Source organism: Streptococcus sp. 20925_1_44, from assembly GCF_041432435.1.
GTDB lineage: Bacteria > Bacillota > Bacilli > Lactobacillales > Streptococcaceae > Streptococcus > Streptococcus infantis.
Map to the genome: position 1 here is coordinate 57,672 of NZ_JAPVZQ010000005.1, position 55,838 is coordinate 113,509.

69 protein-coding genes and 1 pseudogene (2 of these 70 cut by a window edge) are annotated in these 55,838 nt (G+C 40.7%); 61 read left to right on the forward strand and 9 right to left on the reverse strand.

Going from position 1 to position 55,838, the window contains the following annotated elements; translation table 11 throughout:
• The 10 genes from O3643_RS07115 to O3643_RS07160 form a co-directional block, all read left to right on the forward strand.
• Positions 1-1,066 carry the 3' portion of a glycoside hydrolase family 125 protein gene (locus O3643_RS07115; RefSeq protein WP_142559209.1) on the forward strand. The gene continues 215 nt to the left of window position 1, outside the view, so the window shows 1,066 of its 1,281 coding nt (coding positions 216-1,281); its start codon lies beyond the left edge, outside the window; the stop codon is at positions 1,064-1,066.
• Between the two features lie 76 nt (positions 1,067-1,142).
• A complete protein-coding gene (locus O3643_RS07120; protein WP_371500837.1) occupies positions 1,143-3,788 on the forward strand; it encodes an alpha-mannosidase in 2,646 nt (881 codons plus the stop codon).
• A gap of 83 nt (positions 3,789-3,871) precedes the next feature.
• Positions 3,872-4,741, forward strand: a complete 870-nt coding sequence (locus O3643_RS07125; protein WP_371500839.1) for an ROK family protein — start codon at positions 3,872-3,874, stop codon at positions 4,739-4,741.
• Positions 4,735-6,615, forward strand: coding sequence for a beta-N-acetylhexosaminidase (locus O3643_RS07130; RefSeq protein WP_371500841.1), 1,881 nt, complete (start codon positions 4,735-4,737; stop codon positions 6,613-6,615). The genes O3643_RS07125 and O3643_RS07130 overlap by 7 nt, the downstream gene beginning before the upstream one ends.
• 112 nt (positions 6,616-6,727) lie before the next feature.
• Complete coding sequence (locus tag O3643_RS07135) at positions 6,728-7,843, forward strand: DUF4767 domain-containing protein (protein ID WP_371500844.1); 1,116 nt, start codon at positions 6,728-6,730, stop codon at positions 7,841-7,843.
• A 212-nt stretch (positions 7,844-8,055) separates the two neighbouring features.
• Positions 8,056-8,985 carry a sugar ABC transporter permease gene (locus tag O3643_RS07140; protein WP_049494437.1) on the forward strand — a complete coding sequence of 310 codons (930 nt, stop codon included), beginning with the start codon at positions 8,056-8,058 and terminating at the stop codon, positions 8,983-8,985.
• Between the two features lie 13 nt (positions 8,986-8,998).
• Entirely contained in the window at positions 8,999-9,919 is a 921-nt protein-coding gene (locus O3643_RS07145) for a carbohydrate ABC transporter permease (RefSeq protein ID WP_025170531.1), read from the forward strand.
• A 106-nt stretch (positions 9,920-10,025) separates the two neighbouring features.
• Complete coding sequence (locus O3643_RS07150) at positions 10,026-11,510, forward strand: ABC transporter substrate-binding protein (protein ID WP_247913056.1); 1,485 nt, start codon at positions 10,026-10,028, stop codon at positions 11,508-11,510.
• Positions 11,511-11,804: 294 nt separating this feature from the next.
• Positions 11,805-12,791, forward strand: coding sequence for a rhodanese-related sulfurtransferase (locus O3643_RS07155; protein WP_371500847.1), 987 nt, complete (start codon positions 11,805-11,807; stop codon positions 12,789-12,791).
• Between the two features lie 123 nt (positions 12,792-12,914).
• Complete coding sequence (locus tag O3643_RS07160; protein WP_371500849.1) at positions 12,915-13,775, forward strand: DUF4299 family protein; 861 nt, start codon at positions 12,915-12,917, stop codon at positions 13,773-13,775.
• Between the two features lie 105 nt (positions 13,776-13,880).
• Here O3643_RS07160 and O3643_RS07165 read toward each other — a convergent pair whose 3' ends face one another.
• From O3643_RS07165 to O3643_RS07185, 5 genes are all read right to left on the reverse strand, one after another.
• Positions 13,881-14,876 (reverse strand): DUF6574 domain-containing protein, encoded by a 996-nt coding sequence (locus tag O3643_RS07165; RefSeq protein WP_371500851.1) that lies wholly within the window; start codon positions 14,874-14,876, stop codon positions 13,881-13,883.
• Between the two features lie 30 nt (positions 14,877-14,906).
• Positions 14,907-15,854 carry a DUF4097 family beta strand repeat-containing protein gene (locus O3643_RS07170; protein ID WP_371500853.1) on the reverse strand — a complete coding sequence of 316 codons (948 nt, stop codon included), beginning with the start codon at positions 15,852-15,854 and terminating at the stop codon, positions 14,907-14,909.
• Positions 15,847-16,440, reverse strand: a complete 594-nt coding sequence (locus tag O3643_RS07175; RefSeq protein ID WP_371500855.1) for a DUF1700 domain-containing protein — start codon at positions 16,438-16,440, stop codon at positions 15,847-15,849. Before O3643_RS07175 ends, O3643_RS07170 begins: the two co-directional genes overlap by 8 nt.
• On the reverse strand, positions 16,427-16,753 hold the full coding sequence (locus O3643_RS07180) for a PadR family transcriptional regulator (protein WP_006149048.1): 327 nt from the start codon (positions 16,751-16,753) through the stop codon (positions 16,427-16,429). Before O3643_RS07180 ends, O3643_RS07175 begins: the two co-directional genes overlap by 14 nt.
• A gap of 139 nt (positions 16,754-16,892) precedes the next feature.
• Positions 16,893-18,059 (reverse strand): CynX/NimT family MFS transporter, encoded by a 1,167-nt coding sequence (locus O3643_RS07185; protein ID WP_371500858.1) that lies wholly within the window; start codon positions 18,057-18,059, stop codon positions 16,893-16,895.
• Positions 18,060-18,277: 218 nt separating this feature from the next.
• Between O3643_RS07185 and O3643_RS07190 the strand changes: the two genes are divergently transcribed.
• The 5 genes from O3643_RS07190 (at position 18,278) to O3643_RS07210 (ending at position 22,597) form a co-directional block, all read left to right on the forward strand.
• A complete protein-coding gene (locus tag O3643_RS07190; protein ID WP_254727262.1) occupies positions 18,278-19,108 on the forward strand; it encodes a glycosyltransferase in 831 nt (276 codons plus the stop codon).
• A 78-nt stretch (positions 19,109-19,186) separates the two neighbouring features.
• On the forward strand, positions 19,187-21,037 hold the full coding sequence (locus O3643_RS07195; RefSeq protein WP_371500860.1) for a polysaccharide biosynthesis protein: 1,851 nt from the start codon (positions 19,187-19,189) through the stop codon (positions 21,035-21,037).
• 156 nt (positions 21,038-21,193) lie between these two features.
• Entirely contained in the window at positions 21,194-21,553 is a 360-nt protein-coding gene (locus tag O3643_RS07200; protein ID WP_371500862.1) for a DUF805 domain-containing protein, read from the forward strand.
• Positions 21,554-21,699: 146 nt separating this feature from the next.
• The gene (locus O3643_RS07205; RefSeq protein WP_371500864.1) at positions 21,700-22,164 is read left to right on the forward strand and encodes a DUF805 domain-containing protein; all 465 of its coding nucleotides are present in this window, start codon (positions 21,700-21,702) and stop codon (positions 22,162-22,164) included.
• A 73-nt stretch (positions 22,165-22,237) separates the two neighbouring features.
• Entirely contained in the window at positions 22,238-22,597 is a 360-nt protein-coding gene (locus O3643_RS07210; RefSeq protein WP_371500866.1) for a DUF805 domain-containing protein, read from the forward strand.
• Positions 22,598-22,673: 76 nt separating this feature from the next.
• On the opposite strand, the gene O3643_RS07215 is transcribed toward O3643_RS07210, so the two are convergent.
• The 3 genes from O3643_RS07215 to sdaAB are packed head-to-tail and all read right to left on the reverse strand — an operon-like array spanning position 22,674 to position 24,879.
• Positions 22,674-23,303: an HAD hydrolase-like protein gene (locus O3643_RS07215; RefSeq protein WP_371500868.1), complete on the reverse strand. Its 630-nt coding sequence runs from the start codon at positions 23,301-23,303 to the stop codon at positions 22,674-22,676.
• A 23-nt stretch (positions 23,304-23,326) separates the two neighbouring features.
• Positions 23,327-24,199: an L-serine ammonia-lyase, iron-sulfur-dependent, subunit alpha gene (sdaAA, locus tag O3643_RS07220; protein WP_314945753.1), complete on the reverse strand. Its 873-nt coding sequence runs from the start codon at positions 24,197-24,199 to the stop codon at positions 23,327-23,329.
• 8 nt (positions 24,200-24,207) lie between these two features.
• Complete coding sequence (gene sdaAB, locus O3643_RS07225; protein ID WP_004251057.1) at positions 24,208-24,879, reverse strand: L-serine ammonia-lyase, iron-sulfur-dependent subunit beta; 672 nt, start codon at positions 24,877-24,879, stop codon at positions 24,208-24,210.
• Positions 24,880-25,119: 240 nt separating this feature from the next.
• Here sdaAB and O3643_RS07230 point away from each other — a divergent pair, with 240 nt between their 5' ends.
• Both O3643_RS07230 and O3643_RS07235 read left to right on the forward strand, forming a co-directional pair.
• The gene (locus tag O3643_RS07230) at positions 25,120-25,746 is read left to right on the forward strand and encodes a LysM peptidoglycan-binding domain-containing protein (protein ID WP_371500871.1); all 627 of its coding nucleotides are present in this window, start codon (positions 25,120-25,122) and stop codon (positions 25,744-25,746) included.
• A 276-nt stretch (positions 25,747-26,022) separates the two neighbouring features.
• A pseudogene (locus O3643_RS07235) lies at positions 26,023-26,221 on the forward strand (hypothetical protein).
• Positions 26,222-26,405: 184 nt separating this feature from the next.
• On the opposite strand, the gene O3643_RS07240 reads toward O3643_RS07235, so the two are convergent.
• Positions 26,406-27,209 carry a hypothetical protein gene (locus tag O3643_RS07240; protein ID WP_006149033.1) on the reverse strand — a complete coding sequence of 268 codons (804 nt, stop codon included), beginning with the start codon at positions 27,207-27,209 and terminating at the stop codon, positions 26,406-26,408.
• Between the two features lie 304 nt (positions 27,210-27,513).
• Here O3643_RS07240 and mnmA point away from each other — a divergent pair, with 304 nt between their 5' ends.
• From mnmA to jag, 44 genes are all read left to right on the forward strand, one after another.
• Positions 27,514-28,635: a tRNA 2-thiouridine(34) synthase MnmA gene (gene mnmA / locus O3643_RS07245; RefSeq protein WP_371500873.1), complete on the forward strand. Its 1,122-nt coding sequence runs from the start codon at positions 27,514-27,516 to the stop codon at positions 28,633-28,635.
• Between the two features lie 140 nt (positions 28,636-28,775).
• A complete protein-coding gene (locus O3643_RS07250) occupies positions 28,776-29,231 on the forward strand; it encodes an NUDIX hydrolase (protein WP_371500875.1) in 456 nt (151 codons plus the stop codon).
• An 8-nt stretch (positions 29,232-29,239) separates the two neighbouring features.
• Positions 29,240-31,156: a tRNA uridine-5-carboxymethylaminomethyl(34) synthesis enzyme MnmG gene (gene mnmG / locus O3643_RS07255; RefSeq protein ID WP_371500878.1), complete on the forward strand. Its 1,917-nt coding sequence runs from the start codon at positions 29,240-29,242 to the stop codon at positions 31,154-31,156.
• Between the two features lie 87 nt (positions 31,157-31,243).
• Positions 31,244-31,378, forward strand: a complete 135-nt coding sequence (locus O3643_RS07260; RefSeq protein WP_024054483.1) for a hypothetical protein — start codon at positions 31,244-31,246, stop codon at positions 31,376-31,378.
• A 44-nt stretch (positions 31,379-31,422) separates the two neighbouring features.
• On the forward strand, positions 31,423-32,976 hold the full coding sequence (locus tag O3643_RS07265) for a damage-inducible protein CinA (RefSeq protein WP_371500881.1): 1,554 nt from the start codon (positions 31,423-31,425) through the stop codon (positions 32,974-32,976).
• A gap of 125 nt (positions 32,977-33,101) precedes the next feature.
• A complete protein-coding gene (gene nrdD / locus O3643_RS07270; RefSeq protein ID WP_371500883.1) occupies positions 33,102-35,309 on the forward strand; it encodes an anaerobic ribonucleoside-triphosphate reductase in 2,208 nt (735 codons plus the stop codon).
• An 11-nt stretch (positions 35,310-35,320) separates the two neighbouring features.
• Positions 35,321-35,461, forward strand: a complete 141-nt coding sequence (locus O3643_RS07275) for a hypothetical protein (protein ID WP_000521611.1) — start codon at positions 35,321-35,323, stop codon at positions 35,459-35,461.
• Positions 35,462-35,499: 38 nt separating this feature from the next.
• On the forward strand, positions 35,500-36,000 hold the full coding sequence (locus O3643_RS07280) for a GNAT family N-acetyltransferase (RefSeq protein ID WP_371500886.1): 501 nt from the start codon (positions 35,500-35,502) through the stop codon (positions 35,998-36,000).
• A gap of 5 nt (positions 36,001-36,005) precedes the next feature.
• The gene (nrdG, locus tag O3643_RS07285) at positions 36,006-36,602 is read left to right on the forward strand and encodes an anaerobic ribonucleoside-triphosphate reductase activating protein (RefSeq protein ID WP_371500888.1); all 597 of its coding nucleotides are present in this window, start codon (positions 36,006-36,008) and stop codon (positions 36,600-36,602) included.
• Complete coding sequence (locus tag O3643_RS07290; protein WP_371500890.1) at positions 36,599-37,222, forward strand: uridine kinase; 624 nt, start codon at positions 36,599-36,601, stop codon at positions 37,220-37,222. Before nrdG ends, O3643_RS07290 begins: the two co-directional genes overlap by 4 nt.
• Before the next feature lie 265 nt (positions 37,223-37,487).
• Positions 37,488-37,796 (forward strand): 30S ribosomal protein S10, encoded by a 309-nt coding sequence (rpsJ, locus tag O3643_RS07295; protein ID WP_001284511.1) that lies wholly within the window; start codon positions 37,488-37,490, stop codon positions 37,794-37,796.
• An 82-nt stretch (positions 37,797-37,878) separates the two neighbouring features.
• Entirely contained in the window at positions 37,879-38,505 is a 627-nt protein-coding gene (rplC, locus tag O3643_RS07300) for a 50S ribosomal protein L3 (RefSeq protein ID WP_004251088.1), read from the forward strand.
• Positions 38,506-38,529: 24 nt separating this feature from the next.
• Positions 38,530-39,153, forward strand: coding sequence for a 50S ribosomal protein L4 (rplD, locus tag O3643_RS07305; protein ID WP_006154757.1), 624 nt, complete (start codon positions 38,530-38,532; stop codon positions 39,151-39,153).
• Positions 39,153-39,449, forward strand: coding sequence for a 50S ribosomal protein L23 (locus tag O3643_RS07310; RefSeq protein WP_001055347.1), 297 nt, complete (start codon positions 39,153-39,155; stop codon positions 39,447-39,449). Before rplD ends, O3643_RS07310 begins: the two co-directional genes overlap by 1 nt.
• A 17-nt stretch (positions 39,450-39,466) precedes the next feature.
• The gene (gene rplB / locus O3643_RS07315; protein WP_000512910.1) at positions 39,467-40,300 is read left to right on the forward strand and encodes a 50S ribosomal protein L2; all 834 of its coding nucleotides are present in this window, start codon (positions 39,467-39,469) and stop codon (positions 40,298-40,300) included.
• 102 nt (positions 40,301-40,402) lie between these two features.
• Positions 40,403-40,684: a 30S ribosomal protein S19 gene (rpsS, locus tag O3643_RS07320; RefSeq protein ID WP_000533766.1), complete on the forward strand. Its 282-nt coding sequence runs from the start codon at positions 40,403-40,405 to the stop codon at positions 40,682-40,684.
• 11 nt (positions 40,685-40,695) lie between these two features.
• Positions 40,696-41,040, forward strand: coding sequence for a 50S ribosomal protein L22 (gene rplV, locus O3643_RS07325; protein WP_000818137.1), 345 nt, complete (start codon positions 40,696-40,698; stop codon positions 41,038-41,040).
• Positions 41,041-41,052: 12 nt separating this feature from the next.
• Positions 41,053-41,706 carry a 30S ribosomal protein S3 gene (rpsC, locus tag O3643_RS07330; protein WP_000529936.1) on the forward strand — a complete coding sequence of 218 codons (654 nt, stop codon included), beginning with the start codon at positions 41,053-41,055 and terminating at the stop codon, positions 41,704-41,706.
• 3 nt (positions 41,707-41,709) lie between these two features.
• Complete coding sequence (rplP, locus tag O3643_RS07335) at positions 41,710-42,123, forward strand: 50S ribosomal protein L16 (protein WP_002928793.1); 414 nt, start codon at positions 41,710-41,712, stop codon at positions 42,121-42,123.
• A gap of 9 nt (positions 42,124-42,132) precedes the next feature.
• The gene (rpmC, locus tag O3643_RS07340; protein WP_000772918.1) at positions 42,133-42,339 is read left to right on the forward strand and encodes a 50S ribosomal protein L29; all 207 of its coding nucleotides are present in this window, start codon (positions 42,133-42,135) and stop codon (positions 42,337-42,339) included.
• 24 nt (positions 42,340-42,363) lie between these two features.
• Positions 42,364-42,624 carry a 30S ribosomal protein S17 gene (rpsQ, locus tag O3643_RS07345; protein ID WP_000440801.1) on the forward strand — a complete coding sequence of 87 codons (261 nt, stop codon included), beginning with the start codon at positions 42,364-42,366 and terminating at the stop codon, positions 42,622-42,624.
• Between the two features lie 25 nt (positions 42,625-42,649).
• A complete protein-coding gene (gene rplN, locus O3643_RS07350) occupies positions 42,650-43,018 on the forward strand; it encodes a 50S ribosomal protein L14 (RefSeq protein ID WP_002928796.1) in 369 nt (122 codons plus the stop codon).
• Positions 43,019-43,090: 72 nt separating this feature from the next.
• On the forward strand, positions 43,091-43,396 hold the full coding sequence (gene rplX, locus O3643_RS07355) for a 50S ribosomal protein L24 (protein WP_371500894.1): 306 nt from the start codon (positions 43,091-43,093) through the stop codon (positions 43,394-43,396).
• A 23-nt stretch (positions 43,397-43,419) separates the two neighbouring features.
• Positions 43,420-43,962: a 50S ribosomal protein L5 gene (gene rplE / locus O3643_RS07360; protein ID WP_000013542.1), complete on the forward strand. Its 543-nt coding sequence runs from the start codon at positions 43,420-43,422 to the stop codon at positions 43,960-43,962.
• A gap of 17 nt (positions 43,963-43,979) precedes the next feature.
• The gene (locus O3643_RS07365) at positions 43,980-44,165 is read left to right on the forward strand and encodes a type Z 30S ribosomal protein S14 (protein ID WP_001085699.1); all 186 of its coding nucleotides are present in this window, start codon (positions 43,980-43,982) and stop codon (positions 44,163-44,165) included.
• Positions 44,166-44,449: 284 nt separating this feature from the next.
• Complete coding sequence (gene rpsH, locus O3643_RS07370) at positions 44,450-44,848, forward strand: 30S ribosomal protein S8 (protein ID WP_004251095.1); 399 nt, start codon at positions 44,450-44,452, stop codon at positions 44,846-44,848.
• A gap of 185 nt (positions 44,849-45,033) precedes the next feature.
• Positions 45,034-45,570 (forward strand): 50S ribosomal protein L6, encoded by a 537-nt coding sequence (gene rplF / locus O3643_RS07375; protein ID WP_004251096.1) that lies wholly within the window; start codon positions 45,034-45,036, stop codon positions 45,568-45,570.
• An 83-nt stretch (positions 45,571-45,653) separates the two neighbouring features.
• A complete protein-coding gene (gene rplR, locus O3643_RS07380) occupies positions 45,654-46,010 on the forward strand; it encodes a 50S ribosomal protein L18 (protein WP_004251098.1) in 357 nt (118 codons plus the stop codon).
• A gap of 17 nt (positions 46,011-46,027) precedes the next feature.
• Positions 46,028-46,522 (forward strand): 30S ribosomal protein S5, encoded by a 495-nt coding sequence (gene rpsE / locus O3643_RS07385; RefSeq protein ID WP_004251100.1) that lies wholly within the window; start codon positions 46,028-46,030, stop codon positions 46,520-46,522.
• 13 nt (positions 46,523-46,535) lie between these two features.
• Positions 46,536-46,718, forward strand: a complete 183-nt coding sequence (rpmD, locus tag O3643_RS07390; protein WP_000057241.1) for a 50S ribosomal protein L30 — start codon at positions 46,536-46,538, stop codon at positions 46,716-46,718.
• Between the two features lie 145 nt (positions 46,719-46,863).
• Positions 46,864-47,304, forward strand: coding sequence for a 50S ribosomal protein L15 (gene rplO, locus O3643_RS07395; RefSeq protein WP_004251104.1), 441 nt, complete (start codon positions 46,864-46,866; stop codon positions 47,302-47,304).
• Positions 47,305-47,316: 12 nt separating this feature from the next.
• On the forward strand, positions 47,317-48,627 hold the full coding sequence (gene secY / locus O3643_RS07400; RefSeq protein ID WP_004251112.1) for a preprotein translocase subunit SecY: 1,311 nt from the start codon (positions 47,317-47,319) through the stop codon (positions 48,625-48,627).
• 155 nt (positions 48,628-48,782) lie between these two features.
• Positions 48,783-49,421, forward strand: coding sequence for an adenylate kinase (locus O3643_RS07405; protein WP_371500899.1), 639 nt, complete (start codon positions 48,783-48,785; stop codon positions 49,419-49,421).
• A 117-nt stretch (positions 49,422-49,538) separates the two neighbouring features.
• A complete protein-coding gene (gene infA / locus O3643_RS07410; RefSeq protein WP_001029883.1) occupies positions 49,539-49,757 on the forward strand; it encodes a translation initiation factor IF-1 in 219 nt (72 codons plus the stop codon).
• A 24-nt stretch (positions 49,758-49,781) separates the two neighbouring features.
• Positions 49,782-49,898, forward strand: a complete 117-nt coding sequence (rpmJ, locus tag O3643_RS07415) for a 50S ribosomal protein L36 (RefSeq protein WP_001808836.1) — start codon at positions 49,782-49,784, stop codon at positions 49,896-49,898.
• 17 nt (positions 49,899-49,915) lie between these two features.
• The gene (gene rpsM, locus O3643_RS07420) at positions 49,916-50,281 is read left to right on the forward strand and encodes a 30S ribosomal protein S13 (protein ID WP_004251117.1); all 366 of its coding nucleotides are present in this window, start codon (positions 49,916-49,918) and stop codon (positions 50,279-50,281) included.
• 17 nt (positions 50,282-50,298) lie between these two features.
• Positions 50,299-50,682 carry a 30S ribosomal protein S11 gene (gene rpsK / locus O3643_RS07425; protein WP_001118385.1) on the forward strand — a complete coding sequence of 128 codons (384 nt, stop codon included), beginning with the start codon at positions 50,299-50,301 and terminating at the stop codon, positions 50,680-50,682.
• Between the two features lie 43 nt (positions 50,683-50,725).
• The gene (locus O3643_RS07430) at positions 50,726-51,661 is read left to right on the forward strand and encodes a DNA-directed RNA polymerase subunit alpha (RefSeq protein ID WP_004251121.1); all 936 of its coding nucleotides are present in this window, start codon (positions 50,726-50,728) and stop codon (positions 51,659-51,661) included.
• An 11-nt stretch (positions 51,662-51,672) separates the two neighbouring features.
• Entirely contained in the window at positions 51,673-52,059 is a 387-nt protein-coding gene (gene rplQ / locus O3643_RS07435; RefSeq protein ID WP_000331493.1) for a 50S ribosomal protein L17, read from the forward strand.
• Positions 52,060-52,321: 262 nt separating this feature from the next.
• Positions 52,322-52,588, forward strand: a complete 267-nt coding sequence (locus O3643_RS07440) for an ACT domain-containing protein (protein ID WP_281137978.1) — start codon at positions 52,322-52,324, stop codon at positions 52,586-52,588.
• Between the two features lie 9 nt (positions 52,589-52,597).
• Positions 52,598-53,935 carry a PFL family protein gene (locus O3643_RS07445; RefSeq protein ID WP_371500902.1) on the forward strand — a complete coding sequence of 446 codons (1,338 nt, stop codon included), beginning with the start codon at positions 52,598-52,600 and terminating at the stop codon, positions 53,933-53,935.
• Positions 53,936-54,246: 311 nt separating this feature from the next.
• Complete coding sequence (rnpA, locus tag O3643_RS07450) at positions 54,247-54,618, forward strand: ribonuclease P protein component (RefSeq protein ID WP_371500926.1); 372 nt, start codon at positions 54,247-54,249, stop codon at positions 54,616-54,618.
• Positions 54,593-55,408, forward strand: coding sequence for a YidC/Oxa1 family membrane protein insertase (locus O3643_RS07455; protein ID WP_371500904.1), 816 nt, complete (start codon positions 54,593-54,595; stop codon positions 55,406-55,408). Before rnpA ends, O3643_RS07455 begins: the two co-directional genes overlap by 26 nt.
• A gap of 14 nt (positions 55,409-55,422) precedes the next feature.
• Positions 55,423-55,838, forward strand: partial view of an RNA-binding cell elongation regulator Jag/EloR gene (gene jag, locus O3643_RS07460; protein ID WP_070677854.1) — the 5' end (the start) only. Its footprint extends 541 nt past the window's final position; only the first 416 of its 957 coding nucleotides appear in the window; it begins with the start codon at positions 55,423-55,425; its stop codon lies off the right edge, out of view.

Sequence of the window (55,838 nt, forward strand, 5' to 3'; positions counted from 1 at the left end):
TCATGTGGCAAAAAGAGATCCTCGTTTGCGCCAGACCATTGCTGGTTTGGTTAAACGCCAGATGACTTTGATTCTCAAGGACCCCTATGCCAACTCTTTCAATATTGAGGAGAACTGGAAGGGTCATCACGAGACAGACCATACAGACCTCAATGGCTGGATTTGGGAACGTAAGTATGAAGTAGATTCGCTTTGCTATCCCTTGCAATTGGCTTACCTTCTCTGGAAGGAAACTGGTGAGACTAGCCAGTTTGATGAAACTTTTGTTACGGCGACCAAGGAGATTCTTCATCTTTGGACGGTGGAGCAAGATCACAATAACTCACCATACCGTTTCGTCCGTGATACCGATCGTAAGGAAGACACTTTGGTTAATGATGGTTTTGGACCTGATTTTGCGGTGACAGGGATGACCTGGTCAGCCTTCCGTCCAAGCGATGACTGCTGTCAGTATAGCTACTTGATTCCATCAAATATGTTTGCAGTCGTTGTCTTAGGTTATGTCCAAGAAATCTTTGCAGAATTGAATCTGGCTGATAGCGAGAGTATCATTGCAGATGCAAAACGCCTGCAAGCTGAAATCCAAGAAGGGATCGAAAATTATGCCTACACCACCAACAGTAAGGGTGAGAAGATCTATGCCTTTGAAGTAGACGGTCTAGGAAATGCTAGCATCATGGATGACCCTAATGTACCAAGTTTGTTAGCTGCTCCATATCTTGGTTACTGCGATGTGAACGATGAAGTCTATCAAGCAACTCGTCGCACCATTCTCAGTCCGGAAAATCCTTACTTCTACCAAGGAGAATACGCTAGCGGTCTCGGAAGCTCTCATACCTTCTATCGTTATATCTGGCCGATTGCCCTATCAATTCAAGGCTTAACAGCTACAGATAAAGCTGAGAAAAAATTCTTGCTAGACCAACTAGTTGCTTGTGATGGAGGTACGGGGGTTATGCACGAAAGCTTCCACGTAGATGATCCGACTCTCTACTCTCGTGAATGGTTCTCATGGGCCAACATGATGTTCTGCGAATTGGTCTTGGATTACCTAGATATTCGCTAATGAGCCTTAGTTCAATAGGTTCTTGCAAAGAATCACAAATCTATTTTTAAATTTAAGTTAGAATGAGGTTTTACTCATGGAAAATGTTGTTGTACATATCATCTCTCACAGTCACTGGGATCGTGAGTGGTATCTACCTTTTGAAAGTCACCGTATGCAGTTGGTGGAACTTTTTGACAATCTGTTTGATCTTTTTGAAAATGATCCTGAGTTCAAGAGCTTCCACTTGGATGGACAAACCATTGTCCTCGATGACTATTTAGAAATTCGCCCTGAAAACCGTGACAAGGTGCAGCGTTATATCGACGAAGGCAAGCTCAAGATTGGGCCTTTCTATATCTTGCAGGATGATTACTTGATTTCCAGTGAAGCTAACGTCCGCAATACCTTGATTGGACAAGCGGAATGTGCTAAATGGGGCAAATCTACTCAAATCGGTTATTTCCCAGATACTTTTGGAAATATGGGGCAGGCTCCTCAAATCCTTCAAAAATCAGGTATTCACGTAGCAGCCTTTGGTCGCGGTGTCAAGCCAATCGGATTTGACAATCAAGTCCTTGAAGATGAACAGTTTACCTCTCAATTTTCTGAGATGTACTGGCAAGGTGCTGATGGTAGCCGTGTACTCGGCATTCTTTTTGCTAACTGGTACAGTAACGGGAATGAAATTCCAGTGGATAAAGACGAAGCATTGGTTTTCTGGAAGCAAAAATTAGCAGATGTCCGTGACTATGCATCGACCAACCAATGGTTGATGATGAACGGCTGTGACCACCAGCCTGTACAGAGAAATATTAGCGAAGCCATTCGTGTGGCAAACGAACTCTTCCCTGATGTGACCTTTATTCACAGTTCTTTTGATGAATATGTCCAAGCAGTGGAAAGTGCCCTTCCTGAACAATTATCAACGGTCACAGGTGAGTTGACTAGCCAGGAAACGGATGGCTGGTACACTCTGGCTAACACCTCTTCATCACGTGTTTACCTCAAACAAGCCTTCCAAGAAAATAGCAACTTGTTAGAGCAGGTCGTGGAACCATTAACCATTATCACTGGAGGACACAACCACAAGGATCAATTGACCTATGCTTGGAAAGTACTTCTGCAAAATGCACCGCACGATAGTATCTGTGGCTGTAGTATTGACGAAGTTCACCGTGAAATGGAAACTCGTTTTGCAAAGGTTAATCAAGTCGGGAATTTTGTTAAGAGTAATCTTCTTAACGAGTGGAAACATAAAATAGCAACTCAGGAAGCGCAAAGCGACCACCTCTTTACCGTTGTCAACACAGCTTTACATGACAAGGTTGATACAGTTAGTGTTGTAGTGGATGTTGTGACTTGTGATTTTAAAGAATTGCATCCGACTGAAGGTTACAAGAAGATGGCAGCCGTGACCTTGCCAGATTACCATGTTGAAGATTTGGATGGCCATATCCTTGAAGCTAAGGTTGAAGACTTGGGAGCAAGTTTTGGCTATACTTTGCCTAAGGATAAATTCCGCCAACCATATATTGCACGCCAAGTGCGCGTGACAATCCCAGTCCACCTTGCTCCGCTTTCTTGGGCAAGCTTCCAATTAGTTGAAGGCCAAGTAGAATACAGAGATGGTATTTACCAAAATGGAGTCATTGATACCCCATTCGTAACTGTCAGTGTAGATGAAGGAATCACAGTCTATGACAAGACTACAGACGAAGCTTACGAAGATTTCATCCAATTCGAGGACCGTGGAGATATTGGTAACGAGTACATTTACTTCCAGCCAAAAGGAACTGATCCAATCTATGCTCAATTGAAGGGATACGATGTCTTAGAAAACAATGCTCGCTATGCCAAAATCTTGCTCAAACATGACTTGACTATTCCAGTTAGCGCAGATGAAAAATTGGATGCAGAACAAAGAGGTATCATCGAGTTCATGAAACGAGATGCAGGTCGTTCAGAAGAGTTGACAACCATTCCTCTTGAAACTGAGATGACCGTCTTTGTGGACAATCCACAGATTCGCTTCAAGACTCGCTTTACCAACACAGCCAAGGATCACCGCATCCGTCTCTTGGTGAAAACTCATAACAATCGTCCAAGCAATGATTCTGAAAGCATCTATGAAGTTGTAACAAGACCAAATAAACCAGCAGCTTCTTGGGAAAATCCTGAAAATCCACAACACCAACAAGCCTTTGTCAGCTTGTATGATGACGTAAAAGGAGTAACCGTATCCAATAAAGGATTGCACGAGTATGAAATTCTTGGAGATGACACCATGGCTGTAACCCTTCTTCGTGCTTCAGGCGAACTCGGTGACTGGGGCTACTTCCCAACGCCGGAAGCTCAGTGCTTGCGCGATATCGAAGTTGAATTTGCAGTAGAATGTCACCAAGCAGGGGAACGCTTCTCAGCTTTCCGTCGTGCCAAAGCCTTCCAGGTGCCATTTACAGCTCTTCAAGTTGCAAAACAAGAGGGTAGCGTTGCAGCAACGGGTAGCCTCTTTAACCATCCGGCACTCAGTTTGCCACAAGTCTGCCCAACAGCCTTTAAGGTGGCTGAGAATGAAGAAGGTTATGTCCTTCGTTACTATAACATGAGTCAAGAAAATATCCGTGTGTCTGAAAAACAACAAACTATTCTTGACTTGTTGGAACGCCCATATCCAGTCCATTCAGGACTATTGGCACCACAGGAAATTCGTACAGAATTGATCGAAAAAGAAGAAATTTAATTTCAAAAAGTAAACATAAACAGAAAGGAGGAGCGAAAAAGTAAGAACCAACTGCTGATTCGCTCCTTTTGCAGGTGAAAGCAATGACCATTGCAACGATTGATATCGGAGGGACTGGCATTAAGTTTGCTAGTCTAACTCCTGATGGAAAGATTTTAGATAAGACCAGCACCCCAACTCCAGAAACTCTAGAAGATTTATTGGCTTGGTTGGACCAACGCTTGTCAGAACAGGACTATCGTGGGATTGCTATGAGTGTTCCAGGAGCGGTCAATCAAGAAACAGGTGTGATTGAGGGGATTAGTGCCATTACTTATATCCATGGTTTTTCATGGTACCAGACCCTTGCTCATCACCAACTCCCTGTCCATCTAGAAAATGATGCCAACTGTGTTGGACTTAGTGAACTGCTAGCTCATCCTGAGATTGAAAATGCAGCCTGTGTCGTTATTGGTACAGGGATCGGTGGAGCCATGATTATCAATGGGAAAATTCACCGTGGTCGTCATGGCTTGGGTGGAGAGTTTGGTTACATGACAACTATCGAACCAGCAGAAAAACTCAACAACTGGTCACAACTAGCTTCTACAGGAAACATGGTTCGTTATGTGATTGAAAAATCAGGTCAGTCAGACTGGGATGGCCGTAAGGTTTATAAAGAGGCTGCAGCAGGCAATGCCCTTTGCCAAGAAGCCATTGAGCGGATGAATCGTAATCTTGCTCAAGGCTTGCTCAATATCCAGTATCTAATCGACCCAGATGTCATTAGCCTAGGTGGCTCTATCAGTCAGAACCCAGATTTTATCAAAGGGGTGCAAAAAGCGGTAGACGTCTTTGTGGAAAGATATGAAGAGTATACAATTGCGCCAGTGATCCAAGCTTGCACCTATCAGGCAGATGCCAATCTCTACGGTGCCCTTGTCAACTGGTTACAGGAGGAAAACCAATGGTAAATTTTACCGGAATTAGCAGTAAACAACAGCAAGCTATAGACTTACTTCAAAAGCACATTTCTCTACCAGATGTAGAAGTGGCTGTCGCTCAGTCTGACCAAGCTTCTATCTCTATCAAGGGTGAGGGCGGAGAATATCAATTGACTTATCGCAAACCTCACCAACTCTATCGCGCCTTGTCTGTTCTCGCAACAGCTTTAGAAGAAGGTGATAAGGTGGAGATTGAGGAGCAAGCGGCTTATGAAGATTTAGCCTACATGGCGGATTGTTCCCGTAATGCGGTTCTAAATGTTGCATCTGCCAAGCAGATGATTGAAGTCTTAGCTCTGATGGGTTATTCAACCTTTGAGCTCTACATGGAAGACACCTATCAGATTGAGGGACAACCTTACTTTGGCTATTTCCGTGGGGCTTATTCAGCTGAAGAATTACAGGAAATCGAAGCCTATGCCCAGCAGTTTGACATGACTTTTGTTCCTTGTATCCAGACCTTGGCCCACTTATCAGCCTTTGTCAAATGGGGTGTCAAAGAAGTCCAGCAACTTCGTGATGTAGAGGACATTCTCCTCATCGGCGAAGAAAAAGTTTACGACCTAATCGACGGCATGTTTGCTACTTTGTCTAAACTGCAGACACGCAAGGTTAATATCGGCATGGACGAAGCCCACTTGGTTGGTTTGGGTCGCTATTTGATTCTCAATGGTGTTGTGGATCGTAGTCTCCTCATGTGCCAACACTTGGAGCGCGTGCTGGATATTGCAGACAAGTATGGTTTCCACTGCCAGATGTGGAGCGATATGTTCTTCAAACTCATGTCAGCAGATGGCCAGTACGACCGTGATGTGGAAATTCCAGAGGAAACACGAGTTTTTCTTGACCGCCTTAAAGACCGTGTGACCTTGGTTTACTGGGATTATTATCAGGATAGCGAAGAAAAATACAACCGTAACTTCGGTAACCACCACAAGATTAGCCAGGATATTGCCTTTGCAGGTGGTGCTTGGAAGTGGATTGGTTTCACACCACACAACCAATTTAGCCGCTTAGTAGCTATTGAAGCCAATAAAGCCTGCCGTGCCAATCAGATCAAGGAAGTCATTGTGACTGGTTGGGGAGACAATGGTGGTGAAACAGCCCAATTCTCTATCTTACCGAGCTTGCAAATTTGGGCAGAACTCTGCTACCGCAATGATCTAGACCGTTTGTCTGCACATTTCAAAACCAATACAGGTCTATCCGTTGAGGACTTTATGCAGCTTGACCTTGCCAACCTCTTACCAGACCTGCCAGGTAATATACATGGTATCAACCCTAACCGCTATACCTTTTATCAGGATGTTCTCTGCCCAATTCTTGACAAGCACATGACACCTGAACAGGACAAACCACACTTTGCCCAAGCAGCTGAGACTCTTGCTGCTATTAAAGAAAAAGCTGGCATCTATGCTTATCTCTTTGAGACTCAGGCCCAGTTGAATGCTATTTTAAGTAGCAAGGTGGATGTGGGACGACGCATTCGTCAAGCCTATCATGCAGATGATAAAGAAAGCTTGCAACAAATTGCTAGGGAAGAATTACCAAAATTAAGAAGCCAGGTTGAAACCTTCCACAAGCTCTTTAGCCACCAATGGTTGAAAGAAAACAAGGTCTTTGGTTTGGATACAGTAGATATCCGTATGGGTGGGCTCTTGCAGCGGATCAAGCGAGCAGAAAGCCGTATCGAGGCTTATTTGGCTGGTCAAATTGACCGCATCGAAGAATTAGAAGTCGAAATTCTTCCATTTACTGACTTCTACGCAGATAAGGACTTCGCAGCAACGACAGCCAACCAATGGCATACTATTGCGACAGCATCGACTATTTATACGACCTAGAAATTTATCACAAATAGTTAAACATCTCCTTTTAAATACATGGAGATGTTTTTTGATTTGGAGATAGGGAAGGAGTATAATGAAGGTATAAGGATAGTTTGGAGGTGCGATCATGAAAAAGCTACTACTAGTCCTAGGTGCGAGTGTGCTAGTTTTATCTGCTTGCCACAAGGCGACAAAAGATAGCGTAACTAGTCAGTCAACATCAAGGGAGCAACAAACCAAGGAAGTAACCAACTATTTTCACTACCTAGCGGATTCCTATCAAAAGGCTCTTGCACACGAAAAAGAAGTCAAGGATACAACTGTTCAATCCCCCATGTCTGCCACCCTTGTAGCTATGGAAGAACTCCAGTTATCTAATCCGACTGACCAAGCTTTGATTATGAAGAACTACTCGGATTTTCAGAAGCTAATCCAATACAATACCGAAAAGTGGCAGGAAGAGTTTATAAGCTGGGCTTCTTCTATGGGGCAGTCCTATCATAGACTGGAGCATAGAAACTTTGACGAAAAAAATGAATTCATCAAACAATTAGAAACAACAACTGTCTCTCAGAAAAGAGTCCGATGGAATATTTTCGGGGTGTCCAGTGACAATGCCTATGATTATTTGGTTTTGGATGCCTACTATGACAAGCAAGACAAACATTTCTACTTATTTACACTGAAAGATGGGCAAGCAAAGGTCTTGCATGCCGATAAGACGCTAGAAACCATCAGTACTGCGAATTTTGAAGAGACTGAAAACACAGATTTAGCGCAAGGTTTTAAGGAATTTCTATTAAAAACAAGCGTAGTTACAGAGAATGAGTCAGATACAGACTATAGTGCTCTAACAGACAAGATAAAAATAGCCATGGAATCCTATTCAGATAGTAAAGGTGAAAGATTTAAGTCGACTAGCCTAGCAACATATGGTCGTTATTATGGGCTCGCAGTCCCGGATCAGATGATGCAATTTGGGCAAGTCGATGGAGTTAAATATACTTTTAAATGGTTCGACCATATTGCTGGTGTTGGTGAAAAACGGTTTGAAATCTTGGCCTGCTATGTGAATGAAGCAGGGACAGAGGTGATTCTCTTTGGATACAAGGATGGTCGCCCTACTATTTTACATACTGAGGGGCAACCGGAGATTGAGAAAAACGAAGCAGGTACCATTATAAATGCCCAAGTTCATTTTGTTGATTTTCACCAACCGATATTGGAAGGAGTTTTCAATTAGTAGAGATGGGGAACACCACTTGCAGGCAGAGTGTTTCCCGTGAAACCTATTCTTATATAAAAAAGTTCTCCACATAAAATAATTTGTGGAGTTTTTTCTATAATTTGTAGTTTAAACTGTCCTAAAAATAAGAGTATACTATTTTTGTAAACGTTATCAAGACTAAAAATGTGAGATTATGAAGTTTTAGAAAAATAAAAGGGGAGGAAATTATGAAGAAGTTTTCAAAAACTTTAAGAGATAATTGGATTTTTCTCTTAATGGTTTTACCAGGAACAATTTGGTTGATTTTATTCTTCTACATTCCAGTTTTTGGGAATGTGGTTGCCTTCAAAGACTACCATATGACTGGTGAAGGATTCGTCCACAGTATTATAAATAGTAGATGGGTCGGACTAGATAACTTTAAATTCTTGTTTAGTTCTAAGGATGCCTTTGTCATCACTCGAAACACTGTCCTTTACAACCTTGGATTTATCTTTATCGGTTTAATTGTATCAGTTGGTATCGCCATTATCCTTAGTGAACTTCGCTCTAAGCAAATGGTTAAAATCTACCAAACATCTATGTTGTTCCCTTACTTCCTATCTTGGGTTATCATCAGTTTCTTTACAGATGCTTTCCTAAACATCGATAAAGGGCTTATCAACCACACCTTAGAAGCCCTTGGAATGAAGGGTATTAACTTCTACGCTGATGTCAGTATCTGGCCTTACCTTCTCCTTTTCCTAGGTATCTGGAAAGGTTTTGGATACAGTAGTGTGATGTACTACGCAACTATCATGGGTATTGACCCAACTTACTACGAAGCAGCGACAGTGGACGGTGCTAGCAAATGGCAACGTATCCGTAACGTAACCATCCCTCAGTTGACACCACTTGTGACAGTATTGACCATCCTTGCAGTCGGAAACATCTTCCGTGCAGACTTCGGTCTCTTCTACCAAATCCCTCACAACGCAGGTCAGCTCTATAGTGTAACAAACGTATTGGACGTCTATGTCTTTAACGGATTGACTCAGACAGCAGATATCGGTATGGCTTCAGCAGCCGGTCTCTACCAGTCAGTCGTCGGTTTGATTCTCGTTATCCTATCAAACTTACTTGCAAGACGTGTTGATCCTAACTCAGCACTATTCTAGAAAGGAGGAGCATATGGCAAAAAAAATTCAAAAAGAAAAAATTGATAATGTTGGCATACACTCCTTCAGCAAAAAGGCAGATATCTTCTTTAGTATCATATCTGGTTTGCTAGCCTTCTCTTGTATCTTGCCTTTCATCTTCGTAATCATTATTTCAGTTACAGACGAAAAAAGTATTGTTCAATATGGATATAGTTTCTTCCCTTCCAAGTTTGGTGTAGATGGATTCCAATTCTTGGCTCAGTTTAAAGACAAAATTTTACAAGCGCTCTTTATCTCAGCCTTTGTGACAGTTGTCGGTACATTGACAAACGTCTTCATCACTACAACTTACGCCTATGCCATCTCACGTTCAACATTTAAGTATCGTAAATTCTTTACAATCTTCGCTCTTCTTAGTATGTTGTTCAACGCTGGTTTGGTACCAGGCTATATCGTGGTGACACAATTGCTTCACCTTGGTGATACCATTTGGGCCTTGATTGTTCCAATGCTTCTATCACCATTCAACATCATGTTGATGCGGTCTTTCTTCAAGAAAACCATTCCAGAAGCAATCCTCGAATCAGCTCGTATCGATGGTGCTAGCGAGGCGCGGATCTTCTTCCAAATCTGTTTACCACTCTCTCTTCCAGGGATTGCGACTATCACACTTTTGACAGCACTTGGATTCTGGAACGACTGGTTCAATGCTCTTCTTTACATCAAGAGTGACAACTTGTATCCATTGCAATATTTGCTCATGCAAATTCAAAACAACATGGATTACATTGCTAAGTCAGTTGGGATGTCAGGACAACTTGCAGTTGCCCTACCAAAAGAAACAGGTCGTATGGCCATGGTCGTAGTTGCGACTGTTCCGATTGCGATTCTCTATCCATTCTTCCAACGCTACTTTGTAAAAGGTTTAACTATCGGTGGTGTTAAAGAATAAGAGACACTGAGAAACAAGCTTTCTCTACCCTATCTAACTTTTCTTTGTTGAAAAGTAGATCACTAAAATTGTTTTAAATTTAAAAATAAAAAAAGGAGTTTTTATCATGAAAAACTGGAAAAAATATGCTTTTGCATCTGCTAGCCTTGTAGCTTTAGCTGCTAGCCTCGCTGCTTGTGGAAACCTTAAAGGTAACAACCAAAAAGCTGCTGACTCAGCTTCAGGTGACAAAACTGTTATCAAAATGTACCAAATCGGTGACAAACCAGATAACTTGGATGAATTGCTAGAAAATGCAAACAAAATCATCGGAGAAAAAGTTGGTGCTAAATTAGACATCCAATACCTTGGATGGGGTGACTACGGTAAGAAAATGTCAGTTATCACTTCATCAGGTGAAAACTATGATATCGCATTTGCAGATAACTACGTTGTAAACGCTCAAAAAGGTGCTTATGCTGACTTGACAGAATTGTACAAGAAAGAAGGAGCTGAGCTTTACAAAGCGCTTGACCCAGCTTACATCAAAGGTAACACTGTAAACGGTAAGATTTATTCTGTTCCAGTTGCAGCTAACGTTGCATCTTCACAAAACTTTGCTTTCAACGGCCCACTTCTTGAAAAATATGGAATCGATATCTCAGGTGTAACTTCATACGAAACACTTGAACCAGTATTGAAACAAATCAAAGAAAAAGCTCCAGACGTAATGCCATTCGCTGTTGGTAAAAACTTTATCCCATCAGAAAACTTTGACTACCCAGTTGCAAATGGTCTTCCATTCGTTATCGACCTTGAAGGTGATACTACTAAGATCGTAAACCGTTACGAAGTTCCTCGTTTCGTAGAACACTTGAAGACTCTTCACAAATACTATGAAGCAGGATACATTCCAAAAGACGTAGCAACAAGTGAAACTTCATATGACCTTACTCAAGATACTTGGCTTGTTCGTGAAGAAACAGTAGGACCAGCTGACTACGGTAGCAGCTTGCTTTCTCGTGTTGCTAACAGAGACATCCAAATCAAACCATTTACTAACTTCATCAAGAAAAACCAAACAACTCAAGTTGCAAACTTTGTAATCTCAAACAACTCTAAGAACAAAGAAAAAGCAATGGAAGTGTTGAACCTCTTGAACACTAACCCAGAACTCTTGAACGGACTTGTTTATGGACCAGAAGGCAAGAACTGGGAAAAAGTAGCAGGTAAAGAAAACCGTGTTAAAGTCCTTGATGGATACAAAGGAAACACTCACATGTCAGGATGGAACACTGGTAACAACTGGATCCTTTACATCAACGAAAACGTTACAGATGAACAAATTGCACAATCTAAGAAAGACTTGGAAACTGCAAAAGAATCTCCAGCGCTTGGATTCATCTTCAACACTGACAACGTGAAATCTGAAATCTCAGCTATCACTAACACTATGCAACAATTCGATACAGCTATCAACACTGGTACTGTAGACCCAGAAAAAGCTATTCCAGAATTGATGGAAAAACTTAAATCTGAAGGTGCTTACCAAAAAGTATTGGATGAAATGCAAAAACAATACGACGAATTCTTGAAAAACAAAAAATCTTAAGATAGATTGATTTCGTGTATTCATTCCTAAAAGATGCGATCACTGCCTTGTCTGGAGTTTTCCAGACGGGGTGGTGATTCTTTTTTGGTATCATGATAGGTATTTTAGTCAAGACAGGCCATGGATATCTTTTTGTTAACTTTTCTACATCGAATATTTAATTAAAACAAGATCTGAAAATGGGTCTTGTTTTTCATTTTTCGGTCAAATAAATTGCATTCGCTTTCTTGGGGGAGTATACTGGTATAGTTGAATGAAAATTTCTGATAATTTAATCTTAGAAAAGAGAAGCACATGTCAAAAGATATTCGAGTTTTACTTTACTATAAATATGTTCCCATCGAAAACGCAGAACAATTTGCTGCAGACCACTTGGCTTTCTGTAAGTCTATTGGCCTCAAGGGCCGTATTCTAGTGGCTGACGAAGGGATCAACGGAACCGTTTCTGGTGACTACGAAACAACGCAAAAATACATGGACTACGTTCACAGCCTTCCAGGTATGGAAGACCTCTGGTTCAAGATTGACGAAGAAAGTGAGCAAGCGTTCAAGAAGATGTTTGTTCGCTACAAAAAGGAAATCGTTCACCTTGGTTTAGAGGATGATAACTTTGATAACGACATCGATCCTCTTGAAACAACAGGTGCTTACTTGTCACCAAAAGAATTTAAAGAAGCCCTCCTAGATGAAGATACAGTGGTCCTTGATACTCGTAATGACTATGAGTACGACCTTGGACACTTCCGTGGGGCTATCCGTCCTGACATCCGCAACTTCCGTGAATTACCACAATGGGTTCGTGATAACAAGGAAAAATTCATGGATAAACGTGTCGTAGTTTACTGTACAGGTGGAGTCCGCTGTGAGAAATTCTCAGGTTGGATGGTACGTGAAGGCTATAAAGATGTCGGTCAATTGCATGGAGGAATTGCGACTTACGGGAAAGATCCAGAAGTTCAAGGGGAACTTTGGGATGGGAAAATGTATGTCTTTGACGAACGTATCGCAGTCGATGTCAACCATGTCAATCCAACTATCGTAGGGAAAGACTGGTTTGATGGAACACCATGTGAACGTTATGTCAACTGCGGAAATCCATTCTGTAACCGCCGCATCTTGGCATCAGAAGAGAACGAAGACAAATATCTTCGTGGTTGCTCACACGAGTGTCGTGTTCACCCACGTAATCGCTATGTTTTAGAACATGAATTGACACAAGATCAAGTCATCGAGCGTCTAGCAGCAATTGGTGAGAGCCTAGACCATTCTGAAGTTGTATAATAAATATTAACAGTCCTAAAGGGCTGTTTTTCTATGCTTTTGACTAAAAAATCTTAAATTTGTTTCTGCATCTTTCAGGAAAATGGTGTATACTATATGTAAACGATTTCAAAGGAGACCATTATGGTGAAGACATTTTTTATTCCAAATAAACAAAGTATTTTAGGACAACAGGAGATTCTTACAGCTAAATCAATTTTAGGCTTAGTAGAAGGCCTAGAGTCGCATAGTTATGATGCTATTTACCTCCGTCAACCTCTCAATCGCCTTGAGTATATCGAGTGTGCTGTTGTGGGAAAATCTCAGTTTCTCTTTAAAGTTCGCTACCTTGACTCTCAAAACGGCTATCAAGTAATTATTCCTGACTTGATTACAAGAGCTGACTGGGAGATAGTAGAAGAGCTCTTGCGAGCTTTGTCTAGCAAGGTTGGTGAAGCAGTTGAAGGCTTGGCAGACTTTGATTTGGAAAACTATTTCCAAGAAACGGTTAAGAGCTATCTAGCGGATAAGGCTGCTCGTTTAGGTTTCTGCCAGGGTATTCTATCACCTGTCTACTTTGATAAGAAGGATTTGGAAAGTTTCTTGGAAGAAGATGGCTTGGCACGTTTTGAAGAGCTAGTTAAGAGGGTTCAAGGGTCAGATGCCTATCCATCCAGTGCTAAATTCTATCCAGATGGAGAGGGTAAGGTTCATGGGGTCTATCACCTAGCTCAGGGAGTAAAAACCATTTTGCCAAAAGAACCGGTGATTCCTGCTCCTTACGTTGAGCAATTGGTAGGCAAGGAACTTGTTTGGGAGATTGATTTGGTAAAAATCTCTGGAGATGGTTCAAAACCAGAAGACTATGAAGCAGTAGCTAGACTGGATTATCAAGCCTTTTTAGGAGCTTTGCCAAAAGAACTTTATCAGGACTTGGATGCTAACCAAGTAGAAGTAGGCCCTGTTTCAGGGGAAGATTTTGATAACTTAGTAAAAGGTAACTAGAGGCATAAATGAAAGATATTAGTTTTAAATAATGTGAAAAGGCAGATCGTTTGATCTGCTTTTTGTGTACACAAAAAAATCCTGTCAGAGTGACAGGATTTTATCTTACATAAAAGCAAGGATTCGGAGATAGTCAAAAACAAGAGCCATTTCTGCTAGGAAAAAGAGAAATAGAACACCACCGTTGACTAGGAAAGCTAAGAGAAGGCGATAGAAGGGATCGGTTTGACTATCCTTGCTAGGTCTTGAGATGAAGTAGAGATTGGCCAAGAGAGTCAGACCAATGCTAATCAAGCAAAGCAATGCTGCAAATCGTAGACCATTAAAAAGAGCGAAGAAACTAGCAATACCTGTCAAGAGAACTGGGATAGCCAAGAGTCTGCTATGTGCTTGAAAGGCTCTTTCTAATGTCCAATCACTGTCCTGGTCGACAAAACGTTTGACTACAAATCCACCCATGAGAATTGAAAAGAAGAAGAGACTTGTCGCTACTAGGATGGAGAAGACCGAGAAGAGATTGAGAGACGGGAATTGTTCCATGAAGTGAGCATCGATGCTTGCCATACGACCATAGTAGCCTTGTTTGGCGTGATAAACTATAAAGAGAAAACTTGTAGCAGAAAAGATAGTTAGTAGTGCAAAGGCGTTATAACTATGTTTTTTATCTGAACCAATGCTTGCTGTTGGCTCTTTGAGAGCACCTTGTAACCAGACCCAAAAATCAGCCAATTCTTCTTTGAAGATTGTAGTTTTTGTCGGGACAGGATCTGGGACAAATGGACTTTCCAAAGATTTGCTAGGCTGAGGTGCTTCCTTAACTGGTTTTTCTGCTTGGTCTGTCTTTGTTGCCAGTTCTTCTGGTTCTTCTGACTTGTCTATCTTTTCTGTATTTTCCACGATTTCTTCGTGTTCGTCACTCTCTACTTTCTCTAGGTCAGCTTCTTGTTCTTCAGGATTGGCTTGAGGGTTTTCCTCAACCACTGGCAACTCTTCTTTTTCTTTTAGTTCTTCCTCGGGAATGACTGGATCAGATGGACTTTCTTTTTTCTCATTGTTGGCTGTTTTCTCGAAATCAGCACTTTCGAACCATTCTTGAGTCATGATGGGACCTCCTTTTTGATTAGTAACTTTTTATTCATGATGTCTATAAGAAGGCGAGCGAACATCATCTTTGGGTAGATTGATGTCTTGACCAGCTTTTGCGACAAGTAAATCTTGTGTATCTTTTTTCTCTGATTTGTAAGGATTAGAGAACTCTTCATCTTCCTTGTTTTCCTCGTTTGGATTATATCCTTCCCGACTACGATGATAGATGGAACCATGGTCAGAAGAAAGTTCTACATTAATTCTCTCAAGTTCTTTTTTAGCTAGTTTGATGACCATATCTTTTTTTGACTCTAGCTCTACCTTACCATGTACTTGAATATCCTCAGCAGAGATATGTTCATGGTCTGCTTGGATGCGGCTATCTGTTAGACTGGTTTCAAATACATTGACAATTCCAGTTGTGATCAGTTGGCTATTTTTGATCTCGCTATCAGTGATACGAAGAAGATAGCCATTTGACAGAATCTTGGCATTGCTGAGTTTTGCATTGGCAATTGAAAGGATACGATGGTTTACCTGGGCAGTTAGATTTTTTAAGTCTTTTCCTCTTGGTAATGAGAGAACAACTTCATCATTGCGGCTAGAAATTCCGCTTGCGATAAAGAGGATACCTTCGATACTAGAGCCTATAGAGCGACGTGTAGTTGATTTGGTATCAGTTATTTCAAGACTTTTCTCTTTGATAGAGTGTTGAAGATTTTCTTTTTCAGAGATGGTTGGGTGATACTGGATGTGAATCTTGTCATCGTTTGACTCCGTAATGACGAGCGAATGTTCTGTTAGTGAAATGTTTAGATTTTCAATATCTTGGTCAAAAACGAGCTCTTCCATTCGGCTCTCAAAGACTGGATTTTGAGACATTGCAAGGAGGCTTCTGACACCATCTGTTTGGATGCCGATGATCATCATGGCAAAACCGATGATACTAGTAACAACACCAAAGATAAGAAATCCTTTTGTTAATTTACGCATGACTTTCACCTCTCTTTCCTCTATTAAGAATCCACTGAATAAGTCGAAGGATTAGTATTCCAAAGAAACGAGTCACATAGGACGTTGCTAGCAGAACTAAAGATGAAGCTCCAATAGCTAGCAAACCTCCACCAAAAATCAGCATAAAAGCAGATGTCGATTCAGCCAGAACGTAGAAGCTTTCAAATAGGAGAACGCCTCCTAGGATTAGTCCAGCTGCTGATATAGCAAAGAAGGCTAAAAGTACACTAACCGCAGCGATAAAAATCCCGATGATAGCCATGAGAAGACCAATCCCGACTGGAATCCCAATAGGTGCAGCCAGAAGTGCGAGGATTGCGATTTGTAAAACCTGACGGTTGTTCTTATTGGAATTTTCTTCGTTGATTTTTTTATCAAGAAGTGTAGTCAGGATGTCATGGGCAGCCTCTTTTGGACTACCGAGACTAGCTATGAGTTCTTCCTCACCTTCTGGACCAGCATCATCAAAGAGTTCTTTGAAGTAGTCCATGGCTTCGATGCGATCAGATTGAGGAAGCTTCATCAGATAGGCTTCAAGCTGATTCAAATATTCAGTTCTTGTCATGGCGAATGCTCCCTTCTATGATGCCATTGATAGTGTCAGTGTAGAGTGTCCACTCTTCTCTGAGTACAAATAGTTGCTCCTCCCCAATCTCTGTTAAGGAGTAGTATTTCCGCATCCGACCTTGGTATTCGCGAGAGTATGTAGTCAGATAGCGGTTGGTATCCAGTTTTTTCAAGATGGGGTAGAGGGTAGATTCCTTGATTTTGGCAATGAGTTTAATGGTTTGACTAATTTCATAACCATAGGAATCCCCTTGTTCTAGAATGGCCAAGATGAGAAATTCAATCAAAGCCGCTGATGTCGGAAAATACATGGGGCACCTCCTTTTTAGTATATAAAAATTTTATATATAATTATTCTACACATACATCATACAACTAAATGTAAGCCCTGTCAAGTAATATGTGTAAAATTTTTATATATAAAAAAATCTTCTAGCAAAAACTAGAAGATTAGAGGATTTTATCTGCTCGATCTACCATAAAGAGGGAGATTGTCATGATGATATCAATAGCTAGAAGAGCCAGTACAGCTGGAATCCAGGAATGGAACATGTCAAAGCTGTAACCAAAGAGAGTTGGACCGACAGCTGCCAAAATGTAGCCTCCGGTCTGGGCAAGTCCAGACAATTGGGCTGTCTTTTCAGGCGAGCTAGTTTTGATGGAGAAGCAAACCATGAGATAAGGGAAAAGAGCGCTACAGGCAGTACCAATCAAGAGATGCGCTACTAACCAGTAGAGGAAGCTGTTGCTCGGGTATAAGAGCATGGCAATTCCAAGCAATCCGGCGATAGAGATGACTGTCAGCATGATTTGACGGTGACGATTGGACAAACGAGTCGTTAAACTTGGAATAGTCATCGAGAAGGGGATACTAGTCAGAGAAAAGATCGAAGCTAAAAGACCGGCATCTGTGTGAGATAAGCCAGCACTGATTGCCATGGTAGGTAACCAGGTCATACTGGTATAGAAGAGTAAGGACTGAAGTCCACCGAATACAATAATAGCCCAAACTTCCTTGTTTTTTAAGATATTCTCTTTTTTTTGTTTTTTCTCACTTCCTTTTAGAAAATGATTGTGACGATGATTGGGGAACCAGACAACTAAAGTTAGTAAGCAGACCAAGGATAAACAGAGAATCAAGCCTTTCCAGGATGTTGCCTGAGTAATGGGGACTGAGAGATAGGAAGCAAGAGCCGTTGTAATCCCCATAGAGGTCACATAGATGGTTGTCAGAAAGCCAATTTTTTGTGGGTGATTGGCCTGAATGGCGCTAGGAAGGAGCACGTTAAAGATTGCAATACTTGCTCCGATGAGTAAAGTCCCTAGATAGAGTAGAGGAAGATTAAAGATACGAATCACTGAACCGATGGTCAATACGATAAGACTATAGGTGAAAAGGTGCTCGAGTCCAATTTTTTGAGCCAAACGAGTCGCAAAAGAGGAGAAGAGGGCAAACATCAAGAGAGGGAGACTGGTCAAAACACCAAGTGAACTAACTTCCACGCCTAAACCTTGGGCAATATCTCCCAAAATAGTTGGTAAAGCTGTGAAAGGAGCTCTTAAGATCGCTCCAATTAAGATAATTCCTAGAATAAAAAAGAGTGCTCGTTTTTTCATGTGAACCTCAGTAAGCTGATTTTGATAACAGCTTATTTTAATTTTTTTTCCTAAAGATGTCAAGTTGACCTGACGTGATTCGCTACGTAGCCGATAGAAATCATAGAAAATAAGGACAATATATTTACTAGTTTTTTTCTGGGATTCAAATAAAAATAGGAAAGTCTGGAAATTTGTGATAAAATAGTGAAAGAAAATCTATATATTGGAGAACTACTGTGTCTGAAAATCGTAAATTTAGCGTCCTGATGTCAGTCTATGTTAAAGAAAATCCAGTCTTTCTAGAAGAGGCGATAGAGAGTATCATACATCAAACGCTCAAACCTAGCGAAGTGGTCATCGTCGAAGATGGTCCGCTGACACCTGAACTGTATCAAGTTTTGGAGAAATTGGAAGCACAGTCAAGTATTCCAATCAAACGTTGCCCTCTTGAGCAAAATCGCGGCTTAGGTTTAGCGCTTCAGTACGGTGTCTTACAGTGCCAATATGACGTCATTGCTCGTATGGATACAGATGATATTGCTGTTGAAGACCGTTTCGAACAACAGTTCGAATTGATGGAAAAAGAAAACTTGGACCTGCTAGGTGGTCATATCGCAGAGTTTATCGACCAACCTGACGAGATTGTGTCTTACCGTCGTGTACCGACTAAGCATGAGGATATCATTGCCTACCAACGTATGAGAAGTGCCTTTAATCATATGACTGTTATGTTCAAAAAAGAAATGGTTCTCAAAGCTGGTAACTACGAGGATGGCCTTTATATGGAAGATGATCTTCTCTGGCTCAATATGATTAGTGCAGGAGCTCGAACTGGAAATGTGGATCAAATTCTATGTAAGGTGCGCGTGGGAGCAGGGATGTTTGAACGCCGTGGAGGTCTTCGCTATCTTAAACTCTATCGCCAAGCACGAAAGAGAATGCACGCTCGCGGACAGATTTCTTATGGCGAATATCTGAAAAGTGTTTTAATCCAAGTTGTCGTTGCCCTATGTCCAGGATTTGTGCGACAGTTTATATTTTTGAAACTTCTAAGAAAAAGCAAGTAATGTCTAGCTGATAGGATTTTAAAACTATATCTTATCACTGCTAGTAAATGTGATTCTGTGTAGGAGGATACCATTCACATGAATAAAAAAATAACAGATTACGTAATTGATCTGGTTGAAGTATTAAATAAACAACAGAAACAAATATTTTGGGGATTTTTTGATATTGCCAGTATGGTCTTATCAATTATTGTTTCCTATATTCTATTTTATGGCTTGATTAATCCAGCCCCGGTAGACTATGTCATTTACACAGGTCTAACCTTCCTTTTCTACCAACTGATAATTGGATTCTGGGGGCTCAATGCTAGTATTAGTCGATATAGCAAAATAACAGATTTCATGAAGATTTTCTTCGGAGTAACTATCAGTAGTATCTTATCTTATGTGATCTGTTATGCTTTCTTGCCACTCTTTTCTATCCGCTTTATCGTACTCTTTATCCTATTAACTACCTTCTTGATTCTACTTCCTCGTATCACTTGGCAGTTGATTTACTCAAGACGTAAAAAGGGAAACGGAGATGGAGAACACCGTCGTACCTTCTTGATTGGTGCTGGTGATGGTGGCGCGCTCTTTATGAACAGCTATCAACATCCTACTAGTGACCTTGAACTAGTTGGGATTTTGGATAATGATGAAAAGAAAAAAGGACAAAAGCTTGGGAAAATCCCAGTCTTGGGTTCTTATGATGATCTACCAGAATTGGCTAAACGCTACAGAGTTGAAAAAGTTATCGTTGCGATTCCGTCTCTAGATCCATCTGAATATGAACGAATCCTGCAAATGTGTAACAGTATCGGTGTAAAATGCTTTAAGATGCCGATGATTGAATCAGTTGTGCAAGGTATCCAGCCTCAAGCAGGTGGTTTCCAGAAAATTGATATCACGGACCTGTTGGGACGTAAAGAGATTCAGCTTGATGAATCACGTCTGGGTTCTGAAATCACTAATAAAACGATTTTGGTAACTGGTGCCGGAGGTTCGATTGGTTCAGAAATTTGCCGTCAAGTCAGTCGCTTCAATCCGGAACGTGTCGTTTTGCTCGGTCATGGAGAAAACTCTATTTATCTGATTTACCATGAATTGATTCGTAAATTCCAGGGAATTGACTTTGTTCCTGTCATTGCCGATATTCAAGATTACGATCGTTTGCTTCAAGTTTTTGAACAGTACGAACCAGCGATTGTTTACCATGCTGCAGCCCATAAACATGTTCCGATGATGGAGCGTAATCCAAAAGAAGCCTTCAAGAATAACATCCTCGGAACTTATAATGTTGCTAAGGCAGTTGACGCTGCTCGAGTTCCAAAAATGGTCATGATTTCGACAGATAAGGCCGTTAATCCACCAAACGTAATGGGAGCAACTAAACGTGTGGCTGAGTTGATTGTCACTGGATTTAATCAACGTAGCCAATCTACCTACTGTGCGGTTCGTTTTGGTAATGTACTCGGTAGCCGTGGTAGTGTAATTCCTGTCTTTGAACGTCAGATTGCTGAAGGTGGGCCTGTAACGGTGACAGACTTCCGAATGACTCGTTACTTTATGACCATTCCAGAAGCTAGTCGCTTGGTGATTCATGCGGGCGCTTATGCAAAGGATGGAGAAGTCTTTATCCTTGATATGGGCAAACCAGTACGCATTTACGATTTGGCTAAGAAAATGGTTCTACTCAGTGGTCATACTGAAAACGAAATTCCAATCGTAGAAGTAGGTATTCGCCCAGGTGAAAAACTATACGAAGAGTTGCTTGTATCAACCGAACTAGTTGACAATCAAGTAATGGACAAAATCTTTGTTGGGAAAGTAAATGTAATGCCTCTTGAGATGATCAATCAGAAGATTGAAGAGTTCCGTACCTTGCAAGGTTCTGAATTGAAGAGAGCAATCATAGCTTTTGCTAATGAAACAACACATGCTGACTAAAAATAGATAAGATACTATCTGCAACTTCTGTTTATGAGAAAGAGCGGATAGTATCTTTTTCTAGATTTCGAGAGACTTTCAGAGTTTTTTGAACAAACTTGTTATTATTGAACAGATATGGTAAACTATAGTAAATAAAAAATTAGGGAGTAACTTATGATTAACGCAATTAAAAATTTCTTTAAAGGTTATGTAGATTTTTCAGGACGTTCAAGTCGCGCAGATTACTGGTGGATTTGGTTGGCAAACATTATCCTTTCTATTCCTTTCTACATGGTATACGGTGCTGCAATGGCAAATCCGGATAGCGAAGCTGCTGTTATGACTTTGGGTCTTTTCGTATTTATTTATCTCATTTTTAGTCTAGCAGTTTTATTGCCTGGACTAGCACTGACAGTTCGTCGCCTACGTGACGCTGGTTTCCATTGGGCGCTCATCTTCGTTGCCTTTATTCCAATGGTTGGAGGTATCGTACTTTTGGTGCTCCTAGCTATGCCAACAAAGGAAACACTATAAGATTAACTATCTGAAGAATGCTACAAGGACGAAGATTTTTCAGTCTTGTCGAATAATTGGCTAACACTCCCAGGTCTTTTACTAGATTTGGGAGTGTTCTATAACTGTACAGTATCTACTAGTAAAACAAAAAATGGGAGTATCATATGATTAACGCGTATAAGAATTTTTTTAAGAATTATGCAGAGTTCACCGGTCGTTCGACGCGTCCAGATTTCTGGTGGGTTTGGTTAGGGAACTTCATTCTTTCTATTCCTTTCTGGATTATCTATTTCTACACTGTATTTCTTAGTGCCGTGATGGATTCAGTGAGCGATTCAGCCAGCGAAGCTACTTTTATGGTTTTGGGTTTAGTTGTCATTATTTATGCAATTTTCTACCTAGCAATCTTAGTACCGACTTTAGCTTTATCAGTTCGCCGTTTGCGTGATGCTGGTTTTCACTGGGCCTTTATCTTCCTTCGCTTTGTTCCAATGGGAGGGATAGCTCTTTTGATTCTTTTCGCTATGCCGACAAAAGAAACTGAAGTGGTAAACTATAGTGAATCTCAAGCAGTCAAAAATGAAGAAGCCATCGAAGATACACCGTTCGAAGAATCAGATAAGAACTAAGAGATTCTTGTTTTACGGTTGAATCTTGTCTGGTAGTTCTCATGCCGGTTTAACATATAATTAGGAGTATCTTATGATTGAAGCCTATAAAAATTTCTTTAAAGGATTTGCAGACTTTTCAGGACGTTCAACACGTCCAGATTTTTGGTGGGTTTGGATAATGAACACTATTTTGTCCATTCCTCTTTATATTACCTATTTTCAGGCTGTCTTCACTGAAGAAGAAGTAGCAGACCCTATCGCAAGTGTGGGAATTCTGAGTTTTTATATCATTTTTTATCTAGTGATATTCCTACCGAGTATCGCTCTAAGAGTTCGTCGTTTACGTGACGCAGGCTTTCACTGGGCCTTCATTTTTCTCGCTTTCGCTCCAATGGGAGGATTTATTCTTTTAGTCCTGCTGGCAATGCCAACCAAGGAAGTAACTAGCTAATAAATGCCAGATCAAAGCAAGAACAAATTAAAAACACTTCAATTTAATTGGAGTGTTTTTTTGTTTAGGATTTCAATTATAATTGACGTAAAATGTCTGCTGGTTGATGAGCGACCCAGTCAGGTCGATAGGTCATGAGGTCCTTCTCGTCACCAAATCCCCAAGTAACCGCTAGTTTTTTAATGCCAGTTTCTTGGGCGCCAATCATATCAAACTTAGTATCTCCGATAAGGACCACTTTTTCTGGGTCCAAGTTATGAGTTGCCAAAGCTTGACGAATGACGTCTGCCTTGTGAACTGCTTGAGGACTTGAACCATAGATGCCGTCAAAGAAATGATCGATTTCAAAATTAGCTGTCATATGGACTGCTGTCGGAGTATTTTTTGTTGTCGTGATATAGAGAGGATATTGTTGGGCTAGTTCAGTGAGTAGTTCCTTGATTTGTGGAAATAGTTGGGCTTCGTAAACTCCTTTTTCCTTATAGTAGGAACGATAAAGCTGGATAGCTGGCTCAATCTGCTTAGTTGGTAAGCAACTAGCGAAACTAGTTTCCAATGGAGGACCCATAAAACCACGGATAGTTTTTGCATCTGGACTAGGGACTCCCAGTTGTTCAAAAGTATAGGTGAAGCCATTGTGAATTCCGATAGAGCTGTCCACAAGGGTTCCATCTAAGTCGAAAAAGATGGCTGATAGGGATGACATTGATTCTCCTAGTAATCTTGAGATTATTCGCCGAAGATTTCTTTTTGAAGGCGACGACCTGTCGGTGTGGCTGCGAGGCCACCTTCGGCAGTTTCACGAAAGGCAGTTGGGAGGCTAGAGCCTACTTGGTACATGGCATCAATGACTTCGTCAACTGGGATTTTTGATTCAATACCAGCTAAAGCCATATCAGCTGCGATGAAGGCGAAGCTTGCTCCCATGGCATTACGCTTAACACATGGAACCTCAACCAAACCTGCAACTGGATCGCAGATAAGACCGAGCATGTTTTTGATAACGAAGGCGATAGCCTGACTCGCTTGATAAGGAGTTCCACCTGCAGCTAGAGTTAGGGCAGCAGCGCTCATGGCAGAGGCAGATCCAACTTCGGCTTGACAGCCTCCTTCAGCTCCCGAGATAGAAGCGTTATTAGCAATGACGAGCCCAAAAGCACCAGCAGCAAAGAGAAAATCTAGTTGTTGTTCATGCGTTAAATCTAACTTTTGAATAGCAGATGTGAGAACTGCAGGAAGACAACCTGCGCTACCTGCGGTTGGTGTCGCACACACAAGGCCCATCTTGGCATTGTGCTCGTTAACGGCAATGGCGTTACGGGCGGCAGACAAGACAGTGAAGTCTGATAAGGTCTTTCCTTTTTTGATGTAGTGGTCGAGCTTGGCAGCATCACCACCAGTCAAACCGCTACGAGATTTCTTTTCGCTTAGACCAAGCTCGACGGAAGCTTTCATGACTTCGAGGTTACGTTCCATGAGGAGGAGAACTTCTTCTCGCTCACGACCAGTTAGCTCAAACTCAGTCCTAATCATGAGCTCAGCAACATTTCCTTGGAAATCAAGTTCGGCTTGTTCGACTAATTCTTTGATAGAGTAAAACATATTTTCTCCTATTGAAAGAAATTGACATTGTGCAAATGAGGAATTTTCCGAATTTCTTCGATAGATTCTTCACAGTTGCGACTATCAACTTCAATAATCATGATTGCTTTCTCGCCAGCTTTTTCTCGAGTTACATTCATTTGGGCGATGTTGATGCCAAAGCGAGAAAGAGCTTCTGTCACGTGAGCAATCATACCTGGAACATCCTGATGAACGATGATGATGGTAGGGGTGTTCATGTTGAGAGATACGGCAAAACCATTTAATTCTGTCACCTGGATATTTCCACCGCCGATTGAAATTCCTGTTACGCTGATAGTCTTACGATCGTTCTTAACAGTGATTTTCGTAGTATTTGGGTGGGGAGCATTACTGTCCTTTTGGATGGTCCACACGATTTTAATGCCACGCTTGTGGGCAATTTCTAAACTATTTGGAATTTCAGGATCATCCGTATCCATTCCCAAAATACCAGCTACAAGGGCAAGGTCTGTCCCGTGTCCACGATAGGTTTTTGCAAAAGAGTTAAAAAGCTGGAATTCAACCTCCGTTGGAGTATCATCAAAGATAGATGAAACGATTTTACCGATACGAACAGCTCCTGCAGTGTGACTACTAGATGGCCCAATCATGACTGGTCCAATGATATCAAAGACAGATTGAAAACGAAGTGATTGCATCTGTTTCCCCTTAAAAAGATTCTTACTTCTATTATAGCAAAGATTAGATGTAAGTGCTTAATTACTTTCTGAAATATATAAAAAGATTAAAAAGCTTTTATAACAAGGGTTTTGTAACAAAAAGTGGCTTTTTTAAGTAAATAAATCACAGTTTTGTAACATTTCTACACAAATTCGTTAACAAATAGTAACATTAGAAAGGTATCATGGTAGTATAAGAAAGAAGGAGAACTTTTTTAAATGAAATTAAACATTAAGACTAAACTTGCAGGATTTGCAGTTGTACTTGCTTTCCTTGCACCATCATTTACTTTTGCACAAGAAACAAAAACTTATACAGTTAAACCTGGAGATACTCTTTCAGAAATTGCTGAGACATACAACACAACAGTTGAAAAATTAGCTAAATTGAACAACATTAAAAATGTTGACCTTATCTTTATTGACCAAGTATTGGTTATCGATGGGACAGCTCCAGTTGCTGAAACTACAACAACAGAAGCACCTGTAGCAGAAGTTGAAGAAACTCCAGCAGTTGCTGAAACTGTTGTAGAAGAAACTACATATGAAGAAACTTACGAAGCTCCAGCTTCAGCACCTGCAGCAGCAGAAAGCTACTCAGCTCCAGCTGCAACTGTAAGTGGATCTGAAGCAGAAGCGAAAGAATGGATCGCTCAAAAAGAATCAGGTGGTAGCTACACAGCGACAAACGGACGTTACATCGGACGTTACCAATTGACAGATTCTTACTTGAACGGCGACTACTCAGCTGAAAACCAAGAACGTGTAGCAGACGCTTATGTTGCAGGACGTTACGGTTCATGGACAGCTGCTAAGAACTTCTGGCTTAACAACGGTTGGTATTAAGAAGATATAGAAAAGGAAGTCTCAATGACTTTCTTTTTTGTTTACAAAGATATCAACTTCTCGCTCTAGTTCTGTTAGTAAGTGTTCATCTTCTACTAGCTTAGCTAAGGAGAGTCCATTTTGTATCAACTGAGCATCATTAGTACAAATGCCTATACGAATATAGGAAAATGCAAGTGTGTCATACTGTCTGCTTATTTTTGCTTCCTCCAAGAGAGTGTAGCAAAGCTGTTTGCAAAGTAACTTATCACCATTGTAAAGATAAAGAGTTGAGAGATTCAGCAGCAACATCATATTTTGCCATTTTTATTATATCTAAGCATGTCTACTAATCCAATAATTGGACTAGTGATTGGACATACTGAAATAAATCCAATAAATTCTATTATTATAGCTCTTAGTACGATATGGGCATTAATTTTTGATATTATCAAGGGTGTATAGAAAATATTTTTATAGAGACGAAGATGACTAAAGTTTTTATCAATAATTGGCTCCATAATATCTATATCTATAGGGAATTTACCAATTACAAATATCATAGAGCCCTAAAAAAGAGCCATTTAAGGCTCTTTTTGTGTGTTTACATTTGATGAGAGACCATTATAAACATTGGTGTTGAGGGCTTACAAGTTTATGGGATTTCGCCATCTAGATTATTAGTTAGACGAACTGGTTGTAACGCTATTAGACTCTGATTGAGAACCTGAAGAATCAGCAGTTTGACCTCCTGTATTAGCGCTATTATCTCCTCCACTACTAGTACTACCAGATGAAGACTGCTCAGCTGCAGGTGCTTGGGAATTAGATATGCTTCCATTTGTTTCTGGATAGCTTTGAATATAGCTACTATCTTCTGAACGGCTGGCTTCTATTCCGGCATCTCTAGTAGTCGTTTCTGTTTGGGTAGTTTTTTCTTCTTCTTTTTTGGTCAAGACTTCAACTTGTTTTTGGAATTTAGAGATTAGTTCTTGAATTGGTTTTATCTTTTCTTCAAGAGCAACTTGGTCGCTGGCAGAATTAATGTTTTTAATGATGTCTATTATTTTTTGCAAGGAAGTGATGGCTGTCTCAAGTGTTTGTTTATCTTGAAACTGGCTATCAGAATCCTTTATATCTAATTTCAAAGCTTTTTCACTATAATGATTTGTGACTTTATCGGCAGTAGAAGCGAGAAAGTCTGCTAATGTCTTTTTGCCTTCATCAGTAGTTGGTTTTAATTCTTGAATTTTTTTCCAATCTTCTATAATGGTTTCAGAATCAATATTGAAGTCTTTAATGGCGTTTTTTACTTGTTCGACATCTTGTTGATTTTTTTGTTGTTTGATGAGAGCAACATTCCCTCTCTCTGCTTGGATTTTTTCTTGATGGAGGACTAAGCCTGTCAAAAGTCCAATACCTGCAATAAGTGTAATAATAAAAATAGTATTTTTTGATTTTAGAATATCTTTGTAGTTGTTCACATTAGTCCTACGCACATGGATGATGGTGTATATATGGAATCATGTGCGCATTCCTCCTTATTAAAGTATATCATTTTTAGTTGATTTTAAAAATAAGTTTTTAAAGAGAATAGAGATTTAGAAATGAATTAATTTCTTTTGTATCCTATCTTCATGTATTGACAGAAGAGGTTGATAGTTTGTCAGCATCTTCCTTGTCTTCTCTATCTAAGCATGTTATAATGAAAACTGCTCAAACGACCTTCAATCGTGATAGCAAACACGACCTTCAATCGTGAATAAACGAATAGATGGGAGAACTACCATGAGTGATAACTCTAAAACACGTGTTGTCGTGGGGATGAGTGGTGGTGTTGATTCGTCGGTGACGGCTCTCTTACTCAAAGAACAGGGCTACGATGTGATCGGTATCTTCATGAAGAACTGGGACGACACAGATGAAAACGGCGTCTGTACGGCGACCGAAGATTACAAGGATGTGGCTGCAGTGGCAGACCAACTTGGCATTCCTTACTACTCTGTCAATTTTGAAAAAGAGTACTGGGACCGCGTTTTTGAGTATTTCCTAGCGGAATACAGAGCAGGACGCACGCCAAATCCAGATGTTATGTGTAACAAGGAAATCAAGTTTAAGGCCTTTTTGGACTATGCTATGACCTTGGGAGCAGACTATGTAGCAACTGGGCACTATGCTCGAGTGGCGCGTGATGAGGATGGCATCGTTCACATGCTTCGTGGCGTGGACAATGGCAAAGACCAGACCTATTTCCTCAGCCAACTTTCACAAGAACAATTACAAAAGACTATGTTCCCATTGGGACATTTGGAAAAGCCTGAAGTTCGAAGACTAGCAGAAGAAGCAGACCTTGCGACTGCTAAGAAGAAAGATTCAACAGGGATTTGCTTTATCGGAGAAAAGAACTTTAAAGAATTTCTCAGTAACTACTTACCAGCCCAACCTGGTCGAATGATGACTGTGGATGGTCGCGATATGGGTGAGCATGCTGGTCTGATGTACTATACGATCGGTCAGCGTGGCGGACTCGGTATCGGTGGGCAACACGGTGGGGACAATGCCCCTTGGTTTGTTGTTGGAAAAGACCTGAGCAAAAATATCCTCTATGTAGGCCAAGGATTCTACCATGATTCGCTTATGTCAACTAGCTTAGAGGCTAGTCAAGTCCACTTTACTCGTGAGATGCCAGAGGAATTTACGCTCGAATGTACGGCTAAATTCCGCTATCGTCAGCCTGATTCTAAAGTGACTGTACATGTCAAAGGGGATAAGGCAGAGGTCATCTTTGCGGAACCACAACGTGCGATTACACCGGGACAGGCAGTTGTTTTTTATGACGGCGAAGAGTGTCTCGGTGGTGGTTTGATTGACAATGCCTACCGTGATGGCAAGGTTTGTCAGTACATTTAGATTGACAAATGTTCTCAATTTGCTACAATAATAACAGCAATAGAAATGATGGTCAAAGCTCATGGATGTTGCAGGTCTTTTTGTCCTGCACTTCTTACGAGTTTTGACTGTTTTTGTGTCGTTTAAAGGGAAAGGACAAAATGACTCAACAAGACTTTCGGACAAAAGTGGGGAATACGGTTTTTGGTGTTCGGGCGACAGCTTTGATTCTTCAAAATCGCAAACTTCTAGTCACCCAAGACAAGGGCAAGTATTATACTATTGGCGGTGCGATCCAAGTAAATGAAAGCACGGAAGACGCGGTAGTCCGCGAAGTGAGGGAAGAACTGGGTGTTAAAGCTCAGGCTGGTCAGCTAGCTTTCGTGGTTGAAAATCGTTTTGAACAGGACGGTGTTTCCTATCACAATATCGAGTTTCATTATCTGGTAGACTTACTTGGGGATGCCCCATTGACCATGCAGGAAGATGAGAAAAGGCAACCTTGTGAGTGGATTGACTTGGACAAGCTTGAGGATATCCAGCTAGTTCCAGCCTTTTTAAAAACAGCCCTGCCAGATTGGGACGGCCAACTAAGACACATTCATCTTGAAGAATAGGAGAGAAAATGACTTATAATTTTACGGAAGAATACGATATTATTGTAATCGGTGCGGGACATGCTGGGGTCGAAGCTTCCCTAGCTGCGAGCCGTATGGGTTGCAAGGTCTTGCTTGCGACTATTAACATTGAAATGTTGGCTTTCATGCCATGTAATCCGTCTATTGGTGGTTCTGCCAAGGGGATTGTCGTGCGTGAGGTAGATGCCCTTGGTGGCGAGATGGCTAAGACCATTGACAAGAGTTACATCCAGATGAAGATGCTCAACACTGGGAAGGGACCAGCTGTCCGTGCCCTTCGTGCGCAGGCTGATAAGGAACTTTACTCTAAAGAGATGCGCAAAACCGTTGAAAACCAAGAGAATCTTACCCTTCGTCAAACCATGATTGATGAGATTTTGGTGGAAGATGATAAGGTTGTCGGTGTTCGTACTGCTACTCATCAGGAATATGCTGCCAAGTCTGTTATCGTGACCACAGGGACAGCCCTTCGTGGGGAAATTATCATCGGAGATCTCAAGTACTCATCAGGGCCAAACCACAGCCTAGCTTCTATTAACCTAGCTGATAATCTCAAGGAACTTGGACTTGAAATCGGTCGTTTCAAGACAGGAACACCTCCACGTGTCAAGGCTTCCTCTATCAACTATGATGTGACAGAGATTCAGCCAGGAGATGAAACGCCAAATCACTTCTCTTACACTTCACGTGATGAAGATTATGTTAAAGACCAAGTGCCGTGCTGGTTGACCTATACCAATGGTACCAGTCATGAGATTATCCAAAACAACCTCCATCGTGCGCCTATGTTTACAGGTGTGGTTAAGGGAGTGGGACCTCGTTACTGTCCGTCGATTGAGGACAAGATTGTGCGTTTTGCGGACAAGGAACGCCACCAGCTTTTCCTTGAGCCAGAAGGACGAAACACAGAAGAAGTTTATGTCCAAGGACTTTCAACCAGTCTTCCTGAGGATGTCCAACGTGACTTGGTTCATTCCATCAAAGGTTTGGAAAATGCAGAGATGATGCGAACTGGTTATGCTATCGAGTACGACATGGTCTTGCCTCATCAATTGCGTGCGACTCTGGAAACCAAGAAAATCTCAGGACTTTTCACTGCTGGCCAGACAAATGGAACGTCTGGATATGAAGAAGCTGCTGGTCAAGGGATTATCGCGGGTATCAACGCAGCGCTGAAAATCCAAGGTAAGCCGGAGTTAATTCTAAAACGAAGCGACGGTTATATCGGAGTGATGATTGATGACTTGGTAACCAAGGGGACCATTGAACCTTACCGTCTCTTGACCAGTCGTGCAGAATACCGACTCATCCTCCGTCATGACAATGCCGATATGCGTTTGACTGAGATGGGGCGCGAGATTGGGCTTGTTGACGATGAACGTTGGGCTCGTTTTGAAATCAAGAAAAATCAATTTGAAAATGAAATGAAGCGTTTAGACAGCATCAAACTCAAGCCAGTCAAGGAAACAAATGCTAAAGTTGAGGAGATGGGCTTCAAGCCATTGACAGATGCAGTGACAGCCAAGGAATTCCTTCGTCGCCCAGAAGTCTCTTACCAAGATGTGGTGGCTTTCATCGGACCTGCTGCTGAAGAGTTAGATGACAAGATTATCGAATTGATTGAAACAGAAATCAAGTACGAAGGCTATATCTCAAAAGCCATGGATCAGGTTGCCAAGATGAAACGCATGGAAGAAAAACGGATTCCAGCGAATATTGACTGGGATGATATTGACTCTATCGCGACTGAAGCTCGCCAGAAGTTCAAGCTCATCAATCCAGAAACCATCGGCCAAGCTAGCCGTATTTCAGGTGTAAACCCAGCAGATATTTCCATTCTTATGGTGTATTTAGAAGGTAAAAATCGAAGCATTTCTAAAAACTTAGAAAAGAAAGCTGACTAAAAATAAAAAGCTGAATTCTCTATTGAGGGATTCAGCTTTTTTAGTTTTTTCTTCATTTTTCGAATTAAGAGAAAAGGAGAAATGACTATGCTGACAGTAGAAGAAAAAAATTTTTTAGACCGCTATAAAAGAGTTTCATATCATCGTTTTTATGAGATTGAACGCTTTGTTACCTTGTCTGAAAAGTTGAGCGAACGTCCGCCAAAGGCTGACAAGAACTAGACTTTTTGATATACTAGAACAAATTAAAATATAGGAGAGAGCGAATGAACGTATATGGCAGATTAGAAGACGAACCAACTCCAACTTGGATGGGAAGTCAGTATGCTCCAGTAGAAAATGAGGAGCAACTCGAGGTTGAAACTCGTCAGCCTGCCCGCTTACCATTTTTGAATATCCTCTTTTTGAGTACTCTAGTGGTCCTTGTGTCCGTAATTTTACCCTTCTTCTTAGGGTTAATAAGTCCGGAGCAGTCTCAGGATTTTTATATTGGATGGGCTATGCATCAGAGCGGAGATATTTACACAGATTATTTTGGAACTAGTGGTCTCCTCTATTACTTTTTACAGTATTTAACCAAGGGCAGTATTTTGTTTGCTGTTTTTAATTGGTTGGCCTTAGTAGGCGCGGGATTCTTTCTTTTCCGTTCGGCTTACAATCTGACAGAACAAAACAAGCAATCGCAACAAGTGTTGACGGTCTTTTATGTCCTGGCTAGTGCTCTTAGTTTTGGTGGGGGATATGCAACTATTCTAGCCCTCCCATTCTTGTTCTATGCCTTGAGTTTAGTAACAACTTATTTGTCAGAACCAAGTCATGACAAAGGATTTATCCGGATTGGAGCTAGCTTGGCTCTAGCATTTTTCTTTGCACCCTTGGTCACAGCTTTGTATGGATTTGTTTTGTTTTTTGCTCTAACAGCTTTTAATGTCGGTCGCAATAAGTTGAATCATGGTCTCTATCAATTTTTTGCAGCGGGCCTTGGTTTTTCAATCTTCTTTTATCCAATTGGATACTACACAGCTTATAAAGGCAGTTTCGGAAATGCCATTAGTCAAATCCTTTATCCATTAGATAGTTTAAACTTTACGTCTAACTCGGGATTACTCGACAATATCCTCTTTTATGGATTGTTAGCAATTGCTCTTGGAGCATTGACGCTAGCATTTACAGGTCTCTTCCAATCTAAACCGTTGAAACAGTCGGTCTTATCAATCTCTGCTTCAATAGCTGTCATTTTGGTATTGATTTTAGAGATTTTTTCTACAGATCTTATCAATGGTAGTCGTATGATTGAGTTCCTTCCTTTCTTATCGCTTCTTTTGCTGACACGAATTCCAACAGAGAAAGCGGAAGGAGAGAATCGCCGTAGACGATCTAGAGAAGAAACTTCGGTATGGGGAGCTTTTGTAAAAGGAAATGTCTATCTACCAATCTTAGCTCTTGCTTACCTATTCTTAGCACCTGTAGTATCACGATATTTACTTCATGCAGAACAATACCAAGAACGTACAGCCATCGAAACTAAGGTCAAAGGGGAAACGCAAGCTACAGATCGTATCTATGTTTGGGATAATCTGACAAGTAGTTATAAGGCTAGTGAACGTTTAGCTGCGAGTCAGTTGCTTTCGCCTAGATTGCATACAGGACTTGGTGAAAATCGTACCAAACTTGTTAATGATCTGAGAGATAATCAACCAAAGATGATTGTAGTGAATACAAAAACAAGTCTATGGACAGAAGTTGAGCAGCTCTTAGCTGAAAATTATCAAGCGGTTCAAAGTGAATTCAAAGATTTTAAACTCTATAAATTAAAATAAAAACTATCAATATCTTGTGTAATTTTAAAAAAATTTTATTTTTTGACACAAGATATTGATTTTTATTTTTTTAGTGATATAATACTTTTTAGAATCAATATTATATTTAAGAAAAGGGTATGGATATGATTGTATTGGAAGAGAAGGCTGTCCCTGATCCGACTTTATTTGTCGAAAAACGCGACGGCAGACGTGTAATTTTTGATGTAGACAAGATTGACAAAGCGCTTCATAAGGCTGCTGAAAAGGTTATGGATGTAACTCCTTTGGTTGAAAAACGACTTAGTACCCTAGTTGAACGTATCGTCGAAGAGATTCATAGCCGTTTCCCACAAGGTGTAAAAATCTATGAAATCCAAAACATCGTAGAGCACGAATTGTTGGAAGCTAAAGAATACGCCTTGGCCGAGGAGTACATCACCTATCGAACTCAAAGGGATTTTGAGCGCTCAAAAGCGACAGATATCAACTTTAGTATTCATAAACTTCTCAATAAAGATCAGGCGGTTGTCAATGAAAATGCCAATAAGGATAGTGATGTTTTTAATACCCAGCGTGATTTGACGGCAGGGATTGTTGGGAAATCCATCGGACTTCAAATGCTTCCTAAACATGTGGCTAATGCCCATCAAAAAGGGGATATCCACTATCATGATTTGGACTACAGTCCCTATACCCCTATGACCAACTGCTGTTTGATTGATTTCAAGGGCATGTTGGAAAATGGTTTTAAGATTGGGAATGCTGAGGTAGAGAGTCCCAAGTCTATCCAAACTGCGACAGCGCAGATTTCACAAATCATCGCAAACGTCGCATCTAGCCAGTATGGGGGCTGTTCAGCAGACCGTATTGATGAAGTCTTGGCTCCTTATGCAGAGAAAAATTATCAAAAACACCTTAAAGATGCAGAGGAATGGGTCCTACCTGACAAGCGCCAAGAATACGCCTGGAAGAAAACTCAAAAAGACATCTACGATGCCATGCAATCTCTAGAGTACGAGATCAACACCCTCTTTACCTCAAACGGGCAAACGCCATTTACTTCCCTTGGTTTTGGTCTAGGAACCAGTCGTTTTGAACGTGAAATTCAAAAGGCAATCCTGAACATTCGTATCAAGGGGCTTGGTTCAGAACACCGTACAGCCATCTTTCCTAAACTCATCTTTACTCTTAAAAGAGGTCTTAACTTAGAGGAAGGCTCTCCTAACTACGACATCAAGCAGTTGGCTCTTGAGTGTGCAACTAAGCGCATGTACCCGGATGTCTTGTCTTATGATAAGATTGTCGAGTTGACTGGTTCTTTCAAAGTTCCGATGGGATGCCGTTCATTCCTTCAAGGATGGAAGGATGAAAATGGAGTAGAAGTCAATTCGGGTCGTATGAACCTAGGGGTCGTGACAGTCAATCTTCCTCGTATTGCTCTTGAGTCCGAAGGCGACCTGAACAAGTTTTGGGAAATCTTCAATGAGCGCATGAATATCGCGGAAGATGCTTTGGTTTACCGTGTGGAAAGAACCAAGGAAGCCACTCCAGCTAATGCACCAATTCTTTATCAGTATGGAGCCTTCGGACGTCGTCTTGGAAAAGAAGAAAGTGTTGATCAACTCTTTAAGAATCGTCGTGCAACTATTTCTCTGGGCTATATTGGCTTGTACGAGGTAGCGACAGTCTTCTTTGGTAATCATTGGGAAAATAATCCAGAAGCCAAAGAGTTCACCCTTGATATTATTCGCGATATGAAACGTCGAGTAGAAGAATGGTCTGACCAATATGGTTACCATTTCTCTATCTATTCAACGCCGTCTGAAAGTTTGACAGACCGTTTCTGTCGCTTGGATACGGAGAAATTCGGCTCTATTCCAGACATTACTGATAAAGAATACTACACAAATTCCTTCCATTATGATGTCCGCAAAAATCCAACACCTTTTGAAAAATTGGACTTTGAGAAAGTCTACCCAGAAGCGGGTGCATCTGGTGGCTTTATCCACTACTGCGAGTACCCAGTTCTCCAACAAAATCCAAAGGCTTTGGAAGCTGTTTGGGATTATGCTTATGACCGTGTAGGTTATCTCGGAACCAATACTCCGATTGACCGTTGCTACAAGTGTGATTTTGAAGGAGATTTTGAACCGACAGAGAGAGGATTTGCTTGTCCTAACTGTGGAAATAATGATCCTAAAACAGTAGATGTGGTTAAACGAACTTGTGGTTATTTAGGGAATCCTCAAGCACGTCCGATGGTTAATGGACGCCACAAGGAAATTGCTGCGCGTGTCAAACACATGAACGGTTCTACTATTAAAATAGCAGGACATGAAGTAAGAAATTAGAAAGAAATAGCATGGGAAAATATCAATTAGATGATAAAGGCAAGGCCTTGGTTCAACGATTCCACGAGAAACATTCAAAGGGTGGAGTCAATAAAAAAGACAGAGTAGCTAGCCTTAGAGAACAGTTTTTAAACAAAAATAAGAAAAAGTGAGAGTTGCCTCTCGCTTTTCTTATAGCGGGGAGGGGAATATGGAACTACGCAGACCAAGATTAGCAGATAAAGAAACAGTTTTAGAGATGATGGCAGAGTTTGAAAAAAGCCAATCAGCCCACGATGGCGGATTCTGGGATGCTGAGAATTTTGTTTATGAAGAGTGGTTAGAAAGTAATCAGGATCAGGAAATGGGGATTGATCTGCCTGAAGGGTGGGTGCCTGCTATTCAATTAGTCGCTTTTGCAAAAGATGGACAAGCCGTAGGGTTCCTCAATCTGAGATTGCGTCTTAGTGACTATTTGCTGGAGGTAGGTGGCCACATTGGCTACTCCATTCGTCCATCTGAAAGAGGCAAGGGCTACGCCAAAGAGGCCCTCCGACAAGGTCTACAAGTTGCTAAGGGAAAGAATATCAAACGAGCTTTAGTGACTTGTAGCACAGAAAATCCTGCCAGCCGAGCTGTTATCTTAGCTAATGGTGGGAAGTTGGAGGATGTTCGAAACGGAACGGAGCGCTATTGGATAGACTTGGAGTAGAAAGCATGACATGGAATACACCAAAACCAGGCGAGTGGAAAAGTGAAGAACTCAGTCAGGGGCGCATCATTGACTATAAGGCTTTTAACTTTGTCGATGGAGAGGGAGTACGCAACTCCCTTTACGTAGCAGGTTGTATGTTTCACTGTGAGGGCTGTTATAATGTTGCGACCTGGTCTTTCAATGCTGGTATCCCATATACGCCAGAGTTAGAAGAACAAATCATGGCAGATCTGGTCCAACCCTATGTTCAAGGATTGACTTTATTAGGAGGAGAGCCTTTCCTCAATACAGGTATTCTCTTACCTCTCGTGAAACGTATACGGAAAGAATTGCCAGAAAAAGATATCTGGTCTTGGACGGGATACACATGGGAAGAGATGATGTTGGAGACACCTGATAAACTCGAACTTTTATCTATGATTGATATTCTTGTCGATGGGCGATATGACCGGAATAAAAGGAATCTCATGCTCCAGTTTCGAGGTTCGTCCAATCAACGAATTATCGATGTACAAAAATCTCTGCAAAGTGGAAAAGTAGTTATTTGGGACAAGCTTAATGATGGGAAGCAAAGCTATGAACAGGTGAAGAGAGAATGAAGAAAAAAGAGTTAATAGAAAGACTGGTATCAGAAATAGAGTCTGGAAAAGTAAAAACTCTAGGTATTTACGGACATGGAGCTTCAGGGAAATCAACTTTTGCTCAGGAATTATATCAAGCCCTAGATTCTACTACAGTAAATTTGCTAGAAACAGATCCCTATATCACCTCAGAACGTTACCTGGTAGTACCAAAGCAAGCACCTGATCAAAAGGTGACAGCCTGTCTGCCAGTGGCGCATGAACTGGCAAGTTTGCAGAGAGACATCCTAGCCTTACAGGCGGGTATGGATGTCTTGACAATCGAAGAACCTTGGAAGGCTAGCGAGATCTTATCGGGAGTAAAACCAATTCTGATAGTCGAAGGGATGTCTGTGGGTTTCCTACCAGAGGAACTCTTCGATAAAACTGTTTGTTTCTACACGGATGAGGAGACCGAATTAAAGAGGCGTTTAGCTCGAGATACGACTATGAGAAATCGCGATGCATCTTTTGTATTAGCTAGCCATCAGACGAGACGGGAGCAGTATCTGCGGTACTATAGAGAAACCGAGTCTAAAGCGGATATCTTGATAAATCAATCAAATGATAAATTTCAGATCAAAACGAATATTATATAGAAGAAAAAATATAAATTTGCTCTTCATTTATGCTTTTTTGAGATAAGGAGCGATAAGAAAACAGTTTCATTCGAAAAATTAAAAAAATCCTGTCAAATCCCTTGCAATCGCAGGGGCTTTGTGTTATTCTATTATGGTGCTGTAAATTACAGCCTTAGCTTTGATGCAAGAGGTTGCGACACGCTCGGTTGCATTGCCACGCAACGCGCGTCGGTTTTCTTGTGGAGCTAGCCTATTATCTTAAATAGACGAAAAGGAGAAAAAGATGGCAAACAAAAAAATCCGTATCCGTTTGAAAGCTTACGAACACCGTACGCTTGACACAGCGGCTGCTAAAATCGTAGAATCAGCTACTCGTACAGGTGCAGAAGTTGCAGGTCCAATCCCGCTTCCAACTGAACGTAGCCTCTACACAATTATTCGTGCGACTCACAAATATAAAGACTCTCGCGAACAATTCGAAATGCGTACACACAAACGTTTGATCGATATCATCAACCCAACTCAAAAAACAGTTGACGCTTTGATGAAATTGGATCTTCCAAGTGGTGTAAACGTAGAAATCAAACTTTAATCTAAAGTTTGAAACCTTGAGCATAAAAAACGCTCGTTAAAAACTTTTTGAATAAAAAATATAGAAAAGGAACTATTTTCTCATGACAAAAGGAATCTTAGGGAAAAAAGTGGGAATGACTCAAATCTTCACTGAAGCTGGCGAATTGATCCCTGTAACAGTTATCGAAGCAACTCCAAACGTTGTTCTTCAAGTTAAAACTGTTGAAACAGATGGTTACAACGCTATCCAAGTTGGTTTCGATGACAAACGCGAAGTATTGAGCAACAAACCTGCTAAAGGACATGTAGCAAAAGCTAACACGGCTCCTAAGCGCTTCATTCGTGAATTCAAAAACGTTGAAGGCTTGGAAGTTGGTGCTGAAATCACAGTTGAAACTTTCGCAGCTGGAGACATTGTTGATGTAACTGGTACTTCTAAAGGTAAAGGTTTCCAAGGTGTTATCAAACGCCACGGACAATCACGTGGACCTATGGCTCACGGTTCTCGTTACCACCGTCGTCCAGGTTCTATGGGACCTGTTGCACCTAACCGCGTATTCAAAGGTAAAAACCTTGCAGGACGTATGGGTGGCGACCGTGTAACAATTCAAAACCTTGAAGTTGTACAAGTTGTTCCAGAAAAGAACGTTATCCTTATCAAAGGTAACGTACCAGGTGCTAAGAAATCTCTTATCACTATCAAGTCAGCAGTTAAAGCTGGTAAATAATAAGGAAAGGGGAATACAGTCAAAATGGCAAATGTAACATTATTCGACCAAACTGGTAAACAAGCGGGCGAAGTTGTTCTTAGCGATGCAATCTTTGGTATCGAACCAAACCAATCTGTTGTGTTTGATGTGATCATCAGCCAACGTGCTAGCCTTCGTCAAGGAACTCACGCAGTTAAAAACCGCTCAGCTGTTTCAGGTGGCGGACGCAAACCATGGCGTCAAAAAGGAACTGGACGTGCTCGTCAAGGTTCTATCCGCTCTCCACAATGGCGTGGTGGTGGAATCGTCTTCGGACCAACTCCACGTAGCTATGCGTACAAACTTCCTCAAAAAGTTCGTCGCCTTGCGCTTAAATCTGTTTACTCAGAGAAAGTTGCTGAAAACAAATTTGTAGCCGTTGATTCTCTTGAATTTACAGCTCCAAAAACTGCTGAATTTGCAAAAGTTCTTGCAGCTTTGAGCATCGATTCTAAAGTCCTTGTTATTCTTGAAGAAGGAAACGAATTCGCAGCTCTCTCAGCTCGTAACCTTCCAAACGTGAAAGTTGCGACTGCTACAACTGCAAGTGTTCTTGACATCGCAAATAGTGACAAACTTCTTGTTACTCAAGCAGCTATCTCTAAAATCGAGGAGGTTCTTGCATAATGAATTTGTATGATGTTATCAAAAAACCTGTTATCACTGAAAGCTCAATGGCTCAACTTGAAGCAGGGAAATATGTATTTGAAGTTGACACTCGTGCACACAAACTTTTGATCAAGCAAGCTGTTGAAGCTGCTTTCGAAGGTGTTAAAGTTGCAAATGTTAACACAATCAACGTAAAACCTAAAGCTAAACGTGTTGGACGTTACACTGGTTTTACTAACAAAACTAAAAAAGCTATCATCACTCTTACAGCTGATTCAAAAGCAATCGAGTTGTTTGCAGCTGAAGCTGAATAATCTAAGGAGGAAATATCGTGGGAATTCGTGTTTATAAACCAACAACAAACGGTCGCCGTAATATGACTTCTTTGGATTTCGCTGAAATCACAACAAGCACTCCTGAAAAATCATTGCTTGTTGCATTGAAGAGCAAGGCTGGTCGTAACAACAACGGTCGTATCACAGTTCGTCACCAAGGTGGTGGACACAAACGTTTCTACCGTTTGGTTGACTTTAAACGTAACAAAGACAACGTTGAAGCAGTTGTTAAAACTATCGAGTACGATCCAAACCGTTCTGCAAACATCGCTCTTGTACACTACACTGACGGTGTGAAAGCATACATCATCGCTCCAAAAGGTCTTGAAGTAGGTCAACGTATCGTTTCAGGTCCAGAAGCAGATATCAAAGTCGGAAACGCTCTTCCACTTGCTAACATCCCAGTTGGTACTTTGATCCACAACATCGAATTAAAACCAGGTCGTGGTGGAGAATTGGTACGTGCTGCTGGAGCTTCTGCTCAAGTATTGGGTCAAGAAGGTAAATACGTTCTTGTTCGTCTTCAATCTGGTGAAGTTCGTATGATTCTTGGAACTTGTCGTGCTACAGTTGGTGTTGTCGGAAACGAACAACATGGACTTGTAAACCTAGGTAAAGCAGGACGTAGCCGTTGGAAAGGTATCCGCCCAACAGTTCGTGGTTCTGTAATGAACCCTAACGATCACCCACACGGTGGTGGTGAAGGTAAAGCACCAGTTGGTCGTAAAGCACCATCAACTCCATGGGGCAAACCTGCTCTTGGTCTTAAAACTCGTAACAAGAAAGCGAAATCTGACAAACTTATCGTTCGTCGTCGCAACGAGAAATAATTTAAAACTAGTCGCTTAAGCGCTAAATAATCCGCCAGCTCGGTAGCGCTCGTTGAGAGCGCAAGCCGCTGTGGTACTATATTTAAAGGAGAAAATATAAAAATGGGACGCAGTCTTAAAAAAGGACCTTTCGTCGATGAGCATTTGATGAAAAAAGTTGAAGCTCAAGCTAACGACGAAAAGAAAAAAGTTATCAAAACTTGGTCACGTCGTTCAACGATCTTCCCAAGTTTCATTGGTTACACTATCGCAGTTTATGATGGACGTAAACACGTACCTGTTTACATCCAAGAAGACATGGTAGGTCACAAGCTTGGTGAATTTGCACCAACTCGTACTTACAAAGGTCACGCCGCAGACGACAAGAAGACACGTAGAAAATAAGGAGAACATAAATGGCAGAAATTACTTCAGCTAAAGCAATGGCTCGCACAGTACGTGTTTCACCTCGTAAATCACGTCTTGTTCTTGACAACATCCGTGGTAAAAGCGTAGCCGATGCAATCGCAATTTTGACATTCACTCCAAACAAAGCTGCTGAAATCATCTTGAAAGTTTTGAACTCAGCTGTAGCTAACGCTGAAAACAACTTTGGTTTGGATAAAGCTAACTTGGTAGTATCTGAAGCATTCGCAAACGAAGGACCAACTATGAAACGTTTCCGTCCACGTGCGAAAGGTTCAGCTTCACCAATCAACAAACGTACAGCTCACATCACTGTAGCTGTTGCAGAAAAATAAGGAGGTAAAATCGTGGGTCAAAAAGTACATCCAATTGGTATGCGTGTCGGCATCATCCGTGATTGGGATGCCAAATGGTATGCTGAAAAAGAATACGCGGATTACCTTCATGAAGATCTTGCAATCCGTAAATTCGTTCAAAAAGAACTTGCTGACGCAGCAGTTTCAACTATTGAAATCGAACGCGCAGTAAACAAAGTTAACGTTTCACTTCACACTGCTAAACCAGGTATGGTTATCGGTAAAGGTGGTGCTAACGTTGATGCACTCCGTGCAAAACTTAACAAATTGACTGGTAAACAAGTACACATCAACATCATCGAAATCAAACAACCTGATTTGGATGCTCACCTTGTTGGTGAAGGAATTGCTCGTCAATTGGAGCAACGTGTTGCTTTCCGTCGTGCACAAAAACAAGCAATCCAACGTGCTATGCGTGCTGGAGCTAAAGGAATTAAAACTCAAGTATCAGGTCGTTTGAACGGTGCAGATATCGCCCGTGCTGAAGGATACTCTGAAGGAACTGTTCCACTTCACACACTTCGTGCAGATATCGATTACGCTTGGGAAGAAGCAGACACTACATACGGTAAACTTGGTGTTAAAGTATGGATCTACCGTGGTGAAGTTCTTCCAGCTCGTAAAAACACTAAAGGAGGTAAATAACCAATGTTAGTACCTAAACGTGTTAAACACCGTCGTGAATTCCGTGGTAAAATGCGCGGTGAAGCTAAAGGTGGGAAAGAAGTAGCATTCGGTGAATACGGTCTTCAAGCTACAACTAGCCACTGGATTACTAACCGCCAAATCGAAGCTGCTCGTATCGCCATGACTCGTTACATGAAACGTGGTGGTAAAGTTTGGATTAAAATCTTCCCACACAAATCTTACACAGCTAAAGCTATCGGGGTTCGTATGGGATCTGGTAAAGGGGCACCTGAAGGTTGGGTAGCACCAGTTAAACGTGGTAAAGTAATGTTTGAAGTTGCTGGTGTATCTGAAGAAGTTGCTCGCGAAGCGCTTCGTCTTGCAAGCCACAAATTGCCAGTTAAATGTAAATTCGTAAAACGTGAAGCAGAATAAGGAGAAGGCATGAAACTTAATGAAGTAAAAGAATTTGTTAAAGAACTTCGTGGTCTTTCTCAAGAAGAACTCGCGAAGCGCGAAAACGAATTGAAAAAAGAATTGTTCGAACTTCGTTTCCAAGCTGCTACTGGTCAATTAGAACAAACAGCTCGCTTGAAAGAAGTTAAAAAACAAATCGCTCGTATTAAAACAGTTCAATCTGAAGCGAAATAATAGACTAGGGAAGGAGAAATTTCAATGGAACGCAATAATCGTAAAGTTCTTGTTGGACGTGTTGTATCTGACAAAATGGACAAGACAATCACAGTTGTAGTTGAAACAAAACGTAACCACCCAGTCTATGGTAAACGTATTAACTACTCTAAAAAATACAAAGCACATGATGAAAACAATGTTGCCAAAGAAGGCGATATCGTACGTATCATGGAAACTCGCCCGCTTTCAGCTACAAAACGTTTCCGTCTTGTAGAAGTTGTTGAAGAAGCGGTAATCATCTAATCAAACCTGAAAGGAGAAAACTGAAATGATTCAAACAGAAACTCGTTTGAAAGTCGCAGACAACAGCGGTGCTCGCGAAATCTTGACTATCAAAGTTCTTGGTGGTTCAGGACGTAAATTTGCAAACATCGGTGATGTTATTGTGGCATCTGTAAAACAAGCTACTCCTGGTGGTGCGGTTAAAAAAGGTGACGTTGTTAAAGCAGTTATCGTTCGTACTAAATCAGGTGCTCGTCGTGCTGATGGTTCATACATCAAATTTGACGAAAACGCAGCAGTTATCATCCGTGACGACAAAACTCCTCGCGGAACACGTATCTTTGGCCCAGTTGCACGTGAATTGCGTGAAGGTGGCTTCATGAAGATCGTGTCACTTGCTCCAGAAGTACTTTAATCAATAAAAACAAACACAGTCCCCTGGCCTAGCCAGGGTGCCCATTGGGCGTAAGAATAAAAGGAGAAAAAAATGTTTGTAAAAAAAGGCGACAAAGTTCGCGTAATCGCTGGTAAAGATAAGGGAACAGAAGCTGTTGTCCTTACTGCCCTTCCAAAAGTAAACAAAGTTATCGTTGAAGGTGTTAACATTGTTAAGAAACACCAACGTCCAACTAACGAACTTCCTCAAGGTGGTATCATCGAGAAGGAAGCAGCTATCCACGTATCAAACGTTCAAGTTTTGGACAAAAATGGTGTAGCTGGTCGTGTTGGTTACAAATTTGTAGACGGTAAAAAAGTTCGCTACAACAAAAAATCAGGCGAATTGCTTGATTAATCACGAAGGAAAGGAGAAGTATAATGGCAAATCGTTTAAAAGAAAAATATCTTAATGAAGTAGTTCCTGCATTGACAGAACAATTTAACTACTCATCAGTGATGGCTGTTCCTAAAGTGGATAAGATCGTTTTGAACATGGGTGTTGGTGAAGCAGTATCAAACGCTAAAAGCCTTGAAAAAGCTGCTGAAGAATTAGCGCTTATCTCAGGTCAAAAACCACTTATCACTAAAGCTAAAAAATCTATCGCCGGCTTCCGTCTTCGTGAAGGTGTTGCGATCGGTGCAAAAGTTACCCTTCGTGGTGAACGTATGTACGAATTCTTGGATAAATTGGTTTCAGTATCACTTCCACGTGTACGTGACTTCCACGGTGTTCCAACAAAATCATTTGACGGACGCGGAAACTACACACTTGGTGTGAAAGAGCAATTGATTTTCCCAGAAATCAACTTTGATGACGTTGACAAAACTCGCGGTCTTGACATCGTTATCGTAACTACTGCTAACACTGACGAAGAGTCACGTGCATTGCTTACAGGCCTTGGAATGCCTTTTGCAAAATAATATAGGAGGTATAACTAATGGCTAAAAAATCTATGATTGCTAAGAACAAACGCCCAGCGAAGTTCTCTACTCAAGCATACACTCGCTGTGAACGTTGTGGACGTCCACACTCAGTTTACCGCAAGTTTAAACTTTGCCGTGTTTGCTTCCGTGAATTGGCATATAAAGGTCAAATCCCTGGTGTAACAAAAGCATCTTGGTAATTTAAGATATCAAGGGCGTCAAAACTCCAAGTGAAAATAGGAAACTTGGCGAAGAAACTTTAGTTTCTAGAAAAGTTTATCTTTTTCACACAGAGTTTAGCCCGGGTTCAGTTGGGCTAGCCAATTTGAACACGAGCTACAGCCTTGGCAAAAAAGATCAATTTACTTTGGAGCATGGCTCCTGCATTAAATTGTCTATTTTTGCTTGTGCTGTTACGCTCTCTGTATCATGTATTAACTAGCAAGTGCAACTTGCAAACTACTAGTAAGAGGAGAAAAATAAAATGGTTATGACTGACCCAATCGCAGACTTCCTAACTCGTATTCGTAACGCTAACCAAGCAAAACACGAAGTACTTGAAGTACCTGCATCAAACATCAAAAAAGGGATTGCTGAAATCCTTAAACGCGAAGGTTTTGTTAAGAACGTAGAAATCATCGAAGATGACAAACAAGGCATCATCCGTGTATTCCTTAAATACGGAGCAAACGGTGAACGAGTTATCACTAACTTGAAACGCGTTTCTAAACCAGGACTTCGTGTCTACAAAAAACGTGAAGATCTTCCAAAAGTACTTAACGGTCTTGGAATTGCTATCCTTTCAACTTCAGAAGGTTTGCTTACTGATAAAGAAGCTCGCCAAAAGAATGTTGGTGGTGAGGTTATCGCTTACGTTTGGTAATATTTAGCTCCCAATTTCTTTGTGACTCTTCGTTATCGTCTCTAGCCTAACCAAAAGTTATGCCTGCGAGACGATGCCTAGATTCACTTTGAAATTGAAATCTAAATATTCCTTTAAATCGAGAAATCGATTTAACCCCGTGAAAACTGGCCTTTATGGCCTGACAATTTAACAGGAGAAAAAACATGTCACGTATTGGTAATAAAGTTATCGTGTTGCCTGCTGGTGTTGAACTCACTAACAATGACAACGTTGTAACTGTAAAAGGACCTAAAGGAGAACTTACTCGTGAGTTCTCAAAAGATATTGAAATCCGTGTGGAAGGTACTGAAGTAACTCTTCACCGTCCAAACGATTCAAAAGAAATGAAAACTATCCACGGAACTACTCGTGCACTTTTGAACAACATGGTTATTGGTGTTTCAGAAGGATTCAAGAAAGAACTTGAAATGCGTGGGGTTGGTTACCGTGCACAACTTCAAGGAAACAAACTTGTTTTGGCTGTTGGTAAATCACATCCAGACGAAGTTGAAGCTCCAGCAGGAATTACTTTTGAACTTCCAAACCCAACGACTATCGTTATCAGCGGAATTTCAAAAGAAAAAGTTGGTCAAACAGCTGCTTACGTACGTAGCCTTCGTTCACCAGAACCATACAAAGGTAAAGGTATCCGTTACGTTGGCGAATATGTTCGTCTTAAAGAAGGTAAAACTGGTAAATAATGTTGAGTGGTTGATTTTCAACCACCAACCTCATTACCAACTTTGTGCATAGCACACGATTTAAAATTAAAGAGGTGAAAACTGTGATTTCTAAACCAGATAAAAACAAACTCCGCCAAAAACGCCACCGTCGCGTTCGCGGAAAACTCTCTGGAACTGCTGATCGCCCACGTTTGAACGTATTCCGTTCTAATACAGGCATCTACGCTCAAGTGATTGATGACGTAGCGGGTGTAACGCTCGCAAGTGCTTCAACTCTTGACAAAGAAGTTTCAAAAGGAACTAAAACTGAACAAGCCGTTGCTGTCGGTAAACTCGTTGCAGAACGTGCAAGTGCTAAAGGTATTTCAGAAGTGGTGTTCGACCGCGGTGGATATCTATATCACGGACGTGTGAAAGCTTTGGCTGATGCAGCTCGTGAAAACGGATTGAAATTCTAATAGGAGGACACTAGAAAATGGCATTTAAAGACAATGCAGTAGAACTTGAAGAACGCGTAGTTGCTGTTAACCGTGTTACAAAAGTTGTTAAAGGTGGACGTCGTCTTCGTTTCGCAGCTCTTGTAGTTGTTGGTGACCGCAATGGTCGTGTAGGATTTGGTACTGGTAAAGCTCAAGAAGTTCCAGAAGCAATCCGCAAAGCAGTAGAAGATGCTAAGAAAAACTTGATCGAAGTTCCTATGGTTGGAACAACAATCCCACATGAAGTTCTTTCAGAATTTGGTGGAGCTAAAGTATTGTTGAAACCAGCTGTAGAAGGTTCTGGAGTTGCCGCAGGTGGTGCAGTTCGTGCCGTTGTGGAATTGGCAGGTGTGGCAGATATTACATCTAAATCACTTGGCTCTAACACTCCAATCAACATTGTTCGTGCAACTGTTGAAGGTTTGAAACAATTGAAACGCGCTGAAGAAGTTGCTGCCCTTCGTGGTATTTCAGTTTCTGATTTGGCATAAGAAAGGGGATAAAATGGCTCAAATTAAAATTACTTTGACTAAGTCTCCAATCGGACGCATTCCATCACAACGTAAAACTGTTGTAGCACTTGGACTTGGCAAATTGAACAGCTCTGTTATTAAAGAAGATAACGCTGCTATCCGTGGTATGATCACTGCAGTATCTCACTTGGTAACAGTTGAAGAAGTAAACTAATAAAATTTTAGGGGATGTGCATAAGACCATCCCCTAAAACTAGATATAGTCATCTTAGATGACTCAGTATAGGCGAGTTGATAGGAGAGACAACCTTTTCTCTCTTATCGGCGCTAGCATTTTACAAAAGAGGAGAAAATATATAATGAAACTTCATGAATTGAAACCTGCAGAAGGTTCTCGTAAAACTCGTAACCGTGTTGGTCGTGGTACTTCATCAGGTAACGGTAAAACATCTGGTCGTGGTCAAAAAGGTCAAAAAGCTCGTAGCGGTGGCGGAGTACGCCTTGGTTTTGAAGGTGGACAAACTCCATTGTTCCGTCGTCTTCCAAAACGTGGATTTACTAACATCAACGCTAAAGAGTATGCGATTGTTAACCTTGACCAATTGAACGCCTTTGATGACGGTGCTGAAGTAACTCCAGTGGTACTTGTAGAATCAGGAATTGTTAAATCTGAAAAATCAGGTATCAAGATTCTTGGTAACGGTGAGTTGACTAAGAAGTTGACTGTTAAAGCTGCTAAATTCTCTAAATCAGCTGAAGAAGCTATCACTGCTAAAGGTGGTTCAGTTGAAGTCATCTAAGTGAGGTGACCTATGTTTTTTAAATTATTGAGAGAAGCACTCAAAGTTAAGCAGGTTCGATCAAAGATTTTATTTACAATTTTTATCGTATTTGTTTTTCGTATCGGTACTAGTATTACTGTACCGTGGGTAAATGCAAATAGCTTGAACGCTTTGAGTGGACTATCCTTCTTGAATATGTTGAGCTTGGTGTCAGGGAATGCCATGAAAAACTTTTCAGTTTTTGCTCTTGGAGTTAGCCCTTACATTACAGCATCAATCGTCGTCCAACTCTTGCAAATGGATTTATTACCAAAGTTTGTGGAGTGGGGCAAACAAGGGGAAGTTGGTCGTAGAAAGTTAAACCAAGCGACTCGATACATTGCACTAGTGCTTGCATTTGTTCAATCAGTCGGTATTACTGCTGGTTTTAACGCTCTGTCTGGAGCTAAACTTTTGACTGTACCACTTACACCACAAGTTTTCCTTGTGATTGGAGGAATCTTAACAGCAGGTAGCATGATTGTAACCTGGTTGGGAGAGCAAATCACAGATAAGGGATATGGTAATGGTGTTTCAATGATTATCTTTGCAGGGATTGTTGCTTCAATTCCTGACATGGTTAAGGGCATCTACGTGGACTACTTTGTCAATGTACCAAGTAGTCGATTGACATCGTCTCTCATTTTCGTTGCCATCTTAATCATTGCTGTTTTGTTAATTGTATACTTTACAACTTACGTTGAACAAGCTAAATACAAGATTCCAATTCAGTATACAAAGGTAGCTCAAGGTGCGCCGTCAAGCTCCTATCTTCCATTGAAGATTAACCCTGCTGGGGTTATCCCAGTTATCTTTGCTAGCTCTATTACAGCAGCACCGGCAGCAATTTTACAATTTGTAAGTGCGTCTGGCCTTAATTGGGAATGGGTAAAAACAGCTCAAGAGTTGGTATCTACTTCAACCCCAACAGGTGTTGCGTTGTATGCTCTGTTGATTATTCTCTTTACATTCTTCTATACATTTGTACAGATCAATCCAGAGAAAGCAGCAGAAAATTTACAAAAGAGTGGAGCTTATATCCATGGTGTCCGTCCTGGTAAAGGGACAGAAGAATATATGTCAAAACTTCTTCGTCGTCTCGCAACAGTCGGATCAATCTTCCTAGGTGTGATTTCTATCCTACCTATTGTAGCTAAAGATTTATTTGGTCTTTCAGAAGTTGTCGCTTTTGGGGGAACAAGTTTGCTAATCATTATCTCTACAGGTATCGAAGGAATTAAACAATTGGAAGGTTATCTATTGAAACGTAAGTATGTTGGTTTCTTAGATACAACAGAATAATTGTAATAGAAAATAAAATTCACTATTGCTCAGAGAGTGGAGTGTAAAAATCAAAGACATTGTCAGATTTTTATCTCCTCTCTTCTATTTTGTTTTTAAATAGGAGTTGAAATGAATTTTTGCTTCTATTTAAATACAAAAAAGGAGTTTGAATCATGAATCTTTTGATTATGGGTTTACCTGGTGCAGGTAAAGGGACACAAGCAGCGAAAATTGTTGAACAGTTTCACGTTGCCCACATCTCAACAGGTGACATGTTCCGTGCAGCAATGGCTAACCAAACTGAAATGGGTGTGCTAGCTAAGTCTTATATCGATAAAGGTGAATTAGTTCCAGATGAAGTTACAAATGGAATTGTTAAAGAACGTCTTTCTCAAGATGATATTAAAGAAACTGGTTTCTTGTTGGATGGATACCCACGTACAATTGAGCAAGCTCATGCCTTAGATAAAACATTGGCTAAACTTGGAATTAAACTTGAAGGTGTTATCAACATCGAAGTAGATCCATCTTGCCTACTTGAACGTTTGAGTGGTCGTATCATTCACCGTGAAACTGGCGAAACTTTCCATAAAGTATTCAACCCACCAGTTGATTACAAAGAGGAAGATTACTACCAACGTGAAGATGATAAACCTGAGACAGTAAAACGTCGTTTGGATGTCAATATTGCTCAAGGTGAACCAATCATTGCTCACTATCGTGCTAAAGGTCTAGTACATGATATCGAAGGCAACCAAGATATCAATGATGTCTTTAAGGATATCGAAAAGGTATTGACAAATTTGAAATAAAAGCGTTTTTCAGGCTTGCAAAATGTCTTGACAAATGTTATACTGAGTTAGTCTGACTTATAATTGTTGTCTCTGTGTCTAGAGGCATCAAATCGAAATTTAGGGAGGTACTTTTGCGTGGCAAAAGACGATGTGATTGAGGTTGAAGGCAAAGTAGTCGATACGATGCCGAATGCAATGTTTACGGTTGAACTTGAAAATGGACATCAGATTTTAGCAACAGTTTCTGGTAAAATTCGTAAAAACTATATTCGTATTTTAGCGGGAGATCGTGTTACTGTTGAAATGAGTCCATATGACTTGACACGTGGACGTATCACTTACCGCTTTAAATAATCGAAAAACTTGGAGGGATAAGAAATGAAAGTAAGACCATCGGTCAAACCAATTTGCGAATACTGTAAAGTAATTCGTCGTAATGGTCGTGTTATGGTAATTTGCCCAGCAAATCCAAAACACAAACAACGTCAAGGATAAGATAGAAAGGAGAAAACATGGCTCGTATTGCTGGAGTTGATATTCCAAATGACAAACGCGTAGTTATCTCATTGACTTATGTCTATGGTATCGGACTTGCAACATCTCAAAAGATTTTGGCAGCTGCTGGAGTTTCAGAAGATATTCGTGTTCGTGACCTTACATCAGATCAAGAAGATGCTATCCGTCGTGAAGTGGATGCAATTAAAGTTGAAGGTGACCTTCGTCGTGAAGTGAACTTGAACATCAAACGTTTGATGGAAATCGGTTCATACCGTGGTATCCGTCACCGTCGTGGACTTCCTGTCCGTGGACAAAACACTAAAAACAACGCTCGCACTCGTAAAGGTAAAGCTGTTGCGATTGCTGGTAAGAAAAAATAATATAGGAGGTAAAAGTCTTGGCTAAACCAACACGTAAACGTCGTGTGAAAAAGAATATCGAATCTGGTATTGCTCATATTCACGCTACATTTAATAACACTATTGTTATGATTACTGATGTGCATGGTAATGCAATCGCTTGGTCATCAGCTGGTGCTCTTGGTTTCAAAGGTTCTCGTAAATCTACACCATTTGCTGCTCAAATGGCTTCAGAAGCTGCTGCTAAATCTGCACAAGAACACGGTCTTAAATCAGTTGAAGTTACTGTAAAAGGTCCAGGTTCTGGTCGTGAGTCAGCTATTCGTGCTCTTGCTGCCGCTGGTCTTGAAGTAACAGCAATTCGTGATGTGACTCCAGTGCCACACAATGGTGCTCGTCCTCCAAAACGTCGCCGTGTATAATCATTACCTTTACACTGCTTTTCGTTTAAGAGGGAGTAACTAAATGATCGAGTTTGAAAAACCAAATATAACAAAAATTGATGAAAATAAAGATTATGGCAAGTTTGTAATCGAACCACTAGAACGTGGATACGGTACAACACTTGGTAACTCTCTTCGTCGTGTACTTCTTGCTTCTCTTCCAGGAGCAGCTGTTACATCTATCGATATCGATGGAGTATTACATGAATTTGATACAATTCCTGGTGTTCGCGAAGACGTGATGCAAATCATTCTGAACATTAAAGGTATTGCAGTTAAATCATATGTAAAAGACGAAAAGACTATTGAACTTGATGTTGAAGGTCCTGCTGAAGTGACAGCCGGAGATATTTTAACTGATAGTGATATTGAAATCGTAAATCCAGATCATTATCTTTTCACAATCGGAGAAGGTGCTTCATTTAAAGCAACTATGACTGTAAACACTGGTCGTGGTTATGTACCTGCAGATGAAAATAAAAAAGATAATGCCCCAGTTGGAACACTTGCTGTAGATTCTATTTATACACCAGTTACAAAAGTTAACTATCAAGTTGAACCTGCTCGTGTAGGAAGCAATGATGGTTTCGACAAATTAACCCTTGAAATCTTGACAAATGGAACTATTATTCCAGAAGATGCTTTAGGGCTTTCAGCACGTATTTTGACAGAACATCTTGATTTGTTTACAAATCTTACAGAGATTGCTAAATCTGCAGAAGTGATGAAAGAAGCTGATACTGAATCGGACGACCGTATTTTGGAACGTACGATTGAGGAACTTGACTTGTCTGTACGCTCATATAACTGTTTGAAACGTGCTGGTATCAATACTGTGCATGATTTGACAGAAAAATCTGAAGCAGAGATGATGAAAGTAAGAAATCTTGGACGCAAGAGTTTGGAAGAAGTGAAACTCAAACTCATTGATTTGGGTCTTGGATTAAAAGATAAATAAAGGAGGAATACATGGCTTACCGTAAACTAGGACGCACTAGCTCACAACGTAAAGCAATGCTTCGCGATTTGACAACTGACCTTTTGATCAATGAATCAATCGTGACAACTGAAGCTCGTGCTAAAGAAATCCGTAAAACTGTTGAAAAAATGATTACTCTAGGTAAACGTGGTGATTTACATGCACGTCGTCAAGCTGCTGCTTTCGTACGTAATGAAATCGCATCTGAAAACTATGATGAAGCAACTGATAAGTACACTTCTACTACAGCACTTCAAAAATTGTTCTCAGAAATCGCACCTCGTTACGCAGAACGTAACGGTGGATACACTCGTATCCTTAAAACTGAACCACGTCGTGGTGATGCAGCGCCAATGGCGATCATCGAATTAGTATAAAATCATCAATTTTGTTGAGTGTTATGATGATGGAGCCCTGTGCTCTTAGTCTAGCTCTGGTCTACCGCTAGGACTTTTGTCCTAGCGGGAACACTCATCATAAGATGGTAGGGTAGACGCTTGTTTACGAAATTGTTTTTCTTTTAAGAACAATTTCGTAAGCAGGCGTTTTTTAGTTTTTTTGAAATAAATGTGCTATACTGAGAAAAAAGAAAAATATAGATATGGTTATTTTTCTAGATCTCAAAGATGGAGGACCAATATGAAAGCTATTATAACTGTTGTTGGAAAAGATAAGGGTGGTATTGTTGCAGGTGTTGCGACTAAGATTGCTGAATTAGGATTAAATATTGATGATATTTCACAAACTGTCTTAGATGAGTTCTTTACCATGATGGCTGTAGTATCCAGTGATGAAAAACATGATTTTACTCAACTAAGAAATGAGTTTGAAACCTTTGGCCAGACATTGAATGTCAAAATCAATATTCAGAGCGCGGCTATTTTCGATGCTATGTACAATATCTAGGAGGTGCTTATGGATATTAGACAAGTTACCGAAACTATTGCAATGATTGAAGAGCAGAATTTTGATATTCGTACCATTACCATGGGAATTTCTCTTCTTGATTGTATTGATCCAGATATTGATAGGGCTGCAGATAAAATATATGAAAAAGTTACGACTAAGGCGGCGAATTTAGTGGCTGTCGGTGATGAAATCGCCGCTGAGTTGGGTATACCTATTGTCAATAAACGTGTATCAGTAACACCGATTTCTCTAATTGGTGCTGCTACAAATGCAAGGGACTATGTACCGTTAGCCAAAGCTTTAGATAGAGCAGCAAAAGAAATTGGTGTCGATTTTATTGGTGGCTTTTCTGCCTTAGTTCAAAAAGGCTACCAAAAAGGAGATGAAATACTCATCAATTCGATTCCACGTGCTTTAGCTGAAACTGATAAAGTTTGCTCTTCAGTAAATATTGGTTCAACCAAGTCAGGAATTAACATGACTGCTGTAGCTGATATGGGTCGAATTATCAAGGAGACAGCTGAGCTTTCAGATATGGGGGCTGCAAAACTTGTCGTTTTTGCCAATGCAGTTGAGGATAATCCTTTTATGGCCGGAGCCTTTCATGGTGTTGGTGAAGCTGATGTTATTATCAATGTAGGTGTTTCAGGGCCTGGTGTTGTCAAACGTGCTTTAGAAAAAGTTCGCGGCCAAAGCTTTGATGTAGTTGCTGAAACTGTTAAAAAGACAGCCTTCAAAATCACTCGGATTGGTCAATTAGTTGGCCAGATGGCTAGTGAAAGACTAGGTGTCGATTTTGGGATTGTTGATTTGAGTTTAGCACCTACTCCTGCAGTGGGGGATTCTGTAGCTCGGGTTCTGGAAGAAATGGGACTGGAAACAGTTGGGACTCATGGGACGACTGCCGCTTTAGCTCTTTTAAATGACCAAGTAAAAAAAGGCGGAGTGATGGCCTGCAATCAAGTTGGTGGACTATCAGGTGCTTTCATCCCAGTTTCAGAAGATGAGGGTATGATAGCAGCAGTGCAAAATGGTTCCCTAAATCTTGAGAAATTGGAAGCCATGACTGCTATCTGTTCAGTTGGATTGGATATGATTGCTATCCCTGAAGATACTCCGGCAGAAACGATTGCGGCTATGATTGCGGATGAGGCAGCAATTGGTGTTATTAATATGAAAACCACAGCTGTCCGTATCATTCCAAAGGGTAAAGAAGGCGATATGATTGAGTTTGGTGGCTTGCTAGGAACTCCCCCAGTTATGAAAGTCAATGGAGCTTCTTCGGCTGATTTCATTGCTCGTGGAGGACAGATTCCAGCTCCAATTCATAGTTTTAAAAATTAATAAAAAAATAAAATGATTTAAGTTCAATTTAAGGATAGGTGTGTATACTCTAATCATTAAATAAAGACCTCCTAACTTTATTTAATAGAAATCCTAAACTTTTTCATAATAATCTCCTACAAAAGTCGCTCGTAAGAGTGGCTTTTGTTTTGTATTCTTTAAAAAAACTAGTAAAATTTCATTGATTCTGGTCAAATTTTTTAAGAATGGCTACTTTTTTTGAAGTCAAACCAGCCTAAAGCCTTGCCATGATTGGCTTTTTGAAAAATTATGGTATAATAGTAGTAGTTTTATTAGATGGAGTAGAATTTTTGAGAAAAAGCTTTCGTGTAAAAAAAGAGAAAGATTTCGACGCCATATTTAAAAAGGGAGCAAGTGTAGCTAATCGAAAATTTGTTATTTATCGATTAGAAAACAATGAAACACATTTTCGAGTAGGTTTATCAGTCAGTAAAAAATTAGGAAATGCTGTGACAAGAAACCAAATCAAGAGAAGAATCCGGCATGTTCTCATTCAAAATAGTAATCAACTTATTGATAATGTCGATTTTGTTGTGATTGCTCGAAAAGGCGTTGAACTATTAGAATATGCAGAAATTGAAAAAAACTTACTTCATGTTTTGAGATTAGCAAAGATTTACCAGGAAGGAAATAAGAGTGAAGAAGAAATTACAATTGACTAGTTTGTTAGGTTTGTCCTTGTTGGTAATGACTGCTTGTGCAACTAGTGAAGTATCTGCAGATTCTGCAGACTTTTGGAGTAAACTTGTTTATTTTTTTGCTGAAATTATTCGATTTTTGTCATTTGATGTCAGCATTGGTTTAGGGATTATTCTGTTCACAGTCTTGATTAGAACAATACTGTTACCAGTCTTTCAAACACAAATGGTGGCTTCCAGAAAAATGCAAGAGGCGCAACCTCTTATCAAAGAATTGCGCGAACGTTATCCAGGTCGTGACATGGAAAGTCGTACTAAGCTAGATCAGGAAACACGTAAATTATTTAAAGAATTAGGCATTAAGCAATCCGCATCCTTCTGGCCGCTTTTGATTCAAATGCCAATTCTATTGGCTCTTTTCCAAGCTTTATCAAACGTCGATTTTTTGAAGACAGGCCACTTCTTATGGTTCAATCTAGGTGGAGCTGATACCACTTTCGTACTACCTATTTTGGCTGCCCTATTCACCTTCCTCAGTAGCTGGCTTTCAAATAAAGCTTTGCCTGAGAAAAATGGTGCAATGACAGGTATGATGTATGGGATGCCTGTTATAATCTTCTTTTTTGCAATATCTGCTCCAAGTGGTGTCGCTCTTTACTGGGCGGTTTCAAATGCTTATCAAGTATTGCAAACTTACCTTTTGAACAACCCCTTCAAAATCATTGCAGAGCGTGAAGCTGATGTGCAAGCTAAGAAGGATTTAGAAGTTAAGAAAAGAAAAGCTCTAAAGAAAGCACAGAAAAAGAAAAAGTAAGGAGAAATCTGATAATGGTATTATTTACAGGTTCAACAGTAGAAGAAGCAATCCAAAAGGGATTGAATGAATTAAATATTCCGAGAATGAAAGCTCATATCAAAGTTGTTTCGAGAGAGAAAAAGGGGTTTTTTGGACTTTTTGGTACAAAACCAGCTCAAGTTGATATCGAAGCAATCAGTGAGACAACCGTTGTAAAAGCAAATCAGCAGGCAATCAAGGGTGTTCCAAAAGAAATTAATGATCAGAATGATCCAGTTAAAACAGTCAGCGAAGCAACCGTTGATTTGGGACATGTAGTTGCAGCTATCAAGAAAATTGAAGAAGAAGGCCAAGAAATTTCTGAAGAAGTCAAGGCTGAAATTCTTAAGAATGATAAAGAAGCCAGCACGATTTTAGAAGAAACAGGCCATATTGAAGTTTTAAAAGA

Bases quoted from the DNA above. Each gene is read 5' to 3' on its own strand.
- O3643_RS07120 (WP_371500837.1), top strand. From the start codon at position 1,143: ATGGAAAATGTTGTTGTACATATCATCTCTCACAGTCACTGGGATCGT.
- O3643_RS07125 (WP_371500839.1), top strand. From the start codon at position 3,872: ATGACCATTGCAACGATTGATATCGGAGGGACTGGCATTAAGTTTGCT.
- O3643_RS07130 (WP_371500841.1), top strand. From the start codon at position 4,735: ATGGTAAATTTTACCGGAATTAGCAGTAAACAACAGCAAGCTATAGAC.
- O3643_RS07135 (WP_371500844.1), top strand. From the start codon at position 6,728: ATGAAAAAGCTACTACTAGTCCTAGGTGCGAGTGTGCTAGTTTTATCT.
- O3643_RS07140 (WP_049494437.1), top strand. From the start codon at position 8,056: ATGAAGAAGTTTTCAAAAACTTTAAGAGATAATTGGATTTTTCTCTTA.
- O3643_RS07145 (WP_025170531.1), top strand. From the start codon at position 8,999: ATGGCAAAAAAAATTCAAAAAGAAAAAATTGATAATGTTGGCATACAC.
- O3643_RS07150 (WP_247913056.1), top strand. From the start codon at position 10,026: ATGAAAAACTGGAAAAAATATGCTTTTGCATCTGCTAGCCTTGTAGCT.
- O3643_RS07155 (WP_371500847.1), top strand. From the start codon at position 11,805: ATGTCAAAAGATATTCGAGTTTTACTTTACTATAAATATGTTCCCATC.
- O3643_RS07160 (WP_371500849.1), top strand. From the start codon at position 12,915: ATGGTGAAGACATTTTTTATTCCAAATAAACAAAGTATTTTAGGACAA.
- O3643_RS07165 (WP_371500851.1), bottom strand. From the start codon at position 14,876: ATGACTCAAGAATGGTTCGAAAGTGCTGATTTCGAGAAAACAGCCAAC.
- O3643_RS07170 (WP_371500853.1), bottom strand. From the start codon at position 15,854: ATGCGTAAATTAACAAAAGGATTTCTTATCTTTGGTGTTGTTACTAGT.
- O3643_RS07175 (WP_371500855.1), bottom strand. From the start codon at position 16,440: ATGACAAGAACTGAATATTTGAATCAGCTTGAAGCCTATCTGATGAAG.
- O3643_RS07180 (WP_006149048.1), bottom strand. From the start codon at position 16,753: ATGTATTTTCCGACATCAGCGGCTTTGATTGAATTTCTCATCTTGGCC.
- O3643_RS07185 (WP_371500858.1), bottom strand. From the start codon at position 18,059: ATGAAAAAACGAGCACTCTTTTTTATTCTAGGAATTATCTTAATTGGA.
- O3643_RS07195 (WP_371500860.1), top strand. From the start codon at position 19,187: ATGAATAAAAAAATAACAGATTACGTAATTGATCTGGTTGAAGTATTA.
- O3643_RS07200 (WP_371500862.1), top strand. From the start codon at position 21,194: ATGATTAACGCAATTAAAAATTTCTTTAAAGGTTATGTAGATTTTTCA.
- O3643_RS07205 (WP_371500864.1), top strand. From the start codon at position 21,700: ATGATTAACGCGTATAAGAATTTTTTTAAGAATTATGCAGAGTTCACC.
- O3643_RS07210 (WP_371500866.1), top strand. From the start codon at position 22,238: ATGATTGAAGCCTATAAAAATTTCTTTAAAGGATTTGCAGACTTTTCA.
- O3643_RS07215 (WP_371500868.1), bottom strand. From the start codon at position 23,303: ATGTCATCCCTATCAGCCATCTTTTTCGACTTAGATGGAACCCTTGTG.
- sdaAA (WP_314945753.1), bottom strand. From the start codon at position 24,199: ATGTTTTACTCTATCAAAGAATTAGTCGAACAAGCCGAACTTGATTTC.
- sdaAB (WP_004251057.1), bottom strand. From the start codon at position 24,879: ATGCAATCACTTCGTTTTCAATCTGTCTTTGATATCATTGGACCAGTC.
- O3643_RS07230 (WP_371500871.1), top strand. From the start codon at position 25,120: ATGAAATTAAACATTAAGACTAAACTTGCAGGATTTGCAGTTGTACTT.
- mnmA (WP_371500873.1), top strand. From the start codon at position 27,514: ATGAGTGATAACTCTAAAACACGTGTTGTCGTGGGGATGAGTGGTGGT.
- O3643_RS07250 (WP_371500875.1), top strand. From the start codon at position 28,776: ATGACTCAACAAGACTTTCGGACAAAAGTGGGGAATACGGTTTTTGGT.
- mnmG (WP_371500878.1), top strand. From the start codon at position 29,240: ATGACTTATAATTTTACGGAAGAATACGATATTATTGTAATCGGTGCG.
- O3643_RS07260 (WP_024054483.1), top strand. From the start codon at position 31,244: ATGCTGACAGTAGAAGAAAAAAATTTTTTAGACCGCTATAAAAGAGTT.
- O3643_RS07265 (WP_371500881.1), top strand. From the start codon at position 31,423: ATGAACGTATATGGCAGATTAGAAGACGAACCAACTCCAACTTGGATG.
- nrdD (WP_371500883.1), top strand. From the start codon at position 33,102: ATGATTGTATTGGAAGAGAAGGCTGTCCCTGATCCGACTTTATTTGTC.
- O3643_RS07275 (WP_000521611.1), top strand. From the start codon at position 35,321: ATGGGAAAATATCAATTAGATGATAAAGGCAAGGCCTTGGTTCAACGA.
- O3643_RS07280 (WP_371500886.1), top strand. From the start codon at position 35,500: ATGGAACTACGCAGACCAAGATTAGCAGATAAAGAAACAGTTTTAGAG.
- nrdG (WP_371500888.1), top strand. From the start codon at position 36,006: ATGACATGGAATACACCAAAACCAGGCGAGTGGAAAAGTGAAGAACTC.
- O3643_RS07290 (WP_371500890.1), top strand. From the start codon at position 36,599: ATGAAGAAAAAAGAGTTAATAGAAAGACTGGTATCAGAAATAGAGTCT.
- rpsJ (WP_001284511.1), top strand. From the start codon at position 37,488: ATGGCAAACAAAAAAATCCGTATCCGTTTGAAAGCTTACGAACACCGT.
- rplC (WP_004251088.1), top strand. From the start codon at position 37,879: ATGACAAAAGGAATCTTAGGGAAAAAAGTGGGAATGACTCAAATCTTC.
- rplD (WP_006154757.1), top strand. From the start codon at position 38,530: ATGGCAAATGTAACATTATTCGACCAAACTGGTAAACAAGCGGGCGAA.
- O3643_RS07310 (WP_001055347.1), top strand. From the start codon at position 39,153: ATGAATTTGTATGATGTTATCAAAAAACCTGTTATCACTGAAAGCTCA.
- rpsS (WP_000533766.1), top strand. From the start codon at position 40,403: ATGGGACGCAGTCTTAAAAAAGGACCTTTCGTCGATGAGCATTTGATG.
- rplV (WP_000818137.1), top strand. From the start codon at position 40,696: ATGGCAGAAATTACTTCAGCTAAAGCAATGGCTCGCACAGTACGTGTT.
- rplP (WP_002928793.1), top strand. From the start codon at position 41,710: ATGTTAGTACCTAAACGTGTTAAACACCGTCGTGAATTCCGTGGTAAA.
- rpmC (WP_000772918.1), top strand. From the start codon at position 42,133: ATGAAACTTAATGAAGTAAAAGAATTTGTTAAAGAACTTCGTGGTCTT.
- rpsQ (WP_000440801.1), top strand. From the start codon at position 42,364: ATGGAACGCAATAATCGTAAAGTTCTTGTTGGACGTGTTGTATCTGAC.
- rplN (WP_002928796.1), top strand. From the start codon at position 42,650: ATGATTCAAACAGAAACTCGTTTGAAAGTCGCAGACAACAGCGGTGCT.
- rplX (WP_371500894.1), top strand. From the start codon at position 43,091: ATGTTTGTAAAAAAAGGCGACAAAGTTCGCGTAATCGCTGGTAAAGAT.
- rplE (WP_000013542.1), top strand. From the start codon at position 43,420: ATGGCAAATCGTTTAAAAGAAAAATATCTTAATGAAGTAGTTCCTGCA.
- O3643_RS07365 (WP_001085699.1), top strand. From the start codon at position 43,980: ATGGCTAAAAAATCTATGATTGCTAAGAACAAACGCCCAGCGAAGTTC.
- rpsH (WP_004251095.1), top strand. From the start codon at position 44,450: ATGGTTATGACTGACCCAATCGCAGACTTCCTAACTCGTATTCGTAAC.
- rplF (WP_004251096.1), top strand. From the start codon at position 45,034: ATGTCACGTATTGGTAATAAAGTTATCGTGTTGCCTGCTGGTGTTGAA.
- rpsE (WP_004251100.1), top strand. From the start codon at position 46,028: ATGGCATTTAAAGACAATGCAGTAGAACTTGAAGAACGCGTAGTTGCT.
- rpmD (WP_000057241.1), top strand. From the start codon at position 46,536: ATGGCTCAAATTAAAATTACTTTGACTAAGTCTCCAATCGGACGCATT.
- rplO (WP_004251104.1), top strand. From the start codon at position 46,864: ATGAAACTTCATGAATTGAAACCTGCAGAAGGTTCTCGTAAAACTCGT.
- secY (WP_004251112.1), top strand. From the start codon at position 47,317: ATGTTTTTTAAATTATTGAGAGAAGCACTCAAAGTTAAGCAGGTTCGA.
- O3643_RS07405 (WP_371500899.1), top strand. From the start codon at position 48,783: ATGAATCTTTTGATTATGGGTTTACCTGGTGCAGGTAAAGGGACACAA.
- rpmJ (WP_001808836.1), top strand. From the start codon at position 49,782: ATGAAAGTAAGACCATCGGTCAAACCAATTTGCGAATACTGTAAAGTA.
- rpsM (WP_004251117.1), top strand. From the start codon at position 49,916: ATGGCTCGTATTGCTGGAGTTGATATTCCAAATGACAAACGCGTAGTT.
- O3643_RS07430 (WP_004251121.1), top strand. From the start codon at position 50,726: ATGATCGAGTTTGAAAAACCAAATATAACAAAAATTGATGAAAATAAA.
- rplQ (WP_000331493.1), top strand. From the start codon at position 51,673: ATGGCTTACCGTAAACTAGGACGCACTAGCTCACAACGTAAAGCAATG.
- O3643_RS07440 (WP_281137978.1), top strand. From the start codon at position 52,322: ATGAAAGCTATTATAACTGTTGTTGGAAAAGATAAGGGTGGTATTGTT.
- O3643_RS07445 (WP_371500902.1), top strand. From the start codon at position 52,598: ATGGATATTAGACAAGTTACCGAAACTATTGCAATGATTGAAGAGCAG.